The organism is Paraburkholderia dipogonis, from assembly GCF_046027395.1.
Taxonomy (GTDB): domain Bacteria; phylum Pseudomonadota; class Gammaproteobacteria; order Burkholderiales; family Burkholderiaceae; genus Paraburkholderia; species Paraburkholderia dipogonis_A.
Map to the genome: position 1 here is coordinate 1 of NZ_JAQQEG010000004.1, position 57671 is coordinate 57671.

Here is a 57671-nt window from a genome sequence, read left to right on the forward strand (position 1 = left end):
AAACAAACCCCCGCCGCGCGCGCGGCCCCACCGCGGCCCCCGCGAAGCCAAGCCGGCATGAACAATGGCGGCGCGATGCGTCGCGGGTCCACCCGAACGATACAATCACGGGTGTCTTCACGACATGAGACGAATGCACGGTCGACATGAATCACTTCCCCAAACTGTTGTCGTCGCAAATCGGCTTTGACCTCGCGCAGACGATGCTCGAAGGATTCGACCGGCATTACCGGATCTTTCGCGACGCCGCGATCCACGCCAAAACGCTCTTTGAAAAGGCCGACTGGCACGGTCTGCAGAAGCTCGCGCGCGATCGCATTACCTCGTACGACGAACGCGTCGATGAATGCGTCGAACTGCTCGAAGACGAATACGACGCGGAAAAAATCGACAGCGAAGTGTGGCAGCAGATCAAGCTGCATTACATCGGCCTTTTGACCACGCACCGCCAGCCGGAGTGCGCGGAAACGTTTTTCAATTCGGTGTGCTGCAAGATCCTGCACCGCTCGTACTTCAACAACGACTTCATTTTCGTGCGCCCGGCCATCTCGACCGAATACATCGAGAACGACGAACCGGCCGCGAAGCCGACCTACCGTGCGTACTATCCGGGCAAAGATGGGCTCGCGGCGACGCTCGAACGCATCGTCACGAACTTCCAGCTTGAACCGCCGTTCGAAGATCTGACGCGCGATGTCGGCTGCGTGATGCAGGCGATCCACGACGCGTTCGGCGTGTTCGACGAAGCAGCCAACTTTCAGATTCACGTACTCTCGTCGCTGTTCTACCGGAACAAGTCTGCGTATATCGTCGGACGGATCATCAACGGCGATCTGCTGCTGCCGTTCGCCGTGCCCTTGCGTCATGTGAAGCCGGGCGTGCTCGCGCTCGACACGGTGCTGCTCAAGCGCGACCAGTTGTTGATCATTTTCAGCTTCTCGCATTCGTACTTCCTGGTGGATATGGAAGTGCCGTCCGCTTACGTCGAATTTCTCGGCACCATCATGCCGGGCAAGCCGAAGGCGGAAATCTATACGTCGGTGGGTTTGCAGAAGCAGGGCAAGAATCTGTTCTATCGCGATCTGCTGCACCATCTGTCGCATTCGAGCGATCAGTTCATCGTCGCGCCCGGCATCAAGGGGCTCGTGATGCTGGTGTTCACGCTGCCGTCGTTTCCGTACGTGTTCAAGCTGATCAAGGACAACTTCCCGCCGCCGAAGGAAACCACGCGGGCGCAGATCCAGGGCAAGTATCAGCTCGTCAAACGGCACGACCGTTTGGGCCGCATGGCCGACACGCTCGAATATTCGAGCGTGGCGTTGCCTCGCTCTCGCCTCGACGACGCGCTGGTGCGTGAACTCGAAAAGGAAGTGCCGTCGCTGCTCGAATACGACGGCGACAACCTGGTGATTCGCCATATGTATATCGAGCGCCGCATGGTGCCGCTCAACCTGTTCCTGCAGAGCGGCAACGACGAGGACGTCGAGCACGGCATCAAGGAATACGGCAATGCGGTGAAGGAACTGATGCAGGCGAACATTTTCCCTGGCGACATGCTGTACAAGAACTTCGGCGTGACGCGTCATGGCCGCGTTGTGTTCTACGACTACGATGAAATCGAATACCTGACCGACTGCAACGTGCGCGCAGTGCCGGCGCCACGTAACGAGGAAGACGAAATGTCGGGCGAGCCGTGGTACTCGGTCGGCCCGCACGACATCTTCCCGGAAACGTACGGCACTTTTTTGCTCGGCGACCCACGCGTGCGCCGTTCCTTCATGCAGCATCACGCGGACTTCTTCGATCCTGCGCTATGGCAACGGCACAAGGATCATCTATTGAAGGGCGAACTGCCCGACTTTTTCCCGTACGACGACAGCGTGCGCTTCTGCAACCGCTATCCGGAACGCTTCGCCGATGCCGCCAGCGCTGCGTCACCCGCGCCGGATGCGCCAGCCGACGCGCGCAGCGTGCGGGTGGCGTGAAACTCATACGCCGCTCGCAGCGTTGACTGCCTCGTCCGAACCTTATGTAACGACATCGACCGGTCAATCGGTCGAGCAACCGCCAAGACGCACCATGAACACGAACGATTCCACTCCTGACAATCCGCTCTCCCATCTGTTCGACAACAACGAAGCGTGGGTCGCCCGCAAGCTGTCCGAAGACCCCGAGTATTTCTCTCGCCTCGCTCATCAGCAAACGCCTGAGTATCTGTGGATCGGCTGCTCCGATTCGCGCGTGCCGGCGAACCAGATCATCGGCTTGCCGCCGGGCGAAGTGTTCGTGCATAGAAACATCGCCAACGTGGTGGTGCATACCGATCTGAACTGCCTGTCGGTGATCCAGTTCGCCGTCGATCTGCTGAAGGTCAAGCACATCATGGTGGTCGGCCACTATGGCTGCTCGGGCGTCGGCGCGGCGCTGCATGGTCGTCGCGTAGGTCTCGCGGACAACTGGCTGCATCACGTGCAGGACGTGCGCACCAAGCACGCCGCTTTGATCGAGGAATGGCCGATCGGTGAGGCCCGTCACCGGCGCCTGGTCGAACTGAACGCGATCGAACAGGTGATGAACGTATGCCGCACCACCATCGTCAACGATGCGTGGGCGCGCGGCCAGGAGTTGACGGTACACGGCTGGGCGTACGGCGTGCACGACGGCAAGGTGCGCAATCTCGGCATGACGATCAGCGAGCCGGGCGCGCTCGATGCAACCTACCAGAAGTGCGTCGCGGCGGTGTCGGCCAGCGGCGCGCATCAGGCAGACAACGACGTGGTGGCCGCCGATGCGGCTCAGCTCGGCGACGTGCCGGCCATCGTCGAAGGCGTAATCAAGGAGCTTAAACATGAGTGAGACAAAAGGTGATCCGATCGTCATCGTGGGCGTGGCCCGCACGCCGATGGCGGCATTTCAAGGTGACTTCGCCGCGCTGACGGCGCCGCAGTTGGGCTCGGTGGCGATCCAGGGGGCCGTGCAGCGCGCGGGTCTGAAGCCCGAACAGATCGACGAAGTGGTGATGGGCTGCGTGCTGCCTGCGGGCCTCGGCCAGGCGCCCGCGCGTCAGGCCGCGCTCGGCGCCGGCTTGCCGCTCGCCACCGGCAGCACCACGGTCAACAAGATGTGCGGCTCTGGCATGCGCGCGGCGATGTTCGCGCACGACATGCTCGCCGCGGGTTCCGTCGATGTGATCGTCGCGGGCGGCATGGAAAGCATGACGAACGCGCCATACCTGCTGCCCAAAGCACGCAGCGGCATGCGCATGGGTCACGGCCAGGTGATCGACCACATGTTCTACGACGGCCTCGAAGACGCCTACGAAAAAGGCCGTCTGATGGGCACCTTCGCCGAGGAATGCGCGGCGTCGTTCGACTTCACGCGCGAGGCGCAGGATGCGTTCGCCGTCGAGTCGCTCAATCGTGCGAAGCGCGCGAACGAAGACGGCTCGTTCGCGTGGGAAATCGCGCCGGTGAAAGTGGAGAGCCGCAAGGGCGATGTCACCATCGATCGCGATGAGCAGCCGTTCAAGGCGAACCTCGAGAAGATTCCGACGCTCAAACCCGCGTTCAGTAAAACCGGCACGGTGACGGCGGCGAACTCGTCGTCGATTTCCGACGGCGCGGCGGCGCTAGTCATGATGCGCGAGTCGACGGCAAAGCGTCTTGGCGTCGAGCCGATCGCGCGCGTGGTCGGCCACTCGACTTTCGCGCAGGAACCGGCGAAGTTCACCACTGCGCCGGTCGGCGCGATTCGCAAGCTGTTCGAGAAGAACGGCTGGCGCGCCGACGAGGTCGATCTGTATGAGGTCAACGAAGCATTTGCTGTCGTGACGATGGCGGCCATGAAGGAACACCATCTGCCGCACGAGAAGGTCAACGTGAACGGTGGCGCCTGTGCGCTCGGCCATCCGATCGGCGCGTCGGGCGCGCGGATTCTGGTCACGCTGATCGGTGCACTGAAGAAGCGCGGACTGAAGCGCGGCGTCGCGACGCTGTGCATCGGCGGCGGCGAAGCGACGGCGATGGGTATCGAACTGGTGTAACGCGCGTTTTCACAGCGCGCTGTTTTGACGGCTTGTTGAGGTATTCGATGAAGACAGTGTTGATCGTCGGTGCGTCGCGCGGCATCGGCCAGGAGTTTGTACGGCAGTACAAAAAGAGCGGCTGGCGCGTGCTCGCCACCGCGCGCGACGGCGCCGCGCTCGACGCGTTGAACGAACTCGGCGCCGAGACTTTTTCGCTCGATGTGAGCGCGCCCGAGGAGATCGCCGCGCTCGGCTGGAAGCTCGACGGTGAACGGCTCGATGCGGCGATCCTGGTGTCGGGCGTGTACGGCCCACGCACGGAGGGCATCGAGACGGTTACCGCCGAAGACTTCGACCACGTCATGCACACCAACGTGCGCGGACCGATGCAATTGATGCCGATCCTGCTGCCGCTCGTCGAGAAGGCTGACGGCGTGTTCGCGGTGATCTCGAGCAAGATGGGCAGCATCGGCGACGCGAGCGGCACGACCGGCTGGCTGTATCGGGCGAGCAAGGCGGCGCTGAACGACGCGCTGAAACTCGCGTCGCTGGAAGCAAAGCGCGCCGCGTGCGTTTCGTTGCATCCGGGCTGGGTGCGCACCGATATGGGCGGCGCGCAGGCGGCGATCGATCCGGCGCGCAGCGTCAGCGGCATGCGTGAAGTGCTGGCGCAAGCCGCGGCCGCGCATGATGCGTTCAACGGCCGCTTCTATCAATACGACGGCACGCTGCTCGACTGGTGAGCAACGAGCTTGCTTGGGAGACACACTCATGGTGCTTGATCAGGATCACTTGATGGTCCGGGATGCGCTGCGCACCTTCGTGCGCGAAGCGATCACGCCGCATGCGGCGGCGTGGGACCGCGAGCGCACTTTTCCGCAGGACGTGCATCGGCAACTCGCCGGACTCGGCGCGTATGGCGTGCTGGTTCCGGAGGCATACGGCGGCGCGGGCATGGACGCGCTCGCGCTCGCGCTGATTCTCGAAGAGATCGCTGCGGGCGACGGCGGCACTTCGACGGCCATCTCCGTGAACAACTGCCCGGTGTGCAGCATTCTGCTGACCTATGGCAACGATGCGCAGAAACGCGACTGGCTGACGCCGCTCGCCCGTGGCGAAATGCTCGGCGCGTTTTGCCTGACCGAACCGCAAGCCGGTTCCGACGCTTCCGCGCTCCGAACCACCGCGACACGCGACGGCGACGCGTACGTGCTGAACGGCGTCAAACAGTTCATCACGAGCGGCAAGAACGGCAATGTCGCGATCGTGATGGCCGTGACCGACAAAGCCGCGGGCAAGCGCGGCATCAGCGCGTTTATCGTGCCCACCGATACGAAAGGTTACGTTGTCGCGCGAGTGGAAGACAAGCTCGGCCAGCATTCGTCGGATACGGCGCAGATCATTTTCGAGGACTGCCGCGTGCCGGCCGCGAACCTGATCGGCGCGGAAGGCGAAGGCTACCGGATTGCGCTATCGGGGCTCGAAGGCGGCCGCATCGGTATCGCCGCGCAAAGCGTCGGCATGGCGCGCGCTGCGTTCGAAGCGGCGTTGAGTTATGCGAAGGAGCGCGAAAGCTTCGGCGCGCCGCTCTTTTCACACCAGGCCGTGCAATTCCGCCTCGCCGACATGGCGACGCAACTCGAGGCCGCGCGCCAGTTGATCTGGCACGCCGCGTCGTTGAAGGACGCCGGCCAACCGTGCCTGACCGAAGCCGCGATGGCCAAGCTGTTCGCCTCCGAAGCCGCCGAGCGCATCTGTTCGGCCGCCTTACAGATTCATGGCGGCTACGGCTATCTGAGCGACTTTCCGGTCGAGCGCATTTACCGCGATGTGCGCGTGTGCCAGATCTACGAAGGCACCAGCGACATCCAGAAAATTTTGATCGCGCGCGGTCTTGGCTGAACGTCTGATGAATAGGCAACTGTTGTCAATGCAACGACCATCCGACTGCCCCTGCGGCGGCGCCGCGCCCGACCAGCGCAGCGGGGCCAAGGCGCCGCGCTTCGCGCAGTGCTGCGGACGCTATATCGACGGTGGTGAAGCCGCGCCACGAGCGCTTGAACTGATGCGTTCGCGCTATAGCGCGTATGTTGTGGGCGCAACGGACTATCTGCGCGCCACGTGGGCGCCGCATACCTGCCCCGCCGATCTCGACGTCGACCTGGGCGCACCCGACGCGCCGCGTTGGCTCGGACTGCAAATCAAGGCGTTTGCTGAAACCGGCGCCGATCACGCGACGGTCGAATTCGTCGCACGTTACAAGGTGGGCGGCCGCGCGCATCGGCTGCACGAGCTGAGCCGCTTCGTTCGCGGCGATGACGGCTACTGGCGCTACGTCGACGGCGACGTCAGCGAATAAGGTCCCTTTCTGCCCCTTACAAACCGCCGCAGCGTCCTTACGCCGCGCTCGCATATGGCCCTGTTAGCAGGGCTATTTTTTTGTTGGCGCGATGCCACACGACCCGCGCTACGCCTGATTGCTTCGGTGCGCCAAACACCGGTGAGGCCTGCATCGGCCGGCCTCAGGCGACGAAACAGCACGCGGCAATTTTTGCGCCGCGGGTTCTCCTTGATTGCACAAAACAAAATTGTCGTGCCAGGATGAGGCCGTAGCTTCATGACGTCACGTTGCGAGAGCCGGTCCATACCAACTCCGCAAAATGCGCAGGAAGCCCTGCCAGGCACCAGACAGTGTGGTTCCGGCGGCGGCTTTCAGGCAGCAGGCGTGGCGCTCATCATCGGCGCGTGGGGTCGCGTCGGCCGTTTGGGTTCATCCCGTGCGATCTCGATTAGCGTGCGTGCGCCTCTGGCGCACTCCGTACGCGAGTGTGTTTTTGTTTGTCGAAAACCTGCCTGAAAGGCAAATGTCAGCAATGACTTTCGACGAACAGGCATCACGGTGTTCAGGGCAGGTTTTTGAGGCAGGTGCGTGAATGGTGTTCAGCAAGGTTCTGACGAAGTGTGCGGTGATCTGTGCAGCGGCTACGTGCGCTGTCGCACTCGCGCACGCCGACCCGCTCGCGGACACCCAGCCGGGACCGTTGACCCGCGCACACGTGCCGCGCATCGCGCTCGACGACGACGTCTATCTGCCCACCGCAGGTCTCAACGAACAGATCATCCGCGTGCCGGTCGATGCAGCCGGCACGGTCACTCTCGAAACGACGATCTACAAACCGGACGGCGCAGGCCCGTTTCCGATGATCGTTTTCAACCACGGCAAGATTCCCGGCGATCCCCACACGCAGGAACGCAGCGACCCGCTGCCGTTCGCGCGCGAATTCGTGCGCCGCGGCTACGTGGTGGTGGCGCCGAACCGCCAGGGTTTCGGCCAGTCGGACGGCGTGTATCAGCAGGATGGTTGCGACGTCGAAAAGAACGGCATCGGCCAAGCCGGTGATGTCGCCGCGACAGTCGAGTTCATGTCGAAGCAGCCTTACGTGGACGCCACGCATATCGTCGTGGCCGGCACCTCGCACGGCGGTCTTGCGACGATGGCGTACGGCACGGAAGCCGCGTCGGGCGTGCGCGCGTTGATCAACTTCTCGGGCGGCTTGCGGCAGGACGCGTGCAGCGACTGGCAGGGCAACCTGACGCGTGCATTCGGCGCGTATGGCGAGAAGACTAAAGTGCCGTCGCTGTGGATGTATGGCGATAACGATTCGGTCTGGAACGCACCGTTGGTGGCGGGCATGTATGCCGCTTATGGCGCGCATGGCGCGAGCGCGAAGATGGTGGATTTCGGCAACTACAAGAACGATGCGCATCGTTTGGTCGGCGACCGCGATGGTGTGCATGTGTGGTGGCCCGCTGTCGAGGCTTTCCTTGCGCAGGTGGGCATGCCGACTGGTGTGCAGTATCGGGTGTCGGATCCGTCCATGCCGAAGGCGAGCGGGTTTGCTGCTGTCGATGCGGTCGACGCCGTGCCGTTTGTCGATGAAGCCGGGCGTAATGGGTATCGGAATTTCTTGCATCAGTTTCCTAGCCGGGCGTTTGCTGTGTCTGACTCGGGGGCCTGGTCCTGGGCTGAAGGTGGTGATGATCCGATGTCGGTCGCGGTGGCGAATTGTCAGAAGCAGTCTTCCGCGCCTTGCCGATTGTATGCGGTAAATAGCTCTGTTGTTTGGGGGGAGCAGTCTTCGCAGACGGCTGATGGTGGGTCTGCTGCTGGCGGCGCCGATGCGCGGCGGGCTATTGCTAGTCGCGAATAGAAGTTAGGGTTTTTGCCTGCTCGGCGGGTGTTGCTTCTCTGTGATCTCTAAGGCGTTGGCCTTTCCTTGAATTCTTTGTGGTCTATTGGCGTTGCCCCTAGAGTTTCGGAGGTCTGACCATCCGAAATCCGTTCCGGGAAGAAATGATTGAAATCCTAGAACACGCGAGAATGTCGCTATCGCATCCGGTGCGCTGCTGACCGTCAGGCGCGAGCCATTCCAAAGGTCAATGTGGCCGCCGCTTGCGTTAGTCGCATCTTCGCCGTGTCGCGTCCAATATCGCGAGAATTCGATAATGCCGGTTCGGCCTTTGACCTTGCTTTGCCAATCGCTACCTGTAATGTCCTCGGGTGCTAGCAGACCCGCGAAAGGACGTAACTTGAGCCACTCGGCTAGCTCGTCGGCACGCGAAGCTGTGCTTTTCCCGTCCACTAGAATCCGGTCAGGCCGATGATAAGACTTCATCGCAATCCCAATGTTGTGAAATGTCACACTCATGCGGATCGCGCACTAGTTACCATAACCGGGAGGCGCCCGTCCTGTCGCTGGATCTCTGTACGGATCGCCTGAGGCGATAGTTATCCCACAACTCCTGAAAAGTAAGTACTTTCAGTTTTACTACCTTGACGGAGTCGGGAGTTGAATTCGTTCTAACAACAGTAGGCCTGTTTGGCATCAGTTTTCTTCCTCTCTCGCAGCACGATACGTCTCCGAATGTCGTGCTAAAGCGTCGTCGCCCCAATAGATCGTGAAATTTGCAGAGGTATTGGTAGAGAGGTGCGGCAAGGGCTTGCCAGAATCAGCCAGTCCAAAAAAGACACGCCCATCCTCCGTCTCAATGAAATACGGGTAGTCGTATATAGCTGCGGCTTGTGCGATGGGTCGGCCTGGCGAGCCTAGTAGCAACGTGCCAGGAGCGATATCAGATTGGTTCGAAATGTTGATCCAGGTCGGAGTCCACCCTGTTCGGAAAGGATTTCCTGCGATGCACTCGCCCATAGACCACTGTGATCTCTGAGATTGCCCCCGGAACACACCAAAAACCCGCTGAGCCAACCAAACCCTCATATTCTCGCCAGTAATGCCCAACTACTTTGCCGTCGCTAACTCCCTCGATCTGCGACGTTCACAAAAAAACAGACTCCACCTGCACCGAACATCGCGCAAACCCCAGCGCCGCGGGCAAAACACGCCCGGAATCCCCTAGTGCAAAGCACGAAACAAACCGCTAATCTCGACCCCGCGAGCCCGCTAAACCCACGCAAAGCGGTCAAAAAACACGAGCAACACGACTGAAAGGCCCTAAAAAAGCCACGCCGCGCAGCGGCAAAAAAGCATCCCTGGAGCACCCCTTGGAAAAGTCAGCAACCCCCTCAGCAGCCCCCGAAGACTGGGTCGCCCGCAGCCTCCGCGCCGTCTGGCACCCCTGCACGCAGATGAAGCACCACGAACGCCTGCCGCTGGTGCCCGTCGCGCGCGGCCAAGGCGTGTGGCTCTACGATCGCGCCGGTCATCGTTATCTGGATGCCATCAGCTCCTGGTGGGTCAACCTGTTCGGTCACGCCAACCCGCGCATCAACGCGGCACTGAAAGACCAGCTCGACACGCTCGAACACGCGATGCTCGCCGGCTGCACGCACGAACCGGCCATCGAACTCGCCGAGCGCCTCAGCGCGCTCACGAATAACACGCTAGGCCATGCGTTCTTCGCATCGGATGGCGCGTCCGCCGTCGAAATCGCCCTGAAGATGAGCTTCCACTCGTGGCGCAATCGCGGTTTCGCCGATAAGCAAGAATTCGTCTGTGTCGCCGACAGCTATCACGGCGAAACCATCGGCGCGCTCGGCGTCACCGATGTCGCGCTCTTCAAGGACGCCTACGATCCGCTGATCCGCCACGCGCACGTCGTGGCATCGCCCGACGCGCGCCTCGCGCAAGCGGACGAAACCGCCGCCGATGTCGCCCGCCGTGCGCTCGATCACGTTCGCTCGCTGTTCGACGCGCGCGCCGCAAAAATCGCCGCGTTGATCGTCGAGCCGCTCGTGCAGTGCGCGGCCGGCATGGCCATGCACGACGCGTCGTATATCGCGGGATTGCGCGCCTTGTGCGATCAGTACGGCGTGCATCTGATCGCCGATGAAATCGCCGTCGGCTGCGGACGCACCGGCACCTTCTTCGCATGCGAACAGGCCGGCATCTGGCCGGACTTTCTCTGTCTGTCGAAAGGCATCAGCGGCGGCTATCTGCCGCTCTCGATCGTGCTGTCCCGTGATGAAATTTTCGAAGCCTTCTATCACGACGACACCGCGCGTGGCTTTCTGCACTCGCATTCGTACACCGGCAATCCGCTCGCGTGCCGCGCTGCGCTCGCCACGCTCGATCTGTTCGCGAGCGACAACGTGCTCGCCGTCAACGCGCAGAAGTCCGCGAAGCTGAAGGCCGCGCTCGCGCCGCTCGCGGAGCACAAGCAAGTCCGCGATCTGCGCCAGTGCGGCACGATCTTCGCATTCGACGCCGTGATCGATGATGCTCAGCAAGCCAAAACATTCTCGCGCCGCTTCTTCGAAAACGCGTTGCAACGCGAACTGCTGCTGCGCCCGATTTCGACCACGGTGTATCTGATGCCTCCTTATATCCTCGACGACGAAGAACTCGCGCTGCTCGCCTCGCGCACGTGCGAAACCTTCGAAGCCACGCTCGCTGAGACCCGCTAATGCACCTGCTTGACACGCTCGCCGAAGGCCTCAAGGAAATCGACGCGCGCGGCCTGCGCCGTCGCCGCCGCACCGCCGACACGCCGTGCGCGGCACACATGACAGTTGACGGCCGCGAGATCATCGGCTTCGCCAGTAACGACTATCTCGGCCTCGCCGCGCATCCGCAACTCATCGCGGCGATCGCGGAAGGCGCGCAACGCTACGGCGCGGGTAGCGGCGGCTCGCATCTGCTCGGCGGCCACTCGCGCGCGCATGCGCAACTCGAAGACGATCTCGCGGAATTCGCGGGCGGCTTCGTCGACAACGCGCGCGCGCTCTACTTCAGCACCGGCTATATGGCGAATCTCGCCACGCTCACCGCGCTCGCGGGCCGCGGCACGACGCTCTTCTCCGATGCGCTGAATCACGCGTCACTGATCGACGGCGCGCGCCTGTCCCGTGCCGACGTGCAGATCTATCCGCACTGCGATACGGAAGCGCTGAGCGCGATGCTTGAAGCGTCGGACGCCGATGTCAAAGTGATCGTCTCCGATACCGTCTTCAGCATGGACGGCGATATCGCGCCGCTGCCGCGTCTGCTCAAACTCGCGGAGCAACACGGCGCGTGGCTGATCGTCGACGACGCGCACGGTTTCGGCGTGCTCGGCCCGCAAGGCCGCGGCGCGATCGCACAAGCCGCGCTGCGCTCGCCGAACCTCATTTCGATCGGCACGCTCGGCAAAGCGGCCGGCGTCTCCGGCGCATTTGTCACAGCACATGAGACGGTGATCGAATGGCTCGTGCAGCGCGCGCGTCCGTACATCTTCACCACGGCGTCGGTGCCGGCCGCGGCGCACGCGGTGTCGGCGAGCCTGCGCATCATCGGTGGCGAGGAAGGCGACGCACGGCGCGCGCATCTTCTGCAATTGATCGAACGCACGCGCGCCATGCTGAAGGCGACGCCCTGGCTACCGGTCGACTCGCATACGGCTGTGCAACCGCTCATCATCGGCGCGAACGACGCCACGCTCGATATCGCGGCCACGCTCGATCGCGCGGGTCTGTGGGTGCCGGCGATCCGCCCACCGACCGTGCCCAGCGGCACGTCGCGTTTGCGTATTTCGCTGTCGGCCGCGCACTCGCAAGCGGACCTCGATCGGCTCGAAGCAGGCTTGCAACAACTCGGAGCGAAAGCGGCATGAGTAGCGCAGTTCAAAACGCACTGTCCGTATTCGTTACCGGCACCGATACGGAAATCGGCAAGACGTTCGTCTCGTCGGCGCTGTTGCGCGGCTTCGTTCGCGAAGGCCTGCAAGCCGCCGCGATGAAGCCAATCGCCGCTGGCGCATTCGAACTGAACGGCGTACTGCATAACGAGGACGCGGACCAACTCGACGCCGCCTCGAATGTTCTGCTGCCGCCCGCAATGCGCACGCCGTATCTGCTGAAGGAACCGGCCGCGCCGCACATCGCGGCCGCGCTGGAAAACGTCACGTTCGATCTCGACCATATCGTCGACTGTCATGCGCAGGCGCTCAAGCGCGCGGAGATCGTCGTCGTGGAGGGTGTCGGCGGCTTTCGTGTGCCGTTGACGGCCACTCAGGACACCGCCGATCTCGCCGTCGCCCTGAAGCTGCCGGTCGTGCTGGTGGTCGGCATGCGGCTCGGCTGCATCAGCCATGCGCTGCTGACCGCCGAAGCGATCGCCGCGCGTGGGCTCACGCTCGCCGGCTGGGTCGCGAACCGCATCGATCCGGACATGACGTTCCCCGACGAAAACATCGCGTCGATCCGCGAGCATCTCGCCCGCGAATACGACGCGCCGCTGCTCGGTATCGTGCCGCATCTGAGTCCGGCTTCGCCCGAGTTCGCAGCGGACCAACTCGACATCAAACGGCTTTTGCAGACGCTGCGTGACATGCGAACACAAACGCAAACGCAGCGCTGAATCACCATCACATCCATCCATGAGGATTGACGACATGACGCAACTGAACATCGCTCCCACGGCTGCCGACACGGCTGCGGCAAACAACAATGCCAACGCTGCCGCAACGAAACAGGTCGCGCGCTGGCGCGTCGCCGACATCGTCGCGTTGTACGAACTGCCGTTCAACGACCTGATGTTCAAGGCACAACAAACCCATCGCGAGCATTTCGATGCGAACACCGTGCAACTGTCGACGCTGCTGTCGATCAAGACCGGCGGCTGCGAAGAGGATTGCGCGTACTGTCCGCAGTCAGTGCATCACGACACGGGCCTGCAAGCCGACAAGCTGATGCCGGTCGACGAAGTGCTCGCCGCAGCGAAAGTCGCCAAGGAAAACGGCGCGACGCGATTCTGCATGGGTGCCGCGTGGCGTAATCCGAAAGACCGTCACCTCGAACCGATCAAGGACATGATTCGCGGCGTCAAGGCCATGGGGCTGGAAACCTGCGTAACGCTCGGCATGCTCGAAACACATCAGGCGCAAGGACTGCGCGAAGCGGGCCTCGACTATTACAACCACAACCTCGATACGTCGCCAGAGTTCTACGGGCAGATCATTTCCACACGCACGTATCAGGACCGCCTCGACACGCTCGAACGCGTGCGCGATGCGGGCATCAATGTGTGCTGCGGCGGGATTGTCGGCCTGGGTGAATCGCGTCGTGAGCGCGCCGGCCTGATCGCGCAACTGGCGAACATGGAGCCGTATCCGGAATCGGTGCCCATCAACAATCTGGTGCAGGTGGAAGGCACGCCGCTGACCGGCACCGAAGCGATCGACCCGTTCGAATTCGTGCGCACGATCGCGATTGCACGCATCACCATGCCGCGCGCGATGGTGCGTCTATCGGCGGGCCGCGAGCAGATGGACGAAGCGTTGCAGGCATTGTGCTTCCTCGCCGGCGCGAATTCGATTTTCTACGGCGACCAGTTGCTGACCACCAGCAACCCGCAAGCAGAAGCCGACCGCAAGCTGCTCGAACGTCTCGGCATTCGCGCCGAGGCCGCGCAACAGATGCCGCTCGATCAAAGCGGCTGCGAGCATGGCTGTGATAAACATGCTGCGCCGAACTGAACGCATGCACCGCGTGAGATAGAGCACGCGCAATAAAAAAGGCTGCCTCGTTTTTTCGAGGCAGCCTTTTTTACTTACTTACAAAGCCGAAAATTTACTTCTTGTCGACGATGATCTGATCAAACGTCCCGCCATCCGAGAAATGCGTTTGCTGCGCTTTCTGCCAGCTACCGAACATCTCTTCCACCGTGAACGTCTTGATCGGCTTGAACTCCGCCGCATGCTTCGCCAGCACGGTCTTGTCACGCGGACGCAGATGATGCTGCGCGATGATGTCCTGCGCGGCCGGCGACCACAGATAGTCGAGATACGCCTGCGCTTCCTTGCGCGTGCCGCGCTTGTCGACCACCTTGTCGACGATGGAAACCGGCGGCGCGGCCAGCAGACTCACCGACGGATACACCGCCTCGAAATTGCCCCCGCCCACGCCCGTGTCCATCAGCGCTACTTCGTTTTCGAATGTCACCAGCACGTCGCCGATACCGCGTTGCGTGAACGTGGTCGTCGCGCCGCGGCCGCCCGTATCCAGCACCGGCACGTTCCTGAAGATTTCTTTTTCGAAGTCGAGCGCCTGCGCATCGGTGCCGCCGTGCTGCTTGCGATAACCCCAGGCGGCCAGATACGCGTAGCGTCCGTTGCCCGATGTCTTCGGATTCGCGATGATTACCTGCACGCCCGGCTTGGCGAGATCGTCCCAGTCCTTGATGTGCTTCGGATTGCCCTTGCGTACCAGGAACACCATCGTCGTGGTGTACGGCGCGCTGTCGTCCGGCAGACGAGCGCGCCAGTTGGCCGGCACCAGTTGGCCTTTCTCGGCGAGCAGGTCGATGTCGTTCGGCTGGTTCATCGTCACCACGTCGGCCTGCAGGCCTTGCAGCACCGACAGCGCTTGCGCGCTCGACGCGCCATGTGACTGGCGGATCGACACGTTCTCACCGCTCTTCTGCTTGTACGCGGCGATGAAGCCGGCGTTGATGTCCTTGTACAGTTCGCGCGTTACGTCGTACGACACGTTGAGCAGCGATGTATCCGCGTGCGCCGTCGACATGCCCGCCAGCGCGAGCGTGATTGCCGTCATGCCGACTGCCAGCCAGCGCGATGTCCCCGTCTTGCCTGCCATCTTGTCCCCGCCTATCGATGATGAAAACCAGTGGCCGCACGAACGTGCAGCGTGAAGCGGGATTCTAACGGATCGCTTACTCGGCCAGTGGCCCGTTCGCGCGTCACTCGATGCGCGAACGCCGCGGCCCAATCACTCACACGAACGCATGCTGTACGGCCTCGAACGACTCCTCGCGAAACCGCAGCGGCGCCGCGCAATGCACCAGCGTATCGACGAAATACTTGGCGCGCGGCCACGGACCGAAACCGGCTGCAGTGTTGATATGCCCCGCGTCCCCGAGATTGACGAACGCGCTGCCGAAGCGCTGCGCGAGATCGCGCGAACCGGCGAGCGGCATCCACGGATCGGTTTCACTGCCGATCAGAATCGAGGGCACACCGAGACGCCGCGCGTCGAACGGTCCCGCGAAGGCGAATTTCTGCGGACTCGCAGGCGCCACGAACAGCACGCCCACCACGTCGTTCGCATAGGAGGCCTGCTGCAATGCGTACGCAGTCGCAAGGCAGCCGAAGCTATGTGCGGCCAGCACGAACGGCCCGCGCTCGCGCGCCAGCAGATCGCGCAGCGATTTCGACCACGACGCGAGGTCCGGCGCGTCCCAGTCGGCTTGCTCGACGCGTAGCGAGCGCGCGAACTGCCGCTCCAGCCAGGTCTGCCAGTGCGCGCCCTCGCTGCCGTGCAGACCGGGTACGGTGACGAGCCGCGGCGGCCATGTCGATTTGGTGCATGAAAGCATGTGTGTGCCTCGCTGCGGGAATCCGGGTAATGATTGTCCCGCCGGGCGCCGCGCGGGCGAACCAAGTTTTTGTGCTTTGTTTATCGGACAAACGCGCGGGCAAATGCGCCGCCAGATATGGGCCACGCGGCGGAAAACTCACCACCGAACCGCACGCCCGTGCGCAAACGCGCGCGATTCGCGTCGAAAAAGTAGAATGAAGCCTATCCATAAAAGGAGGAGGCCTCATGCCGCAAGCGTCGTCCGCAACGCCGCAATCGTCGCGCCGGTCATGCCGTGGCTTCTTCGTCTCCAGACCCGATCTCGCAGGCACCTTCCGGACCGTATGAAAATCCTCTTCTACATGCCGCATGCCGACGCCGCCGCGTGGCTGCACGACTTCGCCCGCGCATTGCCGGACGCCGATCTGCGTGAATGGCAACCGGGCGACAGCGCGCCGGCCGACTTCGCGGTCGTATGGCGTCCGCCGCGCGAGATGCTGGCCGGCCGCGACGATCTGCGCGCGATCTTCAATCTCGGCGCGGGCGTCGACGCGATCCTCGCGCTCGAACACGAACAGCCCGGCACGTTGCCGCGCAACGCGCAGTTGATCCGGCTGGAGGACACCGGCATGGCGCCGCAAATGGCCGAGTATGTGACGCACGCGGTGCTGCGCTACCTGCGCCGTTTCGACGAGTATCAGACGCTGCAAAACGAGCGCCGTTGGGAAGTGCTCGAACCGCATCCGCGTGACACCTTCACGGTCGGCGTGCTGGGACTCGGCGTGCTCGGCGCGCATGTCGCACGAGCGCTCGCGCCGTTCGGCATGCCGGTGCGCGGCTACAGCCGCAGCCCGCGGCAGATCGACGGCATCACGACGTTCGCCGGCGAAGCGCAACTCGACGCGTTTCTCGACGGCGTGAAAGTGCTGGTCAATTTGCTGCCGCATACTCCGGATACGGGCGACGTGCTGAACGCGCGCACCTTCGCAAAGCTCGCGCAAGGCGCATATCTGATCAACGTGGCGCGCGGCGGGCATCTGGTCGAACAGGATTTGCTCGACGCGCTCGCAAGCGGGCAGCTCACCGCCGCCACGCTCGACGTGTTCCGCGAAGAACCGTTGCCACCGGATCATCTGTTCTGGCAGGAGCCGCGCATCACAATCACGCCGCACGTGTCCGCGCTGACGTTGCGCGAAGAAAGCGTCGCCCAGGTCGCGCAGAAGATCACCGCGCTCGTGCGCGGTGACACGGTCAGCGGCGTGGTGAATATCGAACGCGGATACTGAACCTATCGAATCCCATTGAAGGAGCGCCGCCACGCGCGGCAGGAGACACATCATGGCCCTACCCCAGCAAGTGAAAATCGTCGAAGTCGGTCCGCGTGACGGACTGCAGAACGAAAAAGATTTCGTATCCACCGCGACCAAGATCGAGTTGATCAACCGTTTGTCGGCGGCGGGCTTCCGTAATGTCGAGGCCGCTTCGTTCGTGTCGCCGAAATGGGTGCCGCAGATGGCCGACGGCGCCGACGTGATGGCCGGCATCGAACGCCGCCCCGGCACGATCTACTCGGTGCTGACGCCGAATCTGCGCGGCTTCGAGGGCGCGCTCGCCGCGCGTGCCGACGAGATCGTGATTTTCGGCGCCGCCAGCGAAGCGTTTTCGCAGAAGAACATCAACTGCAGCATTGCGGAAAGTATCGACCGGTTCGCGCCCGTCGCACAGGCAGCGAAGGAAAACGGCCTGCGGATTCGCGGCAGCGTGTCGTGCGCGTTGGGCTGTCCGTATCAGGGCGAAGTGCCGGTCGCGTCGGTAGTGGATGTGGTGCAGCGTTTCGCGGCGCTCGGCTGCGACGAGATCGATATCGCCGATACGATCGGCGTCGGCACGCCGAAGCGCACGCGTGAAGTGTTCGAGGCGGTCACGCAGGTATTTCCGCGCGAGCGTCTATCCGGCCACTTCCACGACACCTATGGTCAGGCGCTCGCCAACATCTACGCGGCGTTGCAGGAAGGCATCGAGATTTATCACGCGTCGGTGGCGGGCCTCGGCGGCTGTCCGTATGCGAAGGGCGCGACTGGCAACGTCGCGACCGAAGACGTGTTGTATCTGATGAACGGCCTCGGCATCGAGACCGGCATCGACCTCGCGCAAGTCGTGGCGATCGGCGATTTCATCTCGACGTCGATCGGTAAGCCGAATGTCTCGCGCGCCGGTAAAGCGCTGCTCGCCAAAGCGCGAAGCGAAGCGGCCAACTGCGTTTGATGCTGGCGCAATGCGACCGCCCAACACTCACGCAATCAATCAGGACCTGAAACGATGACGGACCACGCTTCTCTCGAATCCGACGATCTCACCGAATTGCCCGACTCGGCGCGCCGCGTCGCGCTGCTGTTGCGCGAACGCGGTCACGCGGGTCGAATCGTAATGCTGCCGGAAACCGGCAAGACCTCCGCCGAAGCCGCCGCGGGTCTCGGCTGCTCGGTCGCGCAGATCGCCAAGTCGATCCTGTTTCGCCGCCGTGAAGACGACGCGCCGGTATTGGTGATCGCGAGCGGCGCGAATCGCGTCGACGAAAAGAAAGTCGCCGCGCAGGTCGGCGACATCGGCCGGGCGGACGCGAAGTTCGTCCGCGAAAAAACCGGTTATGCGATCGGCGGCGTCTGTCCGATCGGTCATGCGACCGAGCCGGTCACGCTGATCGACGCGGATCTGCTCGAGCTCGACAGTCTGTGGGCCGCCGCGGGTCACCCGCATGCGGTGTTCAATCTGACGGCGCAGGAACTGATCGCGCTCACCGGCGCGCCAGTGATCGACGTGGCGCTGCGCGAGACGGCGTGACGCGATGACGATGATGACAGCAGGCCTCGATAACGAAGACCACCACGCCGTGCCGTCGCCTTGCATCAACGTGTGCAGGATGGACGCGTCGACCGGCTGGTGCGAAGGATGCCTGCGCACCATCGACGAAATCGCCGGCTGGTCCCTGTTCGACGACGACGCGAAGCGCGCGGTCTGGGATGCGATCGAGGCGCGCCACGCGGAGCTCGTCGCGAGCCAAACGAAGGTGCAGCGATGAACGCCGCGCCGCGCGTCGTCACGGTTGGCGAAACGTTCAGTTCGACGCTGGAGCTATCCGCGGAGTCGGTGAAATCGTTCGCTGCGCTCGTCAACGACTACAACCCGCTGCATCACGACGAAGCGTATGCCGCGCAAAGCCGCTTCGGCGGCCTGATCGCATCCGGCACGCAACCGACCGCGCATTTCATGGCGCTGCTCGCGACGCATTATTCGTCCTACGCGCAACCGCTCGGTCTCGAGTTCGATATCAAGCTGAAGAAAGCCGTCCATGCGAACGACACGCTCACGATCACCTGGCGCGTGAAGGACGCTTACTGGAAGCCGAGCCTCAACGGCGATCTGACGCATCTGGAAGGTTCGGTCGTGAATCAGCGTGGCGAGACCATGCTGGTCGGTTCGTCGACGATTCTCGTGATGGCGAAACCGGAAGCGTCCGCGAATACAAACGCCGCGCGCGACCCATCATGATCACGCTACCGGAATCGATCCGGGTTTTCGAACGCGGCTGGCTCTCGTCGAACAACGTGCTGCTGGTGGACGACACCTGCGCCGCGCTTGTCGATACCGGCTATGCCACGCACGCGCCGCAAACGCTCGCCCTCGTGCGGCAAGCACTCGGCGCGCGGCCGCTCGATCTCATCGTCAACACGCATCTGCATTCGGACCATTGCGGCGGCAACGCACTCCTGCAGGCGACGTGGCCGTGCCGTACCGTCATTCCGGCCTCGGAAGCCGGCGCTGTGCAGGATTGGGACGAAGCGCGCCTCACGTTTCGCGCCACCGGCCAGCGCTGCGAGCGCTTCACCTTCACCGGAACGATTGCGCCCGGCGCACAGTTGCGGCTCGGCGCGCTCGATTGGGATGTGCTCGGCGCGCCTGGCCACGATCCGCATTCGCTAATGCTCTACTGCGCGGAGGAGCGCATCCTGATCAGCGCGGACGCACTGTGGGAAAACGGCTTCGGCGTCATCTTTCCCGAATTGGAAGGCGAAAGCGGTTTCGCCGAGGAGCAAGCCGTGCTGGAAGCCATTGCGAAGCTCGACGTGCGCCTCGTGATCCCCGGCCATGGCGCACCCTTCATGAATGTCGAACAGGCGCTTGAACGCGCGTTTTCGCGTGTTGCGTGGCTGCGCGCCGATCCGGCACGCAATGCAAAGAATGCGCTGAAGGTGCTGATCGTGTTCAAGCTGCTCGAAGTCCGTGCAATGGGCTTCGACACCTTACTGCACATGCTCGACGACGCCAGTGTGATGCGCGCCGCCGCGTCGATGCTCAAGCCGCGCGGCGAGTGGCCCGCGCTGGTGAAAGGGATCGTCGATGAGTTGGCGGGCAAGAACGGACCGCTGGAGGTGGATGGAGCGCGGATCGTCGCGCGCGCTGCCTGACGCGCCGCCGCTAACACAGGCACACGAGAAACCGTCGCTACAAAAAGAAAGCCGCTCGACCCTTACAGGCGAGCGGCGGAAATTCTGTCGGACGTGATCAGCGTCAAGACGCATGATACGCGTGCCTGTTTTTTGACCGCATCGGTGATTTCCCTACAGAAGTTTGACGCTCGCTTTTAAAGCCGCATACACGTCACGTTACCAGGCCCCGCAGTCGCGTATCTTTAGAATCATTAGTCCGTGGATATGAACAATCAGCGCATTCGGTTACTCGGGAATCCGTAGCATTGTGATTCATCGCAACGGCGCAACGCCCGTCAGGTCGACGATAGGCGCTTTTGCGGCACGATCCGCCAGCCGAGATTGACGCCGGCCGCCGCCACCAGAATCAGCACTGCGCCGAGCACCTGAATCCACGCGAGCGTTTGCCCGAACGCAACCCGATCGACGATGATCGCCACCACCGGATAGATGAACGAGAGCGCGCCCGTCATCGAAGTCGGCAGCTTCTGGATCGCGCCGTACAGCAGCACGTACATGAGGCCGGTATTGACGATGCCGAGCACGATCAGCTCGAGCCACTGCACGCTGGTTGTGGGCAACGCATCGAAGCGCACAAACGGCGCGAGCATCAGCACGCCGAGCGACACCTGGATCAACGCGATCAGATGCGGCGGCGTGCCCTTGAGCCGCTTCGTAATGATCGACGACACGGCGTACATCGCCGCCGCGCCTACCGCGTACGCGACGCCGACCAGATATTGCCCCGGCACCGCCAACACCGCCGGCTCGACCTTCACGACGAACACGAGACCGATGAACGCGACCACCAGCCAGGCCACCGTCGACGCGCTGATGCGCTCGCGGAACACCAACGCGCCGAGCGCCACCAGCATGAACGGCTGCGTGTTGTAGACGGCCGTCGCCATCGAGATCGACGCGCGCGAATACGCAGCGAACAGCAACACCCAGTTGATGACGATCGCCGCGCCGCCCAGCAGCGCGAGGCCGAACATCTTCCACGAGAAGAGCTGGCGCCGGAACAGCCCCAGCACGGCGCACACGAGCGCCAGCGTCGCGCCGCCGAAAATGCAGCGGAAGAACACGACATTGAACGGACTTTGCTGCGACGACACCACCAGCCAGCCGATGGTGCCGGACATCAGCATCGCCATAGTCATTTCCGCGGCCCCGCGGCGGATTTCAGTTGACGCCATGATTCGATCCTCAAATTGATTCCTGCATGACGAGCAGTGTAATTAATCCGATGGTCCGAATACATGGCTAAACTTAAGTGTTCCCGCGACGTAGCCTAACAATCGAAGGCTGTCATGAGCAAACGCCTTACTCCTTTAGTATCCACCCCGCTCGACGACACCGACCGGGCGCTGCTCGCCGCGCTCGCGGAAGACGCCCGTCAGCCGGTCAGCGAACTGGCGCGTCAGGTCGGCCTGTCTGCGCCGAGCACGGCGGAGCGCGTGCGCAGGCTCGAAGCGCAAGGCGTGATCGAGCGCTTCACGGTGCAGATCGATCCGCGCGCGCTCGGCTATACGCTGCAGGCCATCGTGCGTGTGAAGCCGTTGCCCGGCCAGTTGCATCTGGTGGAAGAGGTGATCCGGCGGATTCCGGAGTTCGTCGAATGCGACAAGGTGACGGGCGACGATTGCTTCATCTGCCGCCTGTATCTCCATTCGATCGAGCAGCTCGACGAGATTCTGTCCAAGGTCACCGAGCGCGCGGAGACCAGCACCGCGATCGTCAAGTCGACGCCGGTCGCGCGCCGCTTGCCGCCGCTCGGTTGAACGAGGCGCGGGCGCGGCTTCGCGTATGAGCGAAGCGGAGCGGACAGAAAGGCTTACTGTTCGATCGCTTCGAAGAAAGACAGCATTTCGGCGACCAGTTCGTCCGACGCTTCTTCAGGTATGTAGTGGCCGCAAGACAGCGCTCGGCCACTCACGTCACGCGCCACGTGACGCCATTCCGCGAGCGCGTCGAAGCACTTCTCGATCACGCCCTTGTCGCCCCACAGCACGCGCAGCGGACAGCCAATCTTGTGACCGCGCTCAATGTCGGCGCGATCGTGTTCCAGGTCGATGCTCGCCGACGCGCGGTAGTCCTCGCACATCGCGTGCACCGCGCCCGGTTGCGCGAGGGCCGAGCGATAGGCGTCGAGCGCGGCGGGTTCGAACGGCGCCAAACCCGCGTGACGGCTGCCCATCACCGCATCGACATAGGCCGCCGGGTTTGCGCCGATCAGCGTTTCGGGCAGCGGCTCCGGTTGGATCAGGAAGAACCAGTGGAAGTAGAGCGTCGCAAAAGTGCGGTCGGTGGCCTCGTACATCGCGAGCGTCGGCGCGATGTCGAGCAGCATCAGACGCTCGACGGCGTCCGCATGATCGAGCGCCATGCGATGCGCGACGCGCGCGCCGCGATCGTGCGCGCACACGAGAAAACGTTCGAAGCCGAAATGGCGCATCACGGCGACCTGATCGGCCGCCATCACGCGCTTGGAATACGGCTTGTGCGCGGCGTCGCTCGGCGGCTTGCCCGATGCGCCGTAGCCACGCAGATCAGTGGCGATCACCGTGAAATGCTGGGCCAGTTGCGCGGCGCACTTTTGCCAGATCAGATGCGACTGCGGATGACCGTGCAGCAGCAGAAGAGGCGGCCCCGCCCCGCCCTTCACTCCGAAAATATCGACATCGCCCACGGCGACGCGAAAGGGCGTGAAATTCTCGAAGGCCATGGCGTCTCTCTCGTGATTTTGGAGTCCCTGCATTGTAGAAGCCCAATGTGTCCACGCGAGGTGGGATAGCCCACGCAAGCATAGAACCTGAACACTCCTTCCAACTGTTCTAAACGACCCAATTGAACGCGTGCGCCGCCTTTTCGCCTATAATCGAACGACCGTTCTTAAATTTCTGGATGGCTGCGGCTGGCAAAAGCGCCGCAAGCCATGTGCCGCTAAACTCAGCCATCGCCGGGCGCACAACGACGCACCGGTCCGCTTAAATCAGGAGACTCGCACTATGGCATTGCCCGCCGTCCTGCAAAAACTTGCGCTGCCCGTCGTCGCTTCGCCGATGTTCATCGTCAGCTACCCGGAACTTGTGTTAGCCCAATGTAAGGCTGGGATCGTCGGCTCGTTCCCCGCGCTGAACGCTCGCCCGGCCGAGCTGCTCGATGAATGGCTCACGCAGATTCAGGCGCAGCTCGCCGAGCACAAGGCGGCCAACCCCGATGCGGTCATCGGGCCGATCGCCGTCAACCAGATCGTCCATCAGTCGAATACGCGGCTCGAACACGACGTGCGCGTGTGCGTCGAACACAAGGTGCCGATTTTCATCACGAGCCTGCGGGCACCGGCGCGGGAAATCGTCGATGCCGTGCATAGCTACGGCGGCATCGTGCTGCACGACGTGATCAATCTGCGCCACGCGCAGAAGGCGCTGGAAGCAGGCGTCGACGGTCTGATCCTGGTGGCGTCCGGCGCGGGCGGCCATGCCGGCACGACCTCGCCGTTCGCGCTGGTCGGCGAAGTGCGGCGCATGTTCGACGGCCCGATCGTGCTGTCGGGCTCGATCGCCAACGGCGGCTCGATTCTCGCGGCGCAAGCCATGGGCGCGGACCTCGCCTACATGGGCACGCGTTTCATCGCGACCAAAGAAGCCCACGCGGTCGACAGCTACAAGCAGGCGATCGTCAATTCCACGGCGTCGGACATCATCTACACGAACCTGTTCACCGGCGTGCATGGCAACTACATGCGCGAAAGTATCTTGAACGCGGGGCTGGACCCGGACGCGCTGCCGGAATCGGACAAGAGCGCGATGAACTTCGGCAGCGACAAGGCGAAGGCGTGGAAAGACATCTGGGGCGCAGGCCAGGGCGTCGGCCTGATGGACGACGTGCCGAGTGTGGGCGAATTGGTGCAGCGTTTGACGAAGGAATATGACGACGCGAAAGCGCGGCTGGGGATTGCGCGCTAAGGTTGTTCACCCCGGCGTGACTCGGTCGGGGTTGCGCGCTGCGCGTTTGCTTGTAGCGCGTCGGCGGAGGCGCCTGATGTTGGGCGCTTGATTCGGGGTACTTGATCTGAGGCGCTTGACCAGGACGGTCTTGCGCTGGGGCCCGGCCCCAGGCCGGGCCCCAGCGATTGCTGCGCAGCCGGACTTACATATTGCGTCGGTACTGCCCGCCCACTTCAAACAACGCGTGCGTGATCTGCCCGAGCGAGCAGACACGCACGACGTCCATTAGCACCGCGAATACGTTTTCATCGTCGATCACCGCGCGCTTCAGACGTTCGAGCGCGGCGGGCGCCGGGTCGCGATGCTGTGCCTGGAAAGTACGCAGACGTTGCAACTGGCTCTGTTTTTCGTCGTCGGTGGAACGGGCTAGCGCGATCGGCTGCGGCGCCTCGTGCGGATGCGCGCTCAAAAACGTATTCACGCCGACGATCGGATACGAACCGTCATGCTTGCGATGCTCGTACAGCATTGACTCGTCCTGAATGCGCCCGCGCTGATAGCCGGTTTCCATCGCGCCGAGCACGCCGCCGCGCTCGGTCAGCCGGTCGAATTCGGCGAGCACCGCCTCTTCCACCAGATCGGTCAGTTCCTCGATCACGAAGCTGCCCTGATTCGGATTCTGATTCTTCGCGAGCCCCCATTCGCGGTTGATGATCAACTGGATTGCCACCGCGCGGCGCACCGAATCCTCGGTGGGCGTGGTGATCGCTTCGTCGAAGGCATTCGTGTGCAGCGAGTTGCAGTTGTCGTAGATCGCGATCAGCGCCTGCAACGTGGTGCGGATATCGTTGAAGTCGATCTCCTGCGCGTGCAGGCTGCGGCCCGAAGTCTGCACGTGATACTTGAGCTTCTGGCTGCGTTCGTTCGCGCCGTAGCGCTCGCACATGGCAACCGCCCAGATGCGTCGCGCGACGCGGCCCAGCACCGTGTACTCCGGGTCCATGCCGTTCGAAAAGAAGAACGACAGATTCGGCGCGAAGTCGTCGATCGACATGCCGCGGGCGAGATAGGCCTCGACATAGGTGAAGCCGTTCGCGAGCGTGTACGCAAGTTGCGAAATCGGGTTCGCGCCGGCTTCGGCGATGTGATAGCCGGAGATCGACACCGAATAGAAATTGCGCACGCCGTGCTCGACGAAGTACGCCTGAATATCGCCCATCACCTTCAGGCTGAATTCGGTCGAGAAGATGCAGGTGTTCTGGCCTTGGTCTTCCTTGAGGATGTCGGCTTGCACTGTGCCGCGCACGTTTTCCAGCGCCGCGCGGCGCGTCGCGGCGAGTTCGTCGTCCGTGAGCGCGCGGCCTTGTTGCTGCGTCATGCGCGCGATCTGCTGATCGATCGCAACGTTGAAGAACATCGCGAGGATGGTCGGCGCGGGCCCGTTGATCGTCATCGAGACCGAGGTTTCCGGCGCGCAGAGGTCGAAGCCGTCGTAGAGCGTCTTCATGTCGTCGAGCGTCGCCACCGAGACGCCCGAATTGCCCACCTTGCCGTAGATGTCGGGGCGCTCGTCCGGTTCTTCGCCGTAGAGCGTGACCGAATCAAAGGCGGTCGATAGACGCTTGGCCGGCATGCCTTCTGAGAGCAGCTTGAAGCGGCGGTTGGTGCGTTGCGGATCGCCTTCGCCGGCGAACATCCGCGTCGGGTCTTCGTTTTCGCGGCGGAACGGGAACACGCCCGCGGTGAAGGGAAAGTAGCCGGGCAGATTGTCGAGCATCAGCCAGCGCAGAATCTCGCCGTGATCGACGAACTTCGGCAAGGAGACTTTGCGGACCTCGGAGCCGGATAGCGTCGTGACGGTGAGCGCGGTGCGGATCTCGCGGTCGCGGATGCGGACGATGTGTTCGGCGCCCGAGTACGCGGCGACGGTTTGCGGCCAGGTGTCGAGCAGGGCGCGCTCACGTTCGCCGAGGGAGGCGGTGCGTTGGGTGATGAGGGTGTCAAGTTGCAAGAGAGTTTGGTTGGCGGTAGCGGCGGGCGTGGTCGTTTCAGGGTTTGCGGTTGAGGCTGGGTTCGCAGTCGCGTTTGTGCCTGAACCGGCGTTTGCAGTCGTGGCGGAACCTGAGCTTGCAACTGCAACTGCACGTGCGGCCGCGCCCGCCTCCCCGAGCATTCGACGCGCCTCGACAAGTTGCCAGCGCTCGCGCGCCACGCGCGCTTGCGCGTCGGCTCGCTCGCGATAAGCGTGGACCGTCTGCGCGATATCCGCCAGATAGCGCACCCGCGCCGGCGGCACGATGGCGTTACGGCCGCTCGAAAAGCGCAGACCTTCCGGCGCGGCCAGCCGGTCGCCGCCGGAGCGCAAGCCGTGCCTGCGCAGCGCCTCGGCGACGTGCCGATACAGCGCGGTTACGCCGTCGTCGTTAAAGCGCGACGCGATGGTGCCGAACACCGGCATTGCTTCAGGCGACTTCGCGAAGTCGCCGCGATTGCGCTGCACTTGCTTGGCGACGTCGCGCAACGCATCCGGCGCGCCTTTGCGGTCGAACTTGTTGATCGCGACGAAGCCGGCGAAGTCGAGCATGTCGATCTTCTCCAACTGGCTCGCCGCGCCGAATTCCGGCGTCATGACATACAGCGATTCGTCGACGAACGGCACGATCGCCGCATTGCCCTGGCCGATGCCGGACGTTTCGACGACGATCAGATCGAAGGCCGCCGCCTTGCACAACATCAGGGCGTCGGGCAGCGAATCGGAGATTTCGCTCGATGCCTCGCGCGTCGCCATCGAACGCATGTACACGCGCGCGCCGCCGCCCCAGTCGCCGATGGCGTTCATGCGGATGCGGTCGCCCAGCAGCGCGCCGCCGGACTTGCGGCGCGACGGGTCGATGGCGAGCACGGCGATGGTGAGGGCGTCGCCGTAGTCGAGGCGAAAGCGGCGGATCAGTTCGTCGGTGAGCGAGGATTTGCCGGCGCCGCCGGTTCCGGTGATGCCTAGGACGGGGGTTGCGGTTGCTTTTGCCTGGGTGGACAGTTTTTCGCGTGCGGATGAGTCGATGGCGCCTGCTTCGAATGCGCTGATGAGTTGCGCGAGGCGGCGAAAGGTGAGGGATGCCGTGCTGGCCGTGCTGGCCGTGTTGGCCATATGATCTGCGCGCGCCGCGTGGCTCACGTGGCTCGCTTTGCTGGACGGATTGCGAACGGCGTCCGCGAGCTCGTCGCCGCCAGCATCGCCGCGCGAATCAAACCGCGGCAACCCACGCTTCGAAAGCTCGTCCGCCCACTCGCCAACCGGACTCTGCCCGGCCGCCTCAGCCGCGCGCGCACCTTCGGCGCAGCGCGCGATCATATCGTCGATCATGCCTTGCAGCCCGAGCCGCTGACCGTCCTGTGGCGAATAGATCTTCTCGACGCCATAACGTTCGAGTTCCGCGATTTCCTCAGGGACGATCACCCCGCCGCCGCCGCCGAACACCTTGATGCGCTCGCCGCCGCGCGTCCGCAGCAAGTCGACGAGATAGCGGAAGTATTCGTTGTGGCCGCCCTGGTAGCTGGACACGGCGACGCCGTCGGCGTCCTCGTGCAGCGCGGCGGTGGCGACTTCATCGACGGAGCGGTTGTGGCCGAGGTGGATCACCTCGACACCGCTCGCCTGCAGAATGCGCCGCATGATGTTGATCGACGCATCGTGGCCGTCGAACAAGGCAGCCGCCGTGACAAAGCGCAGGCGCCGGCCCGCGGGCAGCTTGTGGCTGCCGGCGCGCTGCGGCGTGGACAGATCGGTCATGTCTCCCCCAGATCGTTCGCGTATGGGTGCTGGCAACCAGTATAGCGAAACGGGTCGGAGTGCTTCGGTGGCCAAGGCGGCCTAGCGCACCGCCAACGCCTTGATCTGTTCGAGCGATGGCCATAGCGACTCGTTCGCGAACCGCTCGGCAAGAAAGTCGACAAACGAGCGCACCTTGGCCGACAGATGGCGGCGGCTCGCGTAGACCACGTGAATAGGCAGTTCGCGCGGCGGCACGTCGTCCACGAGCAGCGGCACGAGGCGCCCCGCGGCCAGATCGTCGCCGATCACTTCGGTGCCGAGCATCGCGATGCCCGCGCCTTGCAGCACGATCACGCGCTGCGCTTCCAGATGATTGACGATCAGATTGCCCGTCAGGCGCACGCGTGGCGAGGCATCGCCGGTCGCAGGCGCGATTTCGAGCGCCGACACGCCCGCATATTGGAGATAGTTGTGGCGCGCCAGATCGGCGACGGACTTCGGCGTGCCATGCCGCTTCAAATAGGCCGGCGACGCGCACAGCACGAGGTGCGCGGTCGCGATCTGCCGCGCGATCAATGAAGAAGACTTCAGCCCGCTCGGCGACGCGCGGATCGCGACATCGAAACCCTCGTCGATCAGTTCGACCACGCGGTCCGACAAGGTCATATCGACGGTGACTTGCGGATACTGCGCGGCGTAATCCGCCACCGCGGCCATCACGTGACTCAAGCCGAACGCCGACAGCGACGACACCCGCAAGCGCCCCTGCGGCACGACGCTCGCCGCGCCGACCACCTGCTCGGCCTCCTCGAGTTCGGTGAGCACCTGGCTCAGACGCTCATAGTACTCACGGCCCGCCTCGGTCGGCGCAACCCGCCGCGTGGTGCGGTTCAAGAGACGCGCGCCGAGTTGCTGTTCGAGGTGCATTACGTGCTTGCTCGCCATGGCCGCCGACATCTCCATCCGTTCGGCCGCGCCGACAAAGCTGCCGACTTCGACCACGTGGCGGAACACTTTCATGCTGACGAGGGTATCCATCTCAATCGCTCGCTTCAGGAATCAATCGGCGTCATTTTGCCGGGTTTATCAAAGACTGGTCGGCAAAACGTTTTTCCGAGCGACGAGTACGGAGGCGCACAAGCAAAAAAACCCGCCTTCCGAAGATGGCGGGCTTGGAGATCAAGCTGATGCGGCCGTCGCGCGAAGTCCGCAGGCAGGCGTCGCGCGGCGCGGCCGGGGCGCTTAGAACTTGGCGCGCAGGCCGACGCCGTAGGTGTTGCCGCTCGACATGTTGGAGATGTGGTCGTACATGTAGGCTGCGTAGATGTCCGTGCGCTTGGACAGCGGATAGTCGTAGCCGAGCGCAGCCGTCTGACGGGTTTGGTCGAAGCCGCCGCCGTCGCGCGAGTAGGCGTACGAAGCCATCACCGAACCCGGGCCGAACGGCACCGTCGCGCCGCCTTGCGCCGTGTTCACGTGCCAGCTCGTGACTTGCTGATCGTTGTACGTGTACATGTACTGACCGAAGAACTTGACGAACTTCAGGTCGTACGACACGCCGAGTTGCGCGACGCTCTGGCTCTTCAGGCCGGGCACGCCCGACGTGCTGAAGCTGCCGAGGTCGCTCGGCACGTTGTTGAAATTCACGTACTGATACACCGCCGTTGCTGCGAACGGGCCGTGGAAGTACAGCACCTGGCCGCTCCACTTCTTCGCGCCGTTTTCGGTCGTGTTGCCGAGGGCGTACATGGCCGTCGCGCTCAGGCCGTTGAAGTTCGGCGACGAGTACGACACCGCGTTGCTCCAGCCGGAGTCGCCCGTCACGCCCTGGTCCGTCGAATAGGTCGGGAACGTGCCGAGACCAAGGTACGTGTGCCAGACCATCGGCGAGAACTGGTACGAGTCGACGAACGGGTTGAACAGAATCGTCGACACGAACAGCGGCGTCGTCAGACGGCCTGCCGTCACCGTGCCGTAGGGCGACTCGATACCGACGTACGCGTTACGCGAAAACATCGTGTCGCCCGTGAAGCGGCCGTACTGGCCGTTTTGCGCCAGGAAGAACCCTTCGAGCGCGAAGATCGCCTTGTAGCCGTTGCCCAGATCCTCCGCCCCTTTCAAGCCCCAGTACGAAGTCGACATGCCGCCGCCCGAGACCTGCACCGCGGTCTTGCCGCCCGGGAATTTCTGCGCGCCGACCCATTCGTCGACCTGACCGTAGAGCTGCACACTCGATTGCGCAAAAGCAGACGATGCACTGGCCAGCAGAGCGGCACACGCGGTTGCCTTGAGGGTGGTCTTCAGCGCACTGCTGATGCTTGTTTTCATGGGTTCTCCTGTCTTTGTCAAAAGGGGTGTGGCTGTGCGAAAGGGGGAGCTCGCGCGAACCATTGTTGTTGTCCGTTCGATCATCGAGCCAATCTGGGCGGGACCATCTTTGCGGACCATTTTTATGAACAAAAATATCGTGGGTTATTGCGGGTATATCGGTCTGATTAGTTTTGTCGCTTATCGGCCTGATAAAGCCTTGGCCGACCGCGCTCTCGCCGTGCCGCCGCAAGTTTTGCCGCACCGCGCAAAGCGTTGCTCACATTGCGGCCGACGGGTTGATAACGCCTCAGATGACACGCGGATGACGCACCGCCGCAGAAACGACCAAATTTGACGATGGGAGAGCGTCTGCTGCCGAGTGTTTTCAAAAAAGTGTGGTGTCGAAACGTCACATTGACGGCGGCCTTTACGGACGGCGGTAAGGCGGAAGGCCGCTGTCAAGCGGTTTGAAAGGCAGAGGGCGGTGGTCCGGCGGAGCGAAGCGATGAGAATTTGGGAGGACGAAATGGCAGTGATGCCGCGTACCCCGTTCGGGATGATGCACGCGTGAACGCGGAGTCAGATAAGCGAATGGCCGGCACTCGAACAATGTCGAAGCGGCATGGAGAAGTCAGCGAAAGAAGTAGCTGGGTGTGTGTGCTGTCTAAGCGGTCTAACCGGCGAACACTGGTTGCTCACGCAACAAACGCAACGCACAGCGCACGCAGCACGAACGCCTAGTTCCGGTAAGGCGAGCCTTCCGACTGACGTGGATCGTCCGACTGGCGCTGCATGGCGCGCGATGAACCGCGCTCCTCGTTGTAGCGGGCGACGTCGGCACGAATCGAGCCGGCGCGAACCGGCGCATTGGCCGGCGGCCGCGGCACCGTGCGCGATTCGGCACTAACCGGCGTGATGGCGCCGGCGTACTGCATGCCTCCGCGGCCGTCGCCGGCGTATCCGGCCGGTCCGGCGACACGTCGCACGCCCGGCTTGTAGACGTCAAACCCGTCGGCGTAATTTCCGCCCGCGAAATTCGCTCCGCCACGCGGCAGACGCGCGTTGCCATCGGCCATCGTATTGCGTGCGGGTGCTGCCGCGGCGGCGCCGTAGTAGCGGCCACCGTCATGCACATCGCCGCGCACGGCGTGATTCGCTTCGGCATGCGCATAGCCGCCACGACTGCCGTGCGGCATGCCTGGTGCTTTCGCATAGGCGAACGAGCACAGCGCAGCGATGACCGCGCCCAACGCCCAGTGCCTCGTTCTCGACAACCCGTCCACCCAGTGACTCACATGCCCGAAGACTTGCCTGAAACCCACCGTTCGAGCTGCGATGGACTTGTTTTGGGACTGGCACGAGCGCTGCGACAAGATCGCGACGCCGGGCATCCCGACGGCCTTTGAACCGTAATTTATGGGTGCCGGCAAAGGGTGTCGAGCCAAAAAGTGTTAGGCCTCGGACGCGGATGTAACACCTTGTTACTGCGACGTTTTTCTACGACAGAGTCCTTGCGCGAAAGCCCTGAAACCGCTTGCTTTCAAGGACTTGGAGAGACAGCTTACGACCCCTTGCGTATGACGAATCGCGTCTGGATATCCACCTCAACTGTCAAAACTGCATGGACCAAACAGATCATGTCGCCAATACTGAAAACTTCGGGCGGAGCGCTGTCCGAATTTTCCGGAACCGGCCCTTTGATGCATGGCCCTCATTAATCGATTCTTCAAATGAATTTGCATATTTAATCGAAAATCAACAACAATAGCTCTTTCCCATAGGCTGGGACGGCGCCTTCACTAGCGCGTCCCCGCGCTTTTCCGCGTTACCGAATCGAGATTCCGACATGGCTCGCCCGAAACTGCTTCCCGACAACTTCACCTTGTGCCTCGTCGGCACCGTGACCCTTGCCAGCTTGCTGCCGGTTCATGGGCAGGCCGCCGTCGGGTTCAACTGGGTGACCAACGTGGCGGTCGGCCTGCTGTTTTTCCTGCACGGCGCCAAGCTCTCACGCGAAGCGATCATTGCGGGCGCGACGCACTGGCGTCTGCATCTTGTAGTGCTGCTCAGCACGTTCGCGCTCTTTCCGCTGCTCGGCCTCGCGCTTAAACCGCTCCTTTCGCCACTTGTCACGCCGGCGCTCTATGCGGGGGTCCTCTTCCTCTGCACGTTGCCGTCTACGGTTCAGTCGTCGATCGCGTTCACGTCCATTGCCAAGGGCAACGTGCCGGCTGCCGTATGCAGCGCGTCGGCCTCGAGCCTGCTCGGCATCTTCATCACGCCCGCGCTCGTCAGCCTCGTCGTCACCAATCAGGCGGCCGGCGGCGGCGCGTCGCCGTGGCATACGGTAGGCAACATCGTGCTGCAACTGCTGGTGCCGTTCGTGGCCGGGCAGTTGCTGCGCCCGTTGATCGGCAAGTGGATCGAGCGCAATCGCGGCGTGCTCAAGTTCGTCGACCAGGGGTCGATCCTGCTGGTGGTGTATGGCGCGTTCAGCGAGGCCGTCAACGAAGGCCTGTGGCATCAGATTCCGCTCTCCGCACTCGGCGGCCTGCTGCTGCTGTGCGTCGTGCTGCTCGCCCTGGCTCTCGCCGTGACGATTTTCGTCAGCAAGCGGCTCGGCTTTAGCCGTGCGGACCAGATCACCATCATCTTCTGCGGTTCGAAGAAGAGCCTTGCCGCCGGCGTGCCGATGGCCAAGGTGATTTTCGCCTCGCATGCGGTGGGCGCCGTAGTCTTGCCGCTGATGCTGTTCCACCAGATCCAGTTGATGGTGTGCGCCGCGCTCGCGCAGCGCTGGGGCGCGCGCGACATCAGCGGCGAGACCCACGCCGCCTCGCGCGAGCGGACCACCGCCGCCGTCGCGCGCCGGTGAATACGCGCGCAATGCAAACAGGACATTCATAAGCGCCCTCCCTGAGCGTCATTTGAAGAAAGCCGCCTCGCGCGGCTTTTTTGTTATTTCACGCGCAAACGCCGCCGCTGTCGCCTCGGCCGGATGACATAGGCCAATTCCTGGCAAGGCGGAGCCGGCCTTCAGAATGGCTCGACCGAACACAAACAAAGGCACCATCCCAGTGCAACGGTTCACTAAAAGTTCACTTAACTCCAGGCAACCCGGGCCGATAAGCCGAAGGTCGATCGCTACGCCTATCTGCCATGCAACCTCGCTCGCCCTCCCGATCCGCCGCGCCGCGCATCGAGGAGTTGATCGCCCGGCGTGATCTGTCCGCTGTGTTCCAGCCGATCATTGATTTCGAAGACGGCGCGATTCTCGGCTACGAAGGTCTGATCCGTGGCCCGTCCGGCACGCCGCTCGAAGCGCCGTTCGCCCTGTTTTCGCAAGCGCTCGACGAGGGCTGCACGATCGAGCTCGAACGCGCCGCCGCGCGCACTTGCATCGAAGCGTTCGCGCAACTCGACTTCGACGGCAAGCTGTTCCTGAATTTCAGCGCGGGCGCGATGCGCCAACTGGCCGAGGCGCGCGACGACACACTCGCGCTGCTGCGTCATCGCGGCGTCGATCCGCAACGGATCGTGATCGAGCTGACCGAGCAAAGCACGATTCTGGATGTCGGCAGTTTCCTGCCGGTGATCTCGACACTGCGCACGACCGGCGCGCAATTCGCGCTCGACGACTACGGCACGGCGAACGCCAGCATGAACTTATGGGTGCGGCTGCAACCTGACGTCGTGAAGATCGACCGCTTCTTCATTCACGACATTGCTTGCGATCCGCTCAAGTTCGAGGCCGTGCGCGCGATGCAGCACTTCGCCAGCGCGAGCGGCGCGCGGCTCGTCGCAGAGGGCATCGAAAACGAAGCGGACCTGATCGTGGTGCGCGACATGGGGATCGGCTGTGGGCAGGGCTTTTTCTTCGGCCGTCCGCACGCGCAGCCGGCTCGCCAGGTGACCGACGACGCCCGCGATGCGCTGCGCGCCGGCCACATCGCCGTGTTCCCCGAGACCACGCGCACGGTGAGCAGCGCGTCGCCTTCGGGCGGCATGGCGTCGGCGAAGATGCTGGTGCACGCGCCCGCGTTGCCGCGCCACGCGACCAACAACGACGTGCTCGAACTGTTCAACCGTCTGCCCGATCTGCACGCGGTCGCGGTGGTCGAACAGGACGAGCCGGTCGCGCTGATCAACCGCCGCAGCTTCATGGACCGCTACGCGCTGCCGTATCACCGCGAGCTGTTCGGCAAGCGCCCTTGCCTGCTGTTTGCCAACGCATCGCCAGTGATCATCGAGAAATCGATGACCGTCGAGCAGATGGCCAAGCTCCTCGCGAGCGACGATCAGCGCTATCTCGCCGACGGCTTCGTCATCACCGACAACGGCAAATACGCCGGCCTCGGCACCGGCGAGAAGCTCGTGCGCGCGGTGACCGAGGTGCGCATCGAAGCGGCGCGCTACGCGAACCCGCTGACCTTCCTGCCGGGCAACATCCCGATCAGTTCGCACATTGCCCGCCTGCTCGGCAACGACGCCGGTTTCTACGCGTGCTACGTCGACCTGAACCACTTCAAGCCGTTCAACGATCAGTACGGTTACTGGCAAGGTGACGAGGTTCTGAAATTCGCCGCCGTCGTCCTCGCCGATGTGTGCGACCCGACCCGCGACTTTCTCGGCCACGTGGGCGGCGACGACTTCCTGATCCTGTTCCAGAGCGACGACTGGCGCGAACGCGTGCTGCGCGCGATCCACGTGTTCAACGAAGGCGCGCAGCGCTTCTATGCGCCGACCGATCGGCTCGCCGGCGGCATCCACGGTGAGGACCGGCGCGGCAATCCGACCTTCTTCGGTTTCGTGACGATGGCGATCGGCTGCGTGCGCGTCGAACCTGGCGACGGCCCATCGCTCTATAGCAGCGAGGAAATCGCGTCCGTCGCGGCACTGGCCAAGCGGCGCGCGAAGCACGAGGCGAGCGGTTTCGTGCTGATCGACGCCGACGAAAGCGTGGCCCTGCTGCGCGGACAGGCCGAAGCCGCGCACCTGTCGCTGGAGTGAACGCGCGGTGTCCAAGCTCAGTATCGGACATTGTTTAGCTAATTTTACTAAACAGCATATTCCGGGCCAACTCCAACGCCTACGGGTATTTCCCGGTGTCTAGCGAGTGTTTTTCGGGCGGGTTTAGCGTGGTTTTACTATACAATCGCCCGAACCCAAACACCGTGCGGCCGCCCTCGTGCGTCCGCTTCATTCGATGGCTACAACCATCCGCGACGTGGCCCGCGCGGCCAGCGTGTCGATCGGCACCGTCTCACGCGCATTGAAGAATCAGCCGGGCCTTTCCGAGGCCACCCGCGTGCGCGTCGTCGAAGCGGCACGCAAGCTCGGCTATGACGCCGCCCAGTTGCGCCCACGCATCCGCCGTCTAACGTTCCTGCTGCACCGTCAGCACAACAATTTCGCCGTCAGTCCTTTCTTTTCGCATGTGCTGCACGGCGTGGAAGACGCCTGCCGAGAACGCGGCATCGTGCCGTCCGTGCTGACCGCCGGCCCCACCGAAGACGTGACCCAGCAGATGCGTCTGCACGCGCCGGACGCGGTGGCGATTGCCGGTTTCGTCGAGCCGGAAACGCTGACCACGCTGGTGGCGATGCAGCGTCCACTCGTGCTGATCGACCTGTGGGCGCCCGGCATGCGCTCGGTGAATCTCGACAACGCCGCAGGCGCCACGCTCGCCATGCGGCATCTGTTCGAGCAGCGGCGCAAGCGCGTCGCGTTCATCGGCGGCTCGCTCGCGCACTTCAGCATCGCGCAGCGCGCGCTCGGCTACCGGCGCGCGTTCTTCGAGGCGGGCTTGCTGTTCGACCCGTCGCTGGAAGTGACGATCGACGCCGGCCTCGACCCGGACAGCGGCGCCGCGCGCGCCATGCATCAGTTGCTCGACGCGCCGGGTCCGCGCCCCGACGCGGTATTTGCCTACAACGACGCCGCCGCGCTCGCCGCGCTGCGCGCGTGCCTCGCGCGCGGACTGCGCGTGCCCGAGGACATCGCCATCATCGGTTTCGACGACATTCCCGCCGCTGCCCATGCCACGCCGCCGCTGTCGACCATCTCGGTCGACAAGGAAGCGCTCGGCCGGCGCGGCGTCGAGCTGTTGCTCGAAGACGCACCCGCCGAACTGGAAGTCCGTTTGCCCGTCCATCTCATTGCCCGTGCCAGTACTTTGGTGAAAATGCCATGACGCAATCCGATCCGCTTCACCCCGCCAACGGCGCCGCTGCGGCGCCGCCCGTCGAGAGCTTCCGCACACGCGACTTTCTGCTCGCGCATGTGCAGGACACGCTGCGCTTTTACGCGCCGAACGTGCTCGACCCGAGCGGCGGCTTTTTCCATTTCTTCCGCGACGACGGTTCGGTCTACGACAAAACCACGCGGCATCTGGTGAGCAGTTGCCGCTACGTGTTCAACTACGCGATGGCGTATCGCCAGTTCGGCGACCCACAGCACCTCGAATACGCGCGCCACGGCTTGCGGTTCCTGCGCGAGGCGCATTGGGACGCCCAGCACGAAGGCTACGACTGGGAGCTCGAATGGCACGACGGCAAGAAGCGCACGCTCGATGCGACGCGCCACTGCTACGGCCTCGCCTTCGTCCTGCTCGCCTATTCGCATGCGGCGATGGCTGGCATCGAGGAAGCCAAGCCAATGATCGGCGCGACCTTCGAGCTGATGGAACACCGCTTCTGGGACGCCGCCGCGGGCCTTTACGCCGACGAAGCGTCGCCCGACTGGCGGGTCAGTTCTTACCGCGGGCAGAACGCGAACATGCACACCACCGAGGCGCTGCTCGCCGCGCATGAAGCGACCGGCCATCTCGTCTATCTGGATCGCGCGGAACGGGTGGCGTCGAATATCACGCTGCGTCAGGCGAAGCTGTCGCAGGGTCTGGTGTGGGAGCACTTTCACGCGGACTGGTCGGTCGACTGGCACTACAACGAGGAAGACAGCTCGAACATCTTCCGCCCGTGGGGCTTCCAGCCGGGGCACCAGACAGAATGGGCGAAGCTGCTGCTGATTCTCGAGCGCTTCCGTCCGTTGCCGTGGCTGCTGCCGCGCGCCATCGAACTGTTCGACGCCGCCATGACGCACGCGTGGGACGAAGACCACGGCGGCCTCTACTACGGCTTCGGCCCCGACGGCACCGTGTGCGACCACGACAAGTATTTCTGGGTCCAGGCGGAAACCTTCGCGACGGCGGCGCTGCTCGGCAAGCGTACCGGCAACGAACGCTTCTGGGACTGGTACGACGAGATCTGGCGCTATAGCTGGGCGCATTTCGTCGATCACAAGTATGGCGCGTGGTACCGCATCCTCACGTGCGACAACCGCAAGTACAGCGACGAAAAAAGTCCGGCCGGCAAGACCGACTATCACACCATGGGCGCGTGCTATGAAGTGCTGGCCCACGCGCTGCCCGACGGCGCGGCCGCTGCGTCCGAATCCGCGGAGCAAACAAAATGAGCAATCCGAGCGAGAACCACGAATTTCCCTTCTTCGTCTCAGCCGGCGACATCCTCACCGATCTCGTACGCACCGGCACCTCCCAATGGCTCTCGCGTCCTGGCGGCGCCGGCTGGAACGTGGCGCGCTGCGTGGCGCGGCTCGGCCTGCCGACCGCGTGCGCCGGCTCGCTGGGCGTCGATAACTTCTCCGATGAGTTGTGGAACGCGAGCGTCGCCGCCGGGCTCGATATGCGCTTCATGCAGCGCGTGGAGCAGCCGCCCTTGCTGGCGATCGTGCATCAGACGCATCCGCCCGCGTACTTCTTCATGGGCGAGAACAGCGCTGATCTGGCCTTCGATCCGGCGCGCCTGCCGGCGGGCTGGATGGGCCAGGTGAAGTGGGCGCACTTCGGCTGCATCAGCCTCGTGCGCCAACCCATCGGCAACACGCTCGCCACTTTGGCGGCCGAATTGCGTTCGCAGGGCGTGAAGATCAGTTTCGATCCGAACTATCGGAATCTGATGGAGCACGGCTACGAACCCACGTTGCGGAAAATGGCCGCGCTCGCGGACCTGATCAAGGTGTCTGACGAGGACTTGCGCCTCATCTTCAAGACCGACGACGAAGCCGGCGCACTTGCGCAGTTGCGGGCCATGAATCCCACCGCCACCGTGCTGGTGACGCGCGGACCGGAGACCGCCGTGTTGATCGATGGCGCCATGGTGACCGAAGCGCGGCCGCCGCGCGTCGAGGTGATCGACACGGTCGGTGCGGGCGACGCGTCGATCGGCGGCCTGCTGTTCAGCCTGATGACCGCACCGCAACGGGCGTGGCCGGAACACCTGGCGTTCGCGCTGGCCGCCGGCGCGGCCGCTTGCCGCCATGCCGGCGCGCACGCGCCGTCGCTCGATGAAGTCGTCGCGCTGCTGTAATTCCGTTGCCTTGCGCGGCGCGTATGGTCACCGGCGTGGAGCGCCGCCAGGGCGGAGAACCGAACCTTCATCATCGTGCTAGGATGAAAAAACCGAAACCTTTGGAAGACGGAGAGACGCCATGGACGACATCACCTACACCAAAGGCATCTACACGGCCACTGCCTCGATAAGAGAAATAGAAAAAGACACCTGGCAGGGCGTGGTCACCCTCTTGCGCGACGAAGGCGACGCCACCGCCGATCAGGAAACCACCGTCTACGAAGTCGAAGCCACTTCGTCGACGCCGGAGGAAGCGCTCGAGGAAGCCAAAGCGCTCGCTCACCGCATCCTCGGGGAAATCGAACTCTAGTTAGAAACCGACGCCGCGCTTGCGCGTTTTCGCTTGCGTTCGCGTTGCGCCACCCTGAACCAACCGGCCGGAGGCGGTCATGGCTGAACAGCTCTTCCTCTATGGCGTGTACTCGATTCACGTCCGTCCAATCGAACTCAACGGCGCGCGCTGGGACGCGGAGTATGAAATCCGCCATCGCGAGAAAGCCGTCAAACCGTGGACGACGGTAGGTGGCGACAACGGCTATGGCGACGAAGCCGAAGCTGTCGCCGCAGCCCATCAGCAAGCCGTCGACGATATCGAACACGGCGCGGGCATTCCCAAGCCGCGAGCCTTTCCGTAAGTCCGAAGAAGCGCACGCTGTGGCGCGCGTGCGCGATTGCTTGATTGTTTCAGTGCGCGGTGTCGGTGCGGTGTTGGCACGATGACGCCGTGTCGGCGCGGCTTGCATGAAGCACCGTCCGCGGCGAGCAGTCGCCGCTTCGGCCGCTGGCGCACGTAGCGATCCAGCGAGGAAGCTGCGCACGCCGCCGCGTCGCTGTGCCGCTGTGCCGCTGTGCCGCTGTGCCGCTGTGCCGCTGTGCCGCTGTGCCGCTGTGCCGCTGTGCCGCATTTTTACGGGCCCGCGCACCGCGCCGAAAATCAGCTTCCGTGAGCAAAGCGTCGTGCTACGCTTTGGCCGTTTTCATTTCCACGAGCCCGCGATGGCGACTGAACCGTCAGACCGTCCTTCCGGCTTCGGCGAAACCGAAGCGCGCGCACCGGCGCGCCGCCCACGCGGCAGCCGCGAATTGCGTCTGGACGATCGCGTGATCATCGCGCACGGCATGCCGACGCCGCTCTGGCAGGATCTTTACCACCGTGCTCTGGTGGTGCGCTGGCCGACGTTTTTCGTCTCGCTCGCGGTCCTGTTCATGCTGCTCAACACGACGTTCGCCACGCTCTATATGCTCGGCAATGCGCCGATCGCCAATCAGTTTCCAGCAGGGTTCGGCGGCGCGTTTTTCTTCAGCGTCGAAACGCTTGCGACGGTCGGATACGGCGATATGCATCCGCAAACCGTCTACGCGCATTGGATCGCCACGCTCGAAATTTTCATCGGTATGTCTGGGATCGCGTTGGCGACGGGGCTGATCTTCGCGCGCTTTTCGCGGCCGCACGCCAAGATCATGTTCACGCGTTATGCGGTGATCCGGCCGCTCGACGGTCGCATGACGCTGATGGTGCGCTCGGCCAATGCGCGTCAAAACGTGATCGCCGAGGCGCGTGCCAATCTGCGCATCATGCGCCAGGAGACCACGGCCGAAGGCTATACGCTGCGCAAACTTTACGACCTGACGCTGGTGCGAGATCAACACCCGGTGTTCAAACTGGGCTGGACGCTGATGCACATCGTCGATGAAAACAGCCCGCTCTTCGGCGAAACGGCCGAAACGCTCAAGCGCCGCGACACGATGTTGATTCTGACGCTGGAAGGTGTCGATGAATCGACTTCGCAAACCATGCAGGCGCGTCACACGTGGCCGTGCGACCAGATCTACTGGCATTACCGTTTCGCGGACATCATGACCGAGCGAGACGGCGTGAGCCATATTGACTACGCGCGGTTCGACGAGATCGAGCCGCTCGACGAGGCGCCCATTGGCCCCGTCAAGTCCGTAGCGCCGGCGCCGTAAGCCGCCTGAATCGCGGTGCATCGCACTTCCTTTGCGCGTGCCGCCGATCGCGCCGCCTTCTTCTCGATTCACCGCCGAAACGCACCAGGGCTTACCCGAATGCCATCGCTGCGTGGCAGATCCGTCTCAAAATTTCATTAAAACGCGCGGGTCTTCTCGCCTATTCGTGAACGGCCGGTCAAAGTAGAAAAAATCCTCTCCAATCGGCGCTAAAAAATAGAGTCTCTTTCGCTGCGTCACCTTCGTGGTCCCCACCACCGCGCGCGGATGCCAAACCGCAACTATGTTGCATGGGATCGGAGTAAGTGCTTTGCATGGGACCAGAGTAGCGCGCTAAAGCGCGAACTCTGATCAACAGTTGAAGCGCCAACGCCGATCGACAATGGAGACCTACCCATGACCGCTCGCCTGCCCATCGACGGCACGCCCGCACTGGCCGATTACAAGCTTTCCGATAACCTCACCGCGACGCGCGGCCGGATCTTCCTGACCGGCACGCAGGCGCTGGTGCGTCTCGCGCTCATGCAGCGCGCCGCCGATAAGGCGCGCGGCATGAACACCGCCGGCTTCATCAGCGGCTATCGCGGCTCGCCGCTCGGCATGGTCGACCAGCAGTTGTGGAAGGCGCAAAAACTGCTCACGGCGAGTGATATTCGCTTCTTGCCCGCCATCAACGAAGAACTCGGCGGCACCGCCGTGCTCGGCACGCAGCGGGTGGAATCGGATCCGGAGCGCACCGTCGAGGGCGTGTTCGCGATGTGGTACGGCAAGGGCCCGGGCGTGGACCGTGCCGGCGATGCGCTGAAGCACGGCAACGCCTACGGTTCGTCGCCGCACGGCGGCGTGCTGGTGGTGGCCGGTGACGACCACGGCTGCGTGTCGTCGTCGATGCCGCATCAGAGCGACTTCGCGTTGATGGCCTGGCACATGCCGGTCGTGAATCCGTCGAACATCGCCGACATGCTCGAGTTCGGCTTGTACGGCTGGGAGTTGTCGCGCTTCTCGGGCGCGTGGGTCGGCTACAAGGCGATCTCCGAAACGGTCGAATCCGGCTCGACGGTCGATCTCGACGCGCTGCGCACCGACTGGGCCTCGCCGCAGGATTTCGAAGCACCGTCAGGCGGCCTGCACAACCGCTGGCCCGATCTGCCGAGCCTGACGATCGAATCGCGGATGCACGCGAAGCTCGACGCCGTGCGCCACTTCGCGCGCGTGAACAGCATCGACAAATGGATCGCGCCGAGCCCACATGCGAACGTGGGGATCGTGACGTGCGGCAAGGCGCATCTGGATCTGATGGAAACGCTGCGCCGCCTCGATCTGACGGTTGCCGATCTGGAAGCGGCCGGCGTGCGGATCTACAAGGTCGGCCTGTCGTTTCCGCTGGAGATGACGCGTATCGACGCGTTCGTCTCCGGCTTGTCCGAAGTGCTGGTGATCGAGGAGAAAGGCCCGGTCATCGAACAGCAGATCAAGGACTATCTATACAACCGCACGCAAGGCACGCGGCCGATCGTCGTCGGCAAGAACGCCGAAGACGGCACGCTGCTGCTGTCGTCGCTCGGTGAATTGCGGCCGTCGCGCATTCTGCCGGTGTTCGCCAACTGGCTCGCGAAGCACAAGCCTGCGCTCGATCGCCGCGAACGCGTGGTCGATCTGGTCGCGCCGCAAATTCTCTCGAATGCCGCGGACAGCGTGAAGCGCACGCCGTACTTCTGCTCGGGTTGCCCGCACAACACTTCCACCAAAGTGCCGGAAGGATCGATCGCGCATGCGGGGATCGGCTGCCACTTCATGGCGTCGTGGATGGAGCGCGACACGACCGGTCTCATCCAGATGGGCGGTGAAGGCGTTGACTGGGCCTCGCATTCGATGTTCACGAAAACGCGCCACGTGTTCCAGAATCTCGGCGACGGCACCTACTTCCACTCGGGCATTCTGGCGATCCGTCAGGCCGTGGCCGCGAAAACCACCATCACGTACAAGATTCTCTATAACGACGCCGTCGCGATGACGGGCGGCCAGCCAGTGGACGGCAGCATCTCGGTGCCGCAGATCGCGCGTCAGGTGGAAGCCGAAGGCGTGTCGCGCTTCGTCGTGGTCAGCGACGAGCCGGAGAAATACGACGGCCATCACGACCAGTTCCCGAAGGGCACCACGTTTCACCATCGCAGCGAGATGGATACCGTGCAGCGCCAACTGCGCGACACCGACGGTGTGACCGTGCTGATCTATGACCAAACCTGCGCGGCGGAAAAACGCCGGCGCCGGAAAAAAGGCGAATTTCCCGATCCGGACAAGCGCCTCTTCATCAACGAGGAAGTCTGCGAAGGCTGCGGCGATTGCGGCGTGCAGTCGAATTGCCTGTCAGTGGAACCGGTTGAAACGGCATTGGGCCGAAAGCGCCGCATCGATCAATCGTCGTGCAACAAAGACTACTCGTGCGTGAACGGCTTCTGCCCGAGCTTCGTCACGGTGGAAGGCGGCAAGCTGAAGAAAGCCGCGGGCGCCGCCTTCGATCCGGCGGCACTCGCCGCGCGCGTCGACGCCTTGCCGATTCCCGCAACGCATCTCGACGCCGCGCCGTACGACATTCTGGTGACGGGCGTCGGCGGCACGGGCGTCGTGACGGTGGGCGCATTGATCAGCATGGCGGCGCATCTCGAAGGCAAGAGCGCGTCGGTGCTCGATTTCATGGGCTTCGCGCAAAAGGGCGGCTCGGTGCTGTCGTTCGTGCGCTTCGCCGCGCGCGACGAGTGGCTCAACCAGGTGCGCATCGACACGCAACAGGCCGACGTGCTGCTCGCCTGCGACATGGTGGTTGGCGCCAGTGCCGATGCGCTGCAAACGGTGCGTCATGGCCGCACGCGCATCGTCGTGAACACGCATGCTATTCCGAACGCCACGTTCGTGACGAATCCGGACGCAACGCTGCATGCCGACGCGCTGCTCGACAAGATGCGTCACGCGGCCGGCCCGGAGCGCATGTCGACGTGCGACGCCCAGGCGCTCGCGACGCGTTTTCTCGGCGACACCATTGGGGCGAATATTCTGATGCTCGGTTATGCCTGGCAACTGGGTCTCGTGCCCGTGTCGTTCGGCGCGATGATGCGCGCGATCGAATTGAACAACGTCGCGGTGCAGATGAATCAGTTGGCGTTTTCGATCGGCCGCCTCGCCGCCGAAGATCCCGCCGCGCTCGAATCGCTGTGGCAAGCACGGCATCTGGCGAAGCAAAGCGTGCGCGTCGATACGCTCGACGAACTGATCGCGCATCGCGAAGGACGTCTGCAGACTTACGGCGGCGCGAGCTATGTGAAGCGTTATCGCGCGCTGGTCGACGCGGCACGCCGCGCGGAATCCGCGGTGGACGCCAAGAGCGAGCGCGTGACGCGCGCCGTGGCGACCACGTTCTATCGTCTGCTTGCAGTGAAGGACGAATACGAAGTGGCGCGCCTGCATTCGGATGTCGCGTTCCGTGAAGCGCTGGAAGCGCAATTCGAAGGCGTGGCCGGCAAGGACTTCGGCATCAAGTTCAATCTCGCGCCACCGACGCTCACGCGTCCGGAACCGGGCAAGAATCCTTCTAAAAAAACCTTCGGTCAATGGATGTGGCCGGTGCTCGGCACGCTGGCGAAATTCAGCAGCCTGCGCGGCACGATGCTCGATCCGTTCGGCCGCACGCTGGAACGCAAGATGGAGCGCGAACTCGCGGGCGATTACGAAACCACGTTGCAGCGTGCGCTCGCGAAGCTCGATGCCGGCAATCTGGAAGACGTGGCGAAACTCGCCGACCTGCACGCTCGCGTGCGCGGTTATGGTCACGTGAAACTCGCGAATCTGGCGGGCGTGAAGCGTGGTGAGCGCGATCTGGCCACACGTTTGCAGATCGACGCGGCGACCGGTGAGTCGGTGCGGAAGTCACTGGAAGAGGTGAAGGGCGCGGGGCAGTTGCGCGGGATTCCGGTGGTCGTGGCGAAGTAGTTTTTTGGGTCACGTAGACGCAGATGAAAAAATGCCGCTTCGAGAGCGATCTCGACGCGGCATTTTTCTTTGCTTCGTTGATTTAACTATTGGGTCATGCGTCCAGCAATGCTCTGACCTTCGCAACCTTTTGCGGATCGACCGGCGCGAGACCGTTGCTGTCCACCCGAACGCCCGAGCCGAAATGCACCGCTTCAACCTGTGTCCTGCTCACGAAACCGGCGATGGCATTCAACGTCAAACCCGCGCCGGCCAATACCGTGCAATGTGAACCGTCCGCCTGCTGCACCAGCTCGCGGATCGTGGCCTCCGCATTCAATACCGAAGGTTGCCCACCCGAGGTCAACACATTCGTCACGGCCTCGAAACCAAGTAGCACATCGAGTGATCGGCGCAAATCACGCGCTTCATCGAACGCACGATGGAAGGTGATAGCCAGTCCATCCGCCGCATCGATCGCACGGGCGAGGCCTTCGCGGTCGATCTCGCCGGCGGTGTTCAGCATGCCGATCACCACGCCATTCGCGCCCGCCGCTTTCACTGCCCGCACGTCGCGCAGCATCACCGCATAGTCGTCGGCGTCGTACACGAACGAACGGCTATGCGGCCGCACGATCACGTTCACGGGAATCTCGACCGCCGCCACCACCGCTTCGATCAGGCCGAGGCTAGGCGTCAGGCCGCCCTCGCCCATCGCGGTGACAAGTTCGAGCCGGTCAGCGCCGGCTTGCGCGGCAAGGCGCGCGTCGGCAACGGTTGTGGCAATGACTTCGAGAAGGACGGACATAAGCGCGGCTGAATGTCGTTAAAACGACATGATCTCAGAACTGCTCTTCGTCCACCCAATCGATATCGCCGCACAGCACGCAAGTCTGCTCACCCACGCGCGTCGCCACCGAAAGCGTCACGCACGGCAACGCCTCGTTGATCGACAGGTACGGCCGCGTCACATGCACGCGCTCCGGCGCATTGATCGCATCGCGGAAATACGGACGACGCAGCCAGTTCGCCCCTTGCGCGTCAGCAAGCGGCAGAAAGCGCGTTTCATGCGCCGCGCGATCGGCGCGCAGCACGACGTTACGGCCCGCCTGCTTACCCTTCGCGTCGAGCAGGAAACAGCGCGCGGCGTGGTCGAGCGCGAGAAAATTCCAGCAGACTTCCTCGAGCGGTTCGCCGGCCGCGAGCCGCTCCGCCGCCCGCTCGAAAGCCCGCAAGTACGGCACGAGCCGGCTGGCATTGCGGCGCTCGCGGGCGTCGGCCTGATCGCGATAACGCTCGGTGAGTTCGCTGATGCATGTGGTCGCGTGCAACGCGTCCGCCGCGCCGGGATTCGGACGGCCGAAGAAAAAGCCCTGCACGAAGTCCGCATTGCAGGCGAGCGCCATCTGCGCCTCATGCTCCGTCTCCACGCCTTCGACCAGCACCAGCTTGCCCGCTTCGTGCAGCAAGGCCACGAGGCCCGGCAGAATCGTCGCCATGTCGGCGCGATGCGCGGCGTGCGACAGCATGACGCGGTCAAGCTTCACGATGTCGGGATTCAATTGCCAGATCCGTTCGACGTTCGAGTGCCCCGCGCCGAAATCGTCGAGTGCGATCAGGAAGCCGCGTTCGCGAAACTGGCGCACGGCGTCGGCGAGACGCTCCAGATCTTCGGCGCGATGCTCGAGCACTTCGAGCACGATGCGCCGCGGCGGCAGATCGAGCCGCTTCAGCGTGGCCAGCAACGCGGCGGCGAGATACGGATCGGTGAGCGCTCCCGGATGCACGTTCAGGAACAGCCACTCGCGCTCGGCGCCGAGCATCTTGAAATTTTCCAGGTGCAGGGTCTGAGCCAGCTTGTCGACCTGCAGCACATCGCCGAGGCGCGCGGCCTCGCCGAATACGTCGAGCGGCGACACCGGCCGGTCGAGCGCATCGTGCGCGCGCAGCAGCCCCTCGTAACCGACCGCCCGCATATGCGACAGGCTGAAAATCGGTTGAAACACGCTGCTCAGCGTGAGTTCGCCATGCTGCACCGTAAAGCGTTCGAGCCCCGACGTCATCTCGACACCGAAGCCATGCGGCGCGCTGGCCGTCCTTTCCTGTTGCGCAATCGTCATGCAATCCTCTCACGCGAGAGCCGGGCCGGTCCGAACGCGGAAGCGAACAACCTCGGCGCCGTTTCTCAAATGTGCGTCATCGATATACCTTAAGCAAGCTCCATGCGCACGCTGACGCACATTCCAATGAAGTTTGTCCGAAAGATTGCACCCGTGTAAGGGAGCATGCGCCGCCCGTGGGCGTGGCGCGCACCGTTAAGGTGCGCCGATTCTTTCGAGGCACTTATATGCCCGGTTCGCCGCGTTCATGCGGGGCTGGGCGGGGCGCAACGCGTCGTCGGGCTAAACTTCGGCCTTACGCTTCGTCAGCGACGCGTGGCCGCATCGTCGAAGATCACCGACGTAACACCGTTATATCCCCAGAAATAGACCGATGGACATTGTCTTTACCGTATTGATTCTTTTGCTCGCCGTCACCGCGTCGGGGGTCGTCACGCGCATTCTGCCGATCGCCTTGCCGCTGCCGCTCGTGCAGATCGCGATCGGCGCATTGCTCGCATGGCCGAGGCTCGGGCTGCACGTCACGTTCGATCCGGAAATTTTCATGATGCTGTTCATTCCGCCGCTGCTGTTCGCGGACGGATGGCGCATTCCGAAGCGCGAGTTCTTCATGGCGCGCCGCTCGATCCTGATGCTCGCGCTCGGCCTCGTCTTCATGACGGTGCTGGTGGTCGGCTACTTCGTGCATGCGCTGGTGCCGTCGATGTCACTGCCGGTCGCGTTCGCTCTTGCCGCTGTGCTGTCGCCGACCGATGCGGTGGCGCTGTCCGGCATCGCCGGCAAGGGCAAGATTCCGGGGCGGCTCATGCATATCCTCGAAGGCGAGGCGTTGATGAACGACGCGTCGGGATTGGTCGCATTGAAGTTCGCGATTGCCGCGGCGCTGACCGGCGTGTTTTCGTTGCGCGACGCGTCGATCAGTTTCGTGATCATCGCCGTGGGCGGCCTCGCGACGGGTGCGGCAGTGAGCTGGCTGTTCAGCTTCGTGTCGGCGCGCTTTCTGAATCTGACGGAAGAAGGCGATCCGGCGCCTGGCGTCGTGATGACACTGCTGATTCCGTTCGCCGCTTATCTGATCGCCGAGCGTTTCGAATTGTCGGGCATTCTGGCCGCGGTCGCCGCCGGCATGATGATGAACTACTCGACCATTGCGAACGCCGGGCCGGCGTCATCGCGGGTGCGCGCCAACAGCACGTGGACGATGATCGAGTTCGTCTTCAACGGCATGGTGTTCATTCTGCTGGGACTGCAGTTTCCGCACATTCTCGGCCGGGCCTTGCTCGACGCGCACGAGACCAGCAACGTGCAGGTCTGGCTGCTGATCGGCTATATCGCCGCGGTGGCGGCGGCCCTCTATGCGATGCGCTTCGTGTGGGTGTGGCTGCTGCGCTGGTTCGCGAGCCGCAGCGCCGCCAGGCAAGGCGTAGCGAATGCGGTGCCAGGCTTGCGCACGGCCGCAGTGACGACGGTGGCCGGCGTGCGCGGTGCCGTGACGCTTGCGGGCGTGCTGTCGCTGCCGGAGGTGTTGCCGGGTGGCGCTCCGCTCCCGGGCCGCGATCTGGCGATTTTCATCGCGTCGGGCGTGATTCTGCTTTCGCTGCTGATTGGTGTGGTGGCGTTGCCCCTGTTACTGAGCGGCTGGCGTCGCGGCAAGGATCCGCATGCCGCCGAGGAGGCGCTCGCACGGACGATGGCGGCGCAAGCCGCGATTCGCGCCGTCGACGAAGTGCATGACACCGAGTGCGCGAATCTGGACGAGTCGGCCTCGGCGTATGCGGCGGATGTCACCGCGCGGGTGATGGACCTCTATCGGCGCCGCCTCGCCACGCTCGATGAAGAAAAGGAACCGCGCGAGCTGGCGCGCCGCGCCGATGCGCTGGAGTTCAGGATGAGGCTCGCGGCCATGCGAGCCGAGCGTAAGACGCTGCTCGCGCTGCGCGGCAGTCAGGAGATCAACGACGAAACGTTGAACAAGCTGATGCGCGAAGTGGATTTGTCGGAGACTGCGCTGACAGCGCGAAGGAAGTAACGCGCGCTCGCGCTGAATAGTTGCGATACCGGCGGCGAAGGTTTTTTCCTCGAGCGAGACAACGTGCGAGAGAAAAAAGCCAGCGCCGCCGACGAACCTGTAGAAACGAGTGATTCAGCGCGCGAGAAAAATCACGCCACCGGACCTTGCGCCGGCTTTCTTCTCAGTAGAGCGTAGAGAATGATCGCGCCGAACGTCGCGGTGCCGATGCCACCCAGACCGAAGCCGCCGAGCTTCAATGAGAAATCGCCTGCGCCGAGTACGAGTGTGACCGCGGCTACGATCAGATTGCGGTTGTCGGAGAAGTCCACCTTGTTGACGACCCAGATGCGCGCGCCGGTCACGGCGATCAGCCCGAACACGACGATCGACACGCCGCCCAGCACCGGCCCCGGAATGGTCTGGATCACCGCGCCGAACTTCGGCGAAAAACCGAGCACCAGCGCGATCACCGCCGCGATCACGAACACCAGCGTCGAGTAGATCTTCGTCACGGCCATCACGCCGATGTTCTCGGCATACGTCGTGACACCGGTGCCGCCGGCGAAGCCGGACACGATCGTCGCGAGTCCGTCGCCGAGAAATGCACGGCCGACATAGCGGTCCAGATTCTGGCCCGTCATCGCGCTCACCGCCTTGATATGCCCGAGGTTCTCCGCCACCAGAATCACCGCGATCGGCGCGAGCAAGGTCATCGCCTGCACGTTGAACACCGGCGCCGTGAAATGCGGCATACCGAACCATGCGGCGTTCGCGACGATGGCGAAATCGATCGGCTTGCCCATGCCGAGACCGTTCGTCACGATCGCGTAAATCACGTACGCCATCAGCAGACCGACCAGAATCAGCAGACGCTGCAGCATGCCGCGCGCGAACACCGCGACCGCGCCGACGCACAGCACGGTGACGAGCGCCATCCACGAATCGAAGTTGCTGCCGCTCACGCCGTGCACCGCGATCGGCGCCAGATTCAAACCGATCACGCAGACGATCGCGCCGGTCACCACCGGCGGCATCAGCGTCTCGATCCATTTGGTGCCGACCGCCGATACGATCAGGCCGATGAGGGCGTACACGACTCCGCACGCGATGATCCCGCCCAGCGCCACCGGAATGTTCATGTTCGGGCCGTGGCCGCCATAACCCGTCACCGCGATCACGAGACCGATGAACGCGAAGCTGGAGCCGAGATAGCTCGGCACGCGGCCGCCCACCAGCACGAAGAACAACAACGTGCCGATGCCCGACATGAAGATGCACAGGTTCGGATCGAAGCCCATCAGCAACGGCGCGAGTACCGTCGAGCCAAACATCGCGACGACGTGTTGCACGCCCATCGCGAACATCTGCGGCCACGCGAGCCGCTCGTCGGTGCCGACGATGCGGCCCTCGGCGGCCGCGGACTGGGGACGCCAGCGGGGGAAGTAGGAATCGGCCATGGCGGGGGTTCTCCTCTGTTCGGCGCTATTTATGGTGGCGCGGCGCAGGAACAAGGCGCCGCCCAGGAATTAGGCGCGAGTGTACGGAGTGCCATTGGGCCTGGCAAGCTCGGGGAAATGCGCGGCGCTCAGCCGTGCCGCGCTTCCAGCGAAAACACCATGACGGCCGCCTGCAACTGCCTTGCCTGATCCGCCATCGACGCCGCCGCGGCCGCCGCCTGCTCGACCAGCGCCGCGTTCTGCTGGGTCACGTCGTCCATCTGCGCGACAGCGCGATTGACTTCTTCGATGCCGGTGCTTTGTTCCTGCGACGCCGACGAAATCTCGCCCATGATGTCGGTCACGCGTTTCACTGCGTGCGTGACTTCGGCCATCGTCTGCCCGGCCCGCTCGGCCAGTTCAGCGCCGCTGCCCACGCGTGCCGTCGAGCTTTCGATCAGTTCCTTGATCTCCTTCGCCGACACCGCGCTGCGCTGCGCGAGCGAGCGCACTTCGCCCGCCACGACCGCAAAGCCGCGACCTTGTTCGCCGGCACGCGCCGCTTCCACCGCCGCGTTCAGCGCGAGAATGTTGGTCTGGAACGCGATCCCTTCGATCACCGCAATGATGTCCGTCATGCGCCTGGAGCCCGCCGCCAGCTCACGCATCGTTTCGACCACGTCGCCGACGAGATGGCTGCCGCGCGCCGCGACTTCCGACGCGCCGTGCGCCACACCGCCCGCCTGCTGCGCGTTCTCGGCGTTCATCTTCACCGTCGACGTGAGTTCCTGCATGCTCGACGCAGTCTCCTGCAGCGCGGCGGCTTGCTCTTCGGTGCGTTGCGACAGATCGGTATTGCCTTGCGCGATTTCGCCCGACGCCATCAGGATCGATTCGCTCGATTCACTGATGCCCGACACGATGCCCGCCAGCCGCTCACGCATATTGCGCAACGCGAACAGCAAGCTGTGAGAGTCGCCCGCGCGGGTTTCGACGCGCACGCTCAAGTCGCCGTCCGCGATGCGGTTGGCGATCTGCATCGCGTAATCCGGTTCACCGCCGAGTTGCCCGGACAGCCGGCGCGCGATCACCGTGGCGAGCAGCATGCCCGCGACGATCGCGCCCAGCACCAGCGCGCTCATGACGATCCGCATATGTTGATAGCCGGTGGACGCTTCCTGCTGCGCTTCGTTGGCTTGTTGGCGGCGATAGTCGATTAGCGCCGTGATGCGATCGCGCAGCGCCTCGCTCGATGCAATCGCGCGGCGCACGAGTTCGTTGTTGTCGACGCCCGCCGGAACCGGTTCGAGACCGATCTGCTGATGCACGATGCCTTCCCACACTGCCGACTTGCGCAGCACGTCGTCGAACATTTCCTGGCCCTTGCTCGTCTCGATCGTCGCGCGATACTGATCGTAGGCGGCGTGCATCTCCTTGAGCGAACCGACAATGCTGTCCTTCAACTTTTGACGGCCGGCGTCGTCGGCGGCGTAGCCGAGATTCGCGGCGGCCAGATCGGAATCGATCTTGTGGCGGTTCGCCTCTTCCATCCAGTACAGGCCGTTCATGTGTTTATCGCAGATGGCGTCGGTAATGCCGTGCATCGACGACAGCGTACTCAGCGACGTCGCGCCGATCACGACGCCAAAACCAGTCACCACGGCAAACGCCAGCAGCAGTTTTCTGAACACGGGCATGCGGTCGAACCACTTCATTTCACCATCCTTCATGAGTCACGACGGGACGTTTGCGCCACCACGCCATCGCGAAACCTTTCGCGATCTTCCGGATACGTAGCGGCTCCCACCTCATTTACGGCGGCCATCACACAGACTTGATGCGATAAATGTCAGGAATAACCGGGACAGGATGTTGTAAGCAATGCTTAGCGCACGTGGCTCAATCGCGAGACGCCATGCGGCCGGCGTATCGGCGATATGTTTGGGATTCGTCTGATGTATGGGGGCGAGGCAAGCCCTTAGACTTGTTCTGCTGCGTTGACCCCCATGAGTAAGCGCATGCGATGTTGTTGTAACTCTCCGACTTTTCCGCTCACGCTTCCCCGGTGTGAGCGGTTTTTTTTCGTCTGTGCGAGCCGTTGTTTGCGCGGTTGGCGAAAGGTGCTGGCACTCGCTTGCGTTTACGCGTGCGTCGCGAAAGCGGCGTCCGCGAGTCGCAAGGTGTAGTCGCGTACGTCGTCCGGCCACGCCGCGACGATCTCTTCAAAACGCGGGCGATCGTCGGCATACAGCGCGCGGGTGGCATCTTCATAGCGCGGCAGATTGCCAGCCAACGCGGTCATGAAGCGGTATACAGCTTCCTGCGCCACGCGTTGGCGGTCCTTGTCCTCGCCCGCGGCGCGCGCCGCGTCGACCAGTTTGCGCAACGCGACCGAAGCGCCGCCCGACTGCCCGTTTAGCCAATCCCAATGACGCGGCAACAACGTGACTTCTCTCGCCACCACCCCGAGCTTGGGCCGGCCACGACCGCGTGGAGCGTCCTCCGCTGCGTCGGCGGTGGCGTGAGTGGTTTCGGCGCCATCATTTTGGCTTGCCAGTCGTGCGACGATCTCGTCGGCCGTGCCACGCAGATCGAATTCGACCGGCCGAGTGGTGACGTCGTCGAAGACCAGGACCGGCGCCTGTTCGCCGCGCGCGAGCACTTCTCTTACCGCGAGCGCCACGTCGGGCAAAGCGCCCGACGCGATGCGGCGATGGCCTTCGAAGGCAGTGCAGGTGAGCGAATGGACGGTCATGACAAACTCCAGAAGAAGAATTTGTCGAATTATATCCGGGTTAAATTCAAATGCAATATATTACCCGGGTAAATTTATGCGGCGCCCCTCATACGGAGTTCCGCGCTTCGGTTCCCGGCGCCACCGTGGCGCCGCCGCGGGGCGACGCGTGCGTCATGGTGCGATAGCACAGCACGCGGTTGCGGCCCGCATCTTTGGCTTCGTACAGGGCGTCGTCGGCGGCATTCAGGAGGGCGCGGCTCGTTGCGAATGCCTGGCCTCGCGTGGTGGCGATGCCGATGCTGACCGTCAGCACATGATGCGAACTCGCCACGTGGCGAAGCTGGAGCGCCTGCACCGCGGCGCGAATCTTTTCGGCGATGAAGGTTGCGCCGGTTTCGTCGGTATCCGGCAGCAGCACGGCGAACTCTTCGCCGCCATAACGCGCCGCCGTATCGCCCGGACGCCGCACGCTCTGCGCGATGCAGCGTGCCACGCCGGTGAGCGCGTCGTCGCCGGCGGAATGGCCGTACAGGTCGTTAAAGCCCTTGAAACTGTCGACGTCGATCAGCAGCATCGACAGCGGCCAGGCGTTGCGCTGCGCGCGGCGCCACTCCTCTTCCGCGTGTTCCTCAAAGGTGCGGCGATTGTTCAGGCCGGTCAGCCCGTCGGTGCGCGCCAGCACGCGCAACTCTTCTTCGGCCGCGCGGCGATGCCGCAACTGATGCGAAAACAGGACGGCCAGCGCGATGATCGTCACGTCGAGCGCGGCGATCAGCGAGCCGATGATCCACGCGCGGTGCCGCCACTCCACGTAGATATCGTGTGTGGACAGCGCGACGTCGAGAATCAGCGGATACATGTCGATATGGCGGAACGCGTACCAGCGCTCGACGCCGTCGATCGCCGCCGTGCCGAAGAAGTCCCCGCTCGGCTGCTGCGTGAAGCGCGAGTAATTGGCGGTGCCAGTGAGGTTGATACCGATGATTTTCGGATCGTAAGGACGCCGCATCAGCATCGTGCCGTCGCTCAGCATCAGCGCCATCGACCCGCCGGCGCCGAGATTCATGCCGGCGAACAGGCTGCGGAAATAGGTGAGACGCATGGTGCCGGCCACCACGCCGCCGAAACTGCCGTCCGGTCGCGTGATACGCCGGCTCAGCGCGATGCTGACTTCCTTGCCGCTGATCTTCGGCATGAACGGATGGCTGATGTACAGGCCGACGTTGGGCGAGTCCCGCTGCACCTTGAAGTAGTCGCGGTCGGCGAGATTGACGCGGCGCGGCGGCGAGGCTTGCGAGTCGAACTTGACGTTGCCGGTCTCGTCGGTCACGAGGATCGAGCCCATGTCTTTGGCGCTTGCCGAGCCGTCGAACAACACCATCTGGCGGATGGCCGGCTCCAGGTCGAGTACTCCGGGCTGTTTCAGGCCGTCGATCACCGCGCGCAGCGAGAGATCGTAAATCTCCAGATTGCGCGACACGTCGCGCTCGACCAGCAGCGACACGTTGAAGACCGAATCCTGGGCGCGCCGCAATGCGTCGTCGCGCATCTGCGCCAGCACCCACACGGCAATCGCAAGGATCGCACTGGCCAGCACGATGCTGATCGCAATCACGATGTTCGGTCGGCGCGTCACCATGGGCTTTTCTTTCGAACATGCGCTGACCTACGCGCGTGAAGAAGAGGGCCGCGTCCGGACCGGCGCGTACCGTGAACCGGTAGCGTACCAGACGATGTGCCGCGCCGAATCAGCGAAAAGACAGGTTTTTGTTCGAGGTGGGCTAGATTGACACGGCTTGCCCGTGCTCAGCCGGTGTGCAGATCGAGCATAGGCCCGGCTGCTGACCGGCTCAACGCGCGAATATCGGCGGTCTCGAGCACCGCCTTGTCGGCGCCATGGCGGGCGACCGCCAGCATGGCGAGGCCGATGTCTTCGGTGCTCAGAATCTGGTTGGGGAAAAGCGCGCGCAGCGTCGACAGGAAAGGCCGGGCCAGCGTGTAGAACAGCTGGTACGAGCGGGTCTTGGAGCGCGCGCCGTTCAGCGGTTGAATCACGCCCGGACGGAACAGGTAGACGCCCTTGAACGGCAACCGCTGCAAGGCATTCTCAGTCTTGCCCTTGACGCGTGCCCACATGCTGCGGCCTTGCTCCGTGCTGTCGGTGCTCGCACCGGACACGTAGACGAAGGTCATCTGCGGATTGAGACGGACGAGCGTCTGCGCCGCCGTCAACGTGAGGTCGTAGGTGAGGCGCGAATACTCCGCCTCCTGCATTCCCACCGACGACACGCCCAGACAGAAGAAACACGCGTCGAAACCCGTGAGCTGCGCTTCCACCGCGCGATAGTCCATCAAGTCGGGCTGAATCACTTCGATGAGCCGTGGATCGAGCTGGCCGGTGCGAGTGCGGCCGACCGTCCGGACCGCTTCGACATCGGGTGCGCGCAGACACTCGCGCAACACGCCCTGCCCGACCATGCCGGTCGCGCCAAAAATGAGAACCTTCATGATGCATGCTCCATGGTCACGCCCGCCCAGCGCGTGTTAGTCAGTGCTTCGGATATCGCCCACGTCGAGCGCCGCGTGCTGGCCGCTCAAGCTTTCGCCGATGCGGCCGGAAACGTCGGCAGCGGCGACGGCGCGGAGAAATCCGTCGACTCGCTGACGGCACGCCACGCTTGTGCGTCAGCGGCGCGCGCCTTCTCGCCTTCTCCACAGTAGTGCAATGCGTCGGTGCCCAACAAAAGGTGCGCCGGCAAAGCATCGTGGTAAGCGAGCTTGAGCACCACTTGCGCGACCTTCGCCGGATCGCTGGCTTCGTGGCCGATGTACTGCGACAGCATATCGACGACGGCGCCCACCGACGGCACGTAATCCGGCCACAATTCCGGCGTGGCGCCGGCCGCCTCATTGCCCCACTCCGTTTTCATGCCACCTGGTTCGAGCGCGGTGACGTGAACGCCGAACGGCGCGAGTTCCTGGCGGATCACCTCGGTAAAGCCGCCCACCGCCCACTTGGCCGCCTGGTAAGCGCTCAAGCCGGCAATCCCCACGCGCCCGCCCACCGAGGAAATCTGGATGATGTGCCCGGCGCGCTGCTGTCGCAGCACCGGCAACGCCGCGCGCGTCACGTTGACGACGCCGTAGAAGTTGGTGTCGATCTGCGCCCGGAAATCGTCCTCGGAGCTTTGCTCGAACGGCACCAGGTGACCGAAGCCCGCATTGTTGACCACCACGTCCAGCCGGCCGAACGCGTCGACGGCGGCTTGCACGGCTTGGCGCGACGCCTGCGAATCCGTGACATCGAGCGCGACCGCGCGGACCCGCTCGCCGTAACGCGCAGTCAGATCCACCAACCGACGCGGATCGCGCGCCGTCGCGACGACCTGCTCGCCTGCCTGCAAAGCTGCTTCGACAATCTCGCGCCCAAGTCCACGGGCACTGCCGGTAACCAACCAGACCTTAGCCATATTGCATTCCTTGAAATTGGTTGAGCAAGTAATCACTCATTAATACGACAAAAAAACTCAATGGTGGGCGATCGCATTCCAGAACGCGTCGAAGCCCGCCTGGCGATAACGCTCGGCCTCAGCCGGTTCCCGAGCGATGAAGTCCATGGTCGTTTCCGCCAAAGCGCCCATGATCGCCGACAGAAAAGCCGGCGGATGATCCCGCAACGCGCCACTCGCCACGCTTGCCTGAATCATGGCGTTGATGTCGGCGAACGATTGCATGCCCGTCGCCCGCGTGTGGTCGGTCAATCGCTCGGACACGGCCAGTTGCGCCATGGCGCGGCGCTTGTTCGGCTGCGCGACGCCCCAGTCGACGAACTTGTTCCACACGTGCTGCGCCCGTTCGCGCACGGTGGCGTGCTTCGGATAGCCCTCCACCATCACTTCGCGCAGTTCGGCCTTGATGTCGAGATACAGGACGTTCAGCAAGTCGTCTTTGTTGTCGAAATACGTGAACAGCGTGCCTTCCGCCACGCCTGCCACCTTGGCGATGCGCGAGGTGGGCGCGCCGAGCCCTTGCTCGGCGATGACCTCGGCGGCTGCAGCCAGGATGGCGTTACGTTTGTCTTCGCTCTTGGGACGGGCCATGCGGATTCGGTTTCTGCTACGGACAATAAATGAGTGATTGCTCAATCATATACATGAACGGCCACCTGTTCAAGCTCATTTCCCATCGCGCTCAAGAAGATGCTTTCATCACGCGCCAAAATATATTCATTTGTCACGAAATCCAACTTTCTTCGGTCATCGCGGGCAAACCTTTTAGAGATATACCCGATCTGCCCTTAAGTACTCGAGCGCGCGGACCGATATCCGGTAAATGGGATACCCATTTTGTGTCTCACGCCGAGGCGCTTTCATTGATGCATCGACGTGAGACACCGAAGGGATAGACCGCGCGACCCGCCGCGATGGATGGCGGTCATATAGACGCTCCCATGCCCGGACCTGAGAGTCCATTGCGAACGCATCCACGTTTCGTTATTGGAGAAAAAAATCGTGACACTGAAGCACCTCACCATCAAAGCAAAACTCATTGCCGGTTTTGGCATGCTGTCTCTTATCGTCGTCGCGGTTTCCGGGCTTTCCCTGAAGGCACTTAGCGACTCGACCGATGGATTTTCCGGGTTCGTGCACGGC

48 protein-coding genes and 1 pseudogene (1 of these 49 running past the window's edge) are annotated in these 57671 nt (G+C 63.4%); 31 read left to right on the top strand and 18 right to left on the bottom strand.

The genetic code is table 11. From position 1 onward, the window contains the following. The first annotated feature begins 146 nt into the window (after positions 1-146). The 7 genes from aceK (at position 147) to PQR32_RS05645 (ending at position 8235) form a co-directional block, all read left to right on the top strand. Positions 147-1985, top strand: coding sequence for a bifunctional isocitrate dehydrogenase kinase/phosphatase (gene aceK / locus PQR32_RS05615; RefSeq protein ID WP_408223081.1), 1839 nt, complete (start codon positions 147-149; stop codon positions 1983-1985). Positions 1986-2079: 94 nt separating this feature from the next. Further along, complete coding sequence (gene can / locus PQR32_RS05620) at positions 2080-2856, top strand: carbonate dehydratase (protein WP_408223083.1); 777 nt, start codon at positions 2080-2082, stop codon at positions 2854-2856. Continuing rightward, positions 2849-4042, top strand: coding sequence for an acetyl-CoA C-acetyltransferase (locus PQR32_RS05625; protein ID WP_408223085.1), 1194 nt, complete (start codon positions 2849-2851; stop codon positions 4040-4042). The genes can and PQR32_RS05625 overlap by 8 nt, the downstream gene beginning before the upstream one ends. Positions 4043-4089: 47 nt before the next feature. Next, positions 4090-4767, top strand: a complete 678-nt coding sequence (locus PQR32_RS05630; protein ID WP_408223087.1) for an SDR family oxidoreductase — start codon at positions 4090-4092, stop codon at positions 4765-4767. Between the two features lie 28 nt (positions 4768-4795). Continuing rightward, on the top strand, positions 4796-5926 hold the full coding sequence (locus PQR32_RS05635; RefSeq protein ID WP_408223089.1) for an acyl-CoA dehydrogenase family protein: 1131 nt from the start codon (positions 4796-4798) through the stop codon (positions 5924-5926). A 7-nt stretch (positions 5927-5933) separates the two neighbouring features. After that, positions 5934-6383 (top strand): YchJ family protein, encoded by a 450-nt coding sequence (locus PQR32_RS05640; protein WP_408223091.1) that lies wholly within the window; start codon positions 5934-5936, stop codon positions 6381-6383. Between the two features lie 574 nt (positions 6384-6957). After that, a complete protein-coding gene (locus tag PQR32_RS05645; protein WP_408223093.1) occupies positions 6958-8235 on the top strand; it encodes a dienelactone hydrolase family protein in 1278 nt (425 codons plus the stop codon). A gap of 3 nt (positions 8236-8238) precedes the next feature. On the opposite strand, the pseudogene PQR32_RS05650 reads toward PQR32_RS05645, so the two are convergent. Continuing rightward, positions 8239-8911 (bottom strand): annotated as a pseudogene (locus PQR32_RS05650) (type VI secretion system amidase effector protein Tae4). 676 nt (positions 8912-9587) lie between these two features. On the opposite strand from PQR32_RS05650, the gene bioA reads away from it, so the two are divergent. From bioA to bioB, 4 genes are read left to right on the top strand one after another with little or no spacing between them, the layout of a single operon-like run. Then, a complete protein-coding gene (gene bioA / locus PQR32_RS05655; RefSeq protein ID WP_408223095.1) occupies positions 9588-10949 on the top strand; it encodes an adenosylmethionine--8-amino-7-oxononanoate transaminase in 1362 nt (453 codons plus the stop codon). Further along, positions 10949-12133: an 8-amino-7-oxononanoate synthase gene (bioF, locus tag PQR32_RS05660; protein ID WP_408223097.1), complete on the top strand. Its 1185-nt coding sequence runs from the start codon at positions 10949-10951 to the stop codon at positions 12131-12133. Before bioA ends, bioF begins: the two co-directional genes overlap by 1 nt. Further along, on the top strand, positions 12130-12879 hold the full coding sequence (gene bioD, locus PQR32_RS05665) for a dethiobiotin synthase (RefSeq protein ID WP_408223099.1): 750 nt from the start codon (positions 12130-12132) through the stop codon (positions 12877-12879). The genes bioF and bioD overlap by 4 nt, the downstream gene beginning before the upstream one ends. Positions 12880-12913: 34 nt before the next feature. Next, positions 12914-13996, top strand: a complete 1083-nt coding sequence (gene bioB / locus PQR32_RS05670) for a biotin synthase BioB (RefSeq protein ID WP_408223101.1) — start codon at positions 12914-12916, stop codon at positions 13994-13996. A gap of 94 nt (positions 13997-14090) precedes the next feature. On the opposite strand, the gene PQR32_RS05675 is transcribed toward bioB, so the two are convergent. Then, positions 14091-15116 carry a sulfate ABC transporter substrate-binding protein gene (locus PQR32_RS05675; RefSeq protein ID WP_408223103.1) on the bottom strand — a complete coding sequence of 342 codons (1026 nt, stop codon included), beginning with the start codon at positions 15114-15116 and terminating at the stop codon, positions 14091-14093. A gap of 136 nt (positions 15117-15252) precedes the next feature. Continuing rightward, on the bottom strand, positions 15253-15855 hold the full coding sequence (locus PQR32_RS05680; RefSeq protein ID WP_408223105.1) for an RBBP9/YdeN family alpha/beta hydrolase: 603 nt from the start codon (positions 15853-15855) through the stop codon (positions 15253-15255). A gap of 325 nt (positions 15856-16180) precedes the next feature. Between PQR32_RS05680 and PQR32_RS05685 the strand changes: the two genes are divergently transcribed. The 6 genes from PQR32_RS05685 to PQR32_RS05710 are packed head-to-tail and all read left to right on the top strand — an operon-like array spanning position 16181 to position 20302. Next, on the top strand, positions 16181-17122 hold the full coding sequence (locus PQR32_RS05685) for a 2-hydroxyacid dehydrogenase (RefSeq protein ID WP_408223107.1): 942 nt from the start codon (positions 16181-16183) through the stop codon (positions 17120-17122). A 52-nt stretch (positions 17123-17174) separates the two neighbouring features. Further along, positions 17175-18101, top strand: a complete 927-nt coding sequence (locus PQR32_RS05690; RefSeq protein ID WP_408223109.1) for a hydroxymethylglutaryl-CoA lyase — start codon at positions 17175-17177, stop codon at positions 18099-18101. Between the two features lie 54 nt (positions 18102-18155). Next, complete coding sequence (locus PQR32_RS05695; protein ID WP_408223111.1) at positions 18156-18677, top strand: YbaK/EbsC family protein; 522 nt, start codon at positions 18156-18158, stop codon at positions 18675-18677. A gap of 13 nt (positions 18678-18690) precedes the next feature. Beyond that, positions 18691-18915, top strand: a complete 225-nt coding sequence (locus PQR32_RS05700) for a DUF1289 domain-containing protein (protein WP_408223466.1) — start codon at positions 18691-18693, stop codon at positions 18913-18915. Continuing rightward, positions 18912-19385: a MaoC family dehydratase gene (locus PQR32_RS05705; RefSeq protein ID WP_408223113.1), complete on the top strand. Its 474-nt coding sequence runs from the start codon at positions 18912-18914 to the stop codon at positions 19383-19385. Before PQR32_RS05700 ends, PQR32_RS05705 begins: the two co-directional genes overlap by 4 nt. Then, the gene (locus PQR32_RS05710; protein WP_408223115.1) at positions 19382-20302 is read left to right on the top strand and encodes an MBL fold metallo-hydrolase; all 921 of its coding nucleotides are present in this window, start codon (positions 19382-19384) and stop codon (positions 20300-20302) included. The genes PQR32_RS05705 and PQR32_RS05710 overlap by 4 nt, the downstream gene beginning before the upstream one ends. 317 nt (positions 20303-20619) lie before the next feature. On the opposite strand, the gene PQR32_RS05715 is transcribed toward PQR32_RS05710, so the two are convergent. Further along, complete coding sequence (locus tag PQR32_RS05715; RefSeq protein ID WP_408223117.1) at positions 20620-21519, bottom strand: DMT family transporter; 900 nt, start codon at positions 21517-21519, stop codon at positions 20620-20622. Positions 21520-21633: 114 nt separating this feature from the next. Here PQR32_RS05715 and PQR32_RS05720 point away from each other — a divergent pair, with 114 nt between their 5' ends. Then, a complete protein-coding gene (locus PQR32_RS05720; protein ID WP_408223119.1) occupies positions 21634-22104 on the top strand; it encodes an Lrp/AsnC family transcriptional regulator in 471 nt (156 codons plus the stop codon). A gap of 53 nt (positions 22105-22157) precedes the next feature. Here PQR32_RS05720 and PQR32_RS05725 read toward each other — a convergent pair whose 3' ends face one another. Continuing rightward, positions 22158-23048: an alpha/beta fold hydrolase gene (locus PQR32_RS05725; protein ID WP_408223121.1), complete on the bottom strand. Its 891-nt coding sequence runs from the start codon at positions 23046-23048 to the stop codon at positions 22158-22160. Positions 23049-23331: 283 nt separating this feature from the next. On the opposite strand from PQR32_RS05725, the gene PQR32_RS05730 reads away from it, so the two are divergent. Beyond that, positions 23332-24291 carry an NAD(P)H-dependent flavin oxidoreductase gene (locus PQR32_RS05730; protein ID WP_408223123.1) on the top strand — a complete coding sequence of 320 codons (960 nt, stop codon included), beginning with the start codon at positions 23332-23334 and terminating at the stop codon, positions 24289-24291. A gap of 184 nt (positions 24292-24475) precedes the next feature. Here PQR32_RS05730 and PQR32_RS05735 read toward each other — a convergent pair whose 3' ends face one another. From PQR32_RS05735 to PQR32_RS05745, 3 genes are all read right to left on the bottom strand, one after another. Then, positions 24476-28063, bottom strand: coding sequence for a methylmalonyl-CoA mutase family protein (locus tag PQR32_RS05735; protein WP_408223125.1), 3588 nt, complete (start codon positions 28061-28063; stop codon positions 24476-24478). 81 nt (positions 28064-28144) lie between these two features. Then, positions 28145-29083 carry a LysR family transcriptional regulator gene (locus tag PQR32_RS05740; protein ID WP_408223127.1) on the bottom strand — a complete coding sequence of 313 codons (939 nt, stop codon included), beginning with the start codon at positions 29081-29083 and terminating at the stop codon, positions 28145-28147. 204 nt (positions 29084-29287) lie between these two features. Beyond that, positions 29288-30373: a porin gene (locus PQR32_RS05745; protein WP_408223129.1), complete on the bottom strand. Its 1086-nt coding sequence runs from the start codon at positions 30371-30373 to the stop codon at positions 29288-29290. Between the two features lie 124 nt (positions 30374-30497). Between PQR32_RS05745 and PQR32_RS05750 the strand changes: the two genes are divergently transcribed. Beyond that, a complete protein-coding gene (locus tag PQR32_RS05750; protein ID WP_408223131.1) occupies positions 30498-30710 on the top strand; it encodes a hypothetical protein in 213 nt (70 codons plus the stop codon). A gap of 382 nt (positions 30711-31092) precedes the next feature. Here PQR32_RS05750 and PQR32_RS05755 read toward each other — a convergent pair whose 3' ends face one another. Next, complete coding sequence (locus PQR32_RS05755) at positions 31093-31677, bottom strand: hypothetical protein (protein ID WP_408223133.1); 585 nt, start codon at positions 31675-31677, stop codon at positions 31093-31095. A gap of 524 nt (positions 31678-32201) precedes the next feature. On the opposite strand from PQR32_RS05755, the gene PQR32_RS05760 reads away from it, so the two are divergent. The 9 genes from PQR32_RS05760 (at position 32202) to PQR32_RS05800 (ending at position 44736) form a co-directional block, all read left to right on the top strand. Beyond that, on the top strand, positions 32202-33230 hold the full coding sequence (locus PQR32_RS05760; protein WP_408223135.1) for a bile acid:sodium symporter family protein: 1029 nt from the start codon (positions 32202-32204) through the stop codon (positions 33228-33230). A gap of 284 nt (positions 33231-33514) precedes the next feature. Beyond that, on the top strand, positions 33515-35365 hold the full coding sequence (locus tag PQR32_RS05765) for an EAL domain-containing protein (protein ID WP_408223137.1): 1851 nt from the start codon (positions 33515-33517) through the stop codon (positions 35363-35365). 196 nt (positions 35366-35561) lie between these two features. Beyond that, positions 35562-36548, top strand: a complete 987-nt coding sequence (locus tag PQR32_RS05770) for a LacI family DNA-binding transcriptional regulator (RefSeq protein ID WP_408223139.1) — start codon at positions 35562-35564, stop codon at positions 36546-36548. Next, on the top strand, positions 36545-37828 hold the full coding sequence (locus PQR32_RS05775; protein ID WP_408223141.1) for an AGE family epimerase/isomerase: 1284 nt from the start codon (positions 36545-36547) through the stop codon (positions 37826-37828). The genes PQR32_RS05770 and PQR32_RS05775 overlap by 4 nt, the downstream gene beginning before the upstream one ends. Continuing rightward, positions 37825-38742: a carbohydrate kinase family protein gene (locus PQR32_RS05780; protein ID WP_408223143.1), complete on the top strand. Its 918-nt coding sequence runs from the start codon at positions 37825-37827 to the stop codon at positions 38740-38742. Before PQR32_RS05775 ends, PQR32_RS05780 begins: the two co-directional genes overlap by 4 nt. A 121-nt stretch (positions 38743-38863) precedes the next feature. Continuing rightward, positions 38864-39094, top strand: a complete 231-nt coding sequence (locus tag PQR32_RS05785) for a hypothetical protein (protein ID WP_408223145.1) — start codon at positions 38864-38866, stop codon at positions 39092-39094. A 79-nt stretch (positions 39095-39173) separates the two neighbouring features. Next, on the top strand, positions 39174-39419 hold the full coding sequence (locus PQR32_RS05790) for a hypothetical protein (protein WP_408223147.1): 246 nt from the start codon (positions 39174-39176) through the stop codon (positions 39417-39419). 361 nt (positions 39420-39780) lie between these two features. Further along, positions 39781-40752, top strand: a complete 972-nt coding sequence (locus PQR32_RS05795; RefSeq protein ID WP_408223149.1) for an ion channel — start codon at positions 39781-39783, stop codon at positions 40750-40752. Positions 40753-41148: 396 nt separating this feature from the next. Next, the gene (locus PQR32_RS05800; protein WP_408223151.1) at positions 41149-44736 is read left to right on the top strand and encodes an indolepyruvate ferredoxin oxidoreductase family protein; all 3588 of its coding nucleotides are present in this window, start codon (positions 41149-41151) and stop codon (positions 44734-44736) included. Between the two features lie 94 nt (positions 44737-44830). Here PQR32_RS05800 and PQR32_RS05805 read toward each other — a convergent pair whose 3' ends face one another. Continuing rightward, positions 44831-45523: a copper homeostasis protein CutC gene (locus tag PQR32_RS05805; RefSeq protein WP_408223153.1), complete on the bottom strand. Its 693-nt coding sequence runs from the start codon at positions 45521-45523 to the stop codon at positions 44831-44833. Positions 45524-45557: 34 nt separating this feature from the next. Then, complete coding sequence (locus tag PQR32_RS05810; protein ID WP_408223155.1) at positions 45558-46835, bottom strand: sensor domain-containing phosphodiesterase; 1278 nt, start codon at positions 46833-46835, stop codon at positions 45558-45560. Positions 46836-47208: 373 nt separating this feature from the next. Here PQR32_RS05810 and PQR32_RS05815 point away from each other — a divergent pair, with 373 nt between their 5' ends. Further along, on the top strand, positions 47209-48864 hold the full coding sequence (locus PQR32_RS05815) for a Na+/H+ antiporter (protein WP_408223157.1): 1656 nt from the start codon (positions 47209-47211) through the stop codon (positions 48862-48864). A 131-nt stretch (positions 48865-48995) separates the two neighbouring features. On the opposite strand, the gene PQR32_RS05820 is transcribed toward PQR32_RS05815, so the two are convergent. From PQR32_RS05820 to PQR32_RS05850, 7 genes are all read right to left on the bottom strand, one after another. After that, positions 48996-50303 (bottom strand): solute carrier family 23 protein, encoded by a 1308-nt coding sequence (locus tag PQR32_RS05820; RefSeq protein ID WP_408223159.1) that lies wholly within the window; start codon positions 50301-50303, stop codon positions 48996-48998. A gap of 128 nt (positions 50304-50431) precedes the next feature. After that, positions 50432-51997, bottom strand: coding sequence for a methyl-accepting chemotaxis protein (locus PQR32_RS05825; protein WP_408223161.1), 1566 nt, complete (start codon positions 51995-51997; stop codon positions 50432-50434). Between the two features lie 425 nt (positions 51998-52422). Next, positions 52423-53037 (bottom strand): DUF2239 family protein, encoded by a 615-nt coding sequence (locus PQR32_RS05830; protein ID WP_408223163.1) that lies wholly within the window; start codon positions 53035-53037, stop codon positions 52423-52425. 88 nt (positions 53038-53125) lie between these two features. Further along, positions 53126-54658: a sensor domain-containing diguanylate cyclase gene (locus PQR32_RS05835; RefSeq protein WP_408223165.1), complete on the bottom strand. Its 1533-nt coding sequence runs from the start codon at positions 54656-54658 to the stop codon at positions 53126-53128. A gap of 167 nt (positions 54659-54825) precedes the next feature. Continuing rightward, positions 54826-55527 (bottom strand): NAD(P)H-binding protein, encoded by a 702-nt coding sequence (locus tag PQR32_RS05840; RefSeq protein ID WP_408223167.1) that lies wholly within the window; start codon positions 55525-55527, stop codon positions 54826-54828. 86 nt (positions 55528-55613) lie between these two features. Further along, the gene (locus PQR32_RS05845) at positions 55614-56489 is read right to left on the bottom strand and encodes an SDR family NAD(P)-dependent oxidoreductase (protein ID WP_408223169.1); all 876 of its coding nucleotides are present in this window, start codon (positions 56487-56489) and stop codon (positions 55614-55616) included. A 57-nt stretch (positions 56490-56546) separates the two neighbouring features. Further along, positions 56547-57119: a TetR/AcrR family transcriptional regulator gene (locus PQR32_RS05850; RefSeq protein WP_408223171.1), complete on the bottom strand. Its 573-nt coding sequence runs from the start codon at positions 57117-57119 to the stop codon at positions 56547-56549. A 462-nt stretch (positions 57120-57581) separates the two neighbouring features. Between PQR32_RS05850 and PQR32_RS05855 the strand changes: the two genes are divergently transcribed. Next, positions 57582-57671, top strand: partial view of a methyl-accepting chemotaxis protein gene (locus tag PQR32_RS05855; RefSeq protein ID WP_408223468.1) — the 5' end (the start) only. Its footprint extends 1584 nt past the window's final position; 90 of the gene's 1674 nt are visible here — the first part of the coding sequence; it begins with the start codon at positions 57582-57584; the stop codon falls past the right edge of the window.

What these genes read in the sequence shown, in the direction of transcription:
- aceK (WP_408223081.1), top strand. Translation starts at nt 147, where the DNA reads ATGAATCACTTCCCCAAACTGTTGTCGTCGCAAATCGGCTTTGACCTC.
- can (WP_408223083.1), top strand. Translation starts at nt 2,080, where the DNA reads ATGAACACGAACGATTCCACTCCTGACAATCCGCTCTCCCATCTGTTC.
- PQR32_RS05625 (WP_408223085.1), top strand. Translation starts at nt 2,849, where the DNA reads ATGAGTGAGACAAAAGGTGATCCGATCGTCATCGTGGGCGTGGCCCGC.
- PQR32_RS05630 (WP_408223087.1), top strand. Translation starts at nt 4,090, where the DNA reads ATGAAGACAGTGTTGATCGTCGGTGCGTCGCGCGGCATCGGCCAGGAG.
- PQR32_RS05635 (WP_408223089.1), top strand. Translation starts at nt 4,796, where the DNA reads ATGGTGCTTGATCAGGATCACTTGATGGTCCGGGATGCGCTGCGCACC.
- PQR32_RS05640 (WP_408223091.1), top strand. Translation starts at nt 5,934, where the DNA reads ATGAATAGGCAACTGTTGTCAATGCAACGACCATCCGACTGCCCCTGC.
- PQR32_RS05645 (WP_408223093.1), top strand. Translation starts at nt 6,958, where the DNA reads ATGGTGTTCAGCAAGGTTCTGACGAAGTGTGCGGTGATCTGTGCAGCG.
- bioF (WP_408223097.1), top strand. Translation starts at nt 10,949, where the DNA reads ATGCACCTGCTTGACACGCTCGCCGAAGGCCTCAAGGAAATCGACGCG.
- bioD (WP_408223099.1), top strand. Translation starts at nt 12,130, where the DNA reads ATGAGTAGCGCAGTTCAAAACGCACTGTCCGTATTCGTTACCGGCACC.
- bioB (WP_408223101.1), top strand. Translation starts at nt 12,914, where the DNA reads ATGACGCAACTGAACATCGCTCCCACGGCTGCCGACACGGCTGCGGCA.
- PQR32_RS05675 (WP_408223103.1), bottom strand. Translation starts at nt 15,116, where the DNA reads ATGGCAGGCAAGACGGGGACATCGCGCTGGCTGGCAGTCGGCATGACG.
- PQR32_RS05680 (WP_408223105.1), bottom strand. Translation starts at nt 15,855, where the DNA reads ATGCTTTCATGCACCAAATCGACATGGCCGCCGCGGCTCGTCACCGTA.
- PQR32_RS05685 (WP_408223107.1), top strand. Translation starts at nt 16,181, where the DNA reads ATGAAAATCCTCTTCTACATGCCGCATGCCGACGCCGCCGCGTGGCTG.
- PQR32_RS05690 (WP_408223109.1), top strand. Translation starts at nt 17,175, where the DNA reads ATGGCCCTACCCCAGCAAGTGAAAATCGTCGAAGTCGGTCCGCGTGAC.
- PQR32_RS05695 (WP_408223111.1), top strand. Translation starts at nt 18,156, where the DNA reads ATGACGGACCACGCTTCTCTCGAATCCGACGATCTCACCGAATTGCCC.
- PQR32_RS05700 (WP_408223466.1), top strand. Translation starts at nt 18,691, where the DNA reads ATGACAGCAGGCCTCGATAACGAAGACCACCACGCCGTGCCGTCGCCT.
- PQR32_RS05705 (WP_408223113.1), top strand. Translation starts at nt 18,912, where the DNA reads ATGAACGCCGCGCCGCGCGTCGTCACGGTTGGCGAAACGTTCAGTTCG.
- PQR32_RS05710 (WP_408223115.1), top strand. Translation starts at nt 19,382, where the DNA reads ATGATCACGCTACCGGAATCGATCCGGGTTTTCGAACGCGGCTGGCTC.
- PQR32_RS05715 (WP_408223117.1), bottom strand. Translation starts at nt 21,519, where the DNA reads ATGGCGTCAACTGAAATCCGCCGCGGGGCCGCGGAAATGACTATGGCG.
- PQR32_RS05720 (WP_408223119.1), top strand. Translation starts at nt 21,634, where the DNA reads ATGAGCAAACGCCTTACTCCTTTAGTATCCACCCCGCTCGACGACACC.
- PQR32_RS05725 (WP_408223121.1), bottom strand. Translation starts at nt 23,048, where the DNA reads ATGGCCTTCGAGAATTTCACGCCCTTTCGCGTCGCCGTGGGCGATGTC.
- PQR32_RS05730 (WP_408223123.1), top strand. Translation starts at nt 23,332, where the DNA reads ATGGCATTGCCCGCCGTCCTGCAAAAACTTGCGCTGCCCGTCGTCGCT.
- PQR32_RS05735 (WP_408223125.1), bottom strand. Translation starts at nt 28,063, where the DNA reads ATGACCGATCTGTCCACGCCGCAGCGCGCCGGCAGCCACAAGCTGCCC.
- PQR32_RS05740 (WP_408223127.1), bottom strand. Translation starts at nt 29,083, where the DNA reads ATGGATACCCTCGTCAGCATGAAAGTGTTCCGCCACGTGGTCGAAGTC.
- PQR32_RS05745 (WP_408223129.1), bottom strand. Translation starts at nt 30,373, where the DNA reads ATGAAAACAAGCATCAGCAGTGCGCTGAAGACCACCCTCAAGGCAACC.
- PQR32_RS05750 (WP_408223131.1), top strand. Translation starts at nt 30,498, where the DNA reads ATGAACAAAAATATCGTGGGTTATTGCGGGTATATCGGTCTGATTAGT.
- PQR32_RS05760 (WP_408223135.1), top strand. Translation starts at nt 32,202, where the DNA reads ATGGCTCGCCCGAAACTGCTTCCCGACAACTTCACCTTGTGCCTCGTC.
- PQR32_RS05765 (WP_408223137.1), top strand. Translation starts at nt 33,515, where the DNA reads ATGCAACCTCGCTCGCCCTCCCGATCCGCCGCGCCGCGCATCGAGGAG.
- PQR32_RS05770 (WP_408223139.1), top strand. Translation starts at nt 35,562, where the DNA reads ATGGCTACAACCATCCGCGACGTGGCCCGCGCGGCCAGCGTGTCGATC.
- PQR32_RS05775 (WP_408223141.1), top strand. Translation starts at nt 36,545, where the DNA reads ATGACGCAATCCGATCCGCTTCACCCCGCCAACGGCGCCGCTGCGGCG.
- PQR32_RS05780 (WP_408223143.1), top strand. Translation starts at nt 37,825, where the DNA reads ATGAGCAATCCGAGCGAGAACCACGAATTTCCCTTCTTCGTCTCAGCC.
- PQR32_RS05785 (WP_408223145.1), top strand. Translation starts at nt 38,864, where the DNA reads ATGGACGACATCACCTACACCAAAGGCATCTACACGGCCACTGCCTCG.
- PQR32_RS05790 (WP_408223147.1), top strand. Translation starts at nt 39,174, where the DNA reads ATGGCTGAACAGCTCTTCCTCTATGGCGTGTACTCGATTCACGTCCGT.
- PQR32_RS05795 (WP_408223149.1), top strand. Translation starts at nt 39,781, where the DNA reads ATGGCGACTGAACCGTCAGACCGTCCTTCCGGCTTCGGCGAAACCGAA.
- PQR32_RS05800 (WP_408223151.1), top strand. Translation starts at nt 41,149, where the DNA reads ATGACCGCTCGCCTGCCCATCGACGGCACGCCCGCACTGGCCGATTAC.
- PQR32_RS05805 (WP_408223153.1), bottom strand. Translation starts at nt 45,523, where the DNA reads ATGTCCGTCCTTCTCGAAGTCATTGCCACAACCGTTGCCGACGCGCGC.
- PQR32_RS05810 (WP_408223155.1), bottom strand. Translation starts at nt 46,835, where the DNA reads ATGACGATTGCGCAACAGGAAAGGACGGCCAGCGCGCCGCATGGCTTC.
- PQR32_RS05815 (WP_408223157.1), top strand. Translation starts at nt 47,209, where the DNA reads ATGGACATTGTCTTTACCGTATTGATTCTTTTGCTCGCCGTCACCGCG.
- PQR32_RS05820 (WP_408223159.1), bottom strand. Translation starts at nt 50,303, where the DNA reads ATGGCCGATTCCTACTTCCCCCGCTGGCGTCCCCAGTCCGCGGCCGCC.
- PQR32_RS05825 (WP_408223161.1), bottom strand. Translation starts at nt 51,997, where the DNA reads ATGAAGTGGTTCGACCGCATGCCCGTGTTCAGAAAACTGCTGCTGGCG.
- PQR32_RS05830 (WP_408223163.1), bottom strand. Translation starts at nt 53,037, where the DNA reads ATGACCGTCCATTCGCTCACCTGCACTGCCTTCGAAGGCCATCGCCGC.
- PQR32_RS05835 (WP_408223165.1), bottom strand. Translation starts at nt 54,658, where the DNA reads ATGGTGACGCGCCGACCGAACATCGTGATTGCGATCAGCATCGTGCTG.
- PQR32_RS05840 (WP_408223167.1), bottom strand. Translation starts at nt 55,527, where the DNA reads ATGAAGGTTCTCATTTTTGGCGCGACCGGCATGGTCGGGCAGGGCGTG.
- PQR32_RS05845 (WP_408223169.1), bottom strand. Translation starts at nt 56,489, where the DNA reads ATGGCTAAGGTCTGGTTGGTTACCGGCAGTGCCCGTGGACTTGGGCGC.
- PQR32_RS05850 (WP_408223171.1), bottom strand. Translation starts at nt 57,119, where the DNA reads ATGGCCCGTCCCAAGAGCGAAGACAAACGTAACGCCATCCTGGCTGCA.